This is a genomic window from Enterobacter cloacae complex sp. HYC074_NIDB (assembly GCF_056673345.1).
Map to the genome: position 1 here is coordinate 1 of NZ_CP114214.1, position 57671 is coordinate 57671.

Genomic DNA, 57671 nt, shown 5'->3' on the forward strand with positions numbered 1-57671 from the left:
AGCTTATACGGTCCAGGATCACCGATCATTCACAGCAAACGATCCTTCCTAACCGCATGATCTTATTTATGGGATCGGACTTATCCACAAAGGTCTGCGATCCTAATAAGAGATCACAATAGAACAGATCTCTAAATAAAAAGATCTTCTTTTTAATAGCCCAGGATCCCAATGCTTTCTCGAAAGACTAAAGTTGAGTAGAATCCACGGCCCGGGCTTCAATCCATTTTCATACCGCTTTACGCGAGGCAGACCACCATGTTTTATCAGGATCCTTTTGACGTCATCATCATTGGCGGGGGTCACGCAGGCACTGAGGCCGCAATGGCCGCAGCGCGAATGGGTCAGCAGACCCTGCTTTTGACACACAATATCGACACGCTGGGACAAATGTCCTGTAATCCGGCGATTGGCGGCATTGGGAAAGGACACCTGGTAAAAGAAGTGGATGCACTTGGCGGCCTGATGGCGAAAGCGATCGATCATGCAGGCATCCAGTTTAGGATACTAAACGCGAGTAAAGGTCCGGCTGTTCGCGCCACCCGTGCACAGGCAGACCGTGTGCTTTACCGTCAGGCTGTGCGCACCGCGCTGGAAAACCAACCGAACCTGATGATCTTCCAGCAGGCGGTAGAAGATCTTATCGTGGAGAACGATCGTGTTGTTGGCGCCGTGACCCAAATGGGTCTCAAATTCCGCGCAAAAGCGGTGGTGCTGACGGTCGGGACATTCCTGGACGGTAAAATCCATATTGGTCTGGACAATTACAGCGGTGGTCGTGCTGGCGATCCGCCGTCAATTCCGTTATCTCGTCGTCTGCGTGAGCTGCCGCTGCGCGTAAGCCGCCTGAAAACCGGCACGCCACCGCGTATTGATGCGCGCACCATTGATTTCAGCGTGCTGGCACAGCAGCACGGCGATAACCCGATGCCGGTGTTCTCGTTCATGGGCAATGCGGGGCAACATCCGCAGCAGGTGCCGTGCTACATCACGCACACCAATGAAAAAACCCATGACGTGATCCGCAATAATCTCGATCGCAGCCCAATGTATGCTGGTGTGATCGAAGGGATTGGCCCGCGTTATTGCCCGTCGATCGAAGACAAAGTGATGCGCTTTGCCGATCGTAATCAGCACCAAATCTTCCTCGAACCGGAAGGGCTGACCTCTAACGAAATTTACCCGAACGGCATCTCCACCAGCCTGCCGTTCGACGTGCAGATGCAGATTGTGCGTTCAATGCAGGGCATGGAAAACGCGAAGATCGTTCGTCCTGGCTACGCTATTGAGTACGATTTCTTCGATCCGCGTGACCTGAAGCCGACGCTGGAAAGCAAATTCATTCAGGGTCTGTTCTTCGCAGGCCAGATTAACGGCACCACCGGGTACGAAGAAGCTGCCGCGCAAGGGCTGCTGGCCGGTCTGAACGCTGCTCGCTTCTCTGCCGAGAAAGAGGGCTGGGCACCGGCGCGTTCTCAGGCTTACCTGGGCGTTCTGGTCGACGATCTCTGCACGCTGGGGACCAAAGAACCGTACCGCATGTTTACTTCTCGTGCGGAATATCGCCTGATGCTGCGCGAAGACAATGCCGATCTGCGTCTGACCGAGGTGGGCCGCGAGCTGGGTCTGGTGGATGACGAGCGCTGGGCGCGCTTCAACGAGAAGCTGGAGCGCATTGAACAGGAACGTCAGCGCCTGAAAACCACCTGGGTGAATCCGCAGGCGGAAACTGCTGCTGAAGTGAATGCTCACTTAACAGCACCGCTGTCGCGCGAAGCCAGTGGGGAAGATCTGCTGCGCCGTCCTGAAGTCACCTACGAGAATCTGGTCAAACTGACGGCGTTCGCACCGGGCCTTGAAGACGCTGAAGCTGCCGAGCAGGTCGAAATTCAGGTGAAGTACGAAGGCTACATCGCGCGTCAGCAGGATGAGATCGAAAAACAGCAGCGCAACGAAAACACGCTGCTGCCGGAAATGCTGGACTACCGTCAGGTGACGGGCCTTTCCAACGAAGTGATCGCTAAGCTGAACGATCACAAACCTGTGTCGATTGGCCAGGCCTCACGTATCTCTGGCGTCACACCTGCCGCGATTTCGATTCTGCTGGTGTGGCTGAAAAAGCAGGGCATGCTGCGCCGTAGCGCGTAATGCTCTGTAAATAGCCCGGTGGCGCTGCGCTTACCGGGCCTACTGAACCCGTAGGGCGGGTTAGCGAAGCGCCACCCGCCACTTAAGTTTCTCAACAGGTATCCACCGTGCTCAATAAACTCTCTCGTCTGCTGGAACAGGCAGGTATTTCGCTCACCGATCACCAGAAAAATCAGCTGGTGGCCTATGTCGATATGCTGAACAAATGGAATAAAGCGTACAACCTCACCTCCGTACGCGATCCCAACGAGATGCTGATTCGCCATATTCTCGATAGCATCGTCGTGGCGCCGTATCTGAACGGTGAACGTTTTATCGATGTGGGCACCGGTCCGGGCTTGCCGGGCGTTCCGTTGTCTATTGTTCGACCGGAGAGTCATTTCACGCTGCTGGACAGCCTGGGCAAGCGCGTACGCTTTTTACGCCAGGTTCAGCATGAGCTGAAGCTGGAAAACATTACGCCCGTACAGAGCAGGGTAGAGGAGTTCCCGGCAGAGCCACCGTTTGACGGTGTTATCAGCCGCGCGTTTGCCTCACTCAATGACATGGTGAGCTGGTGCAAACACCTGCCAGCGGAGAAGGGGCGTTTTTATGCGCTGAAAGGGCAACTTCCGGGGGACGAAATCGAGCAGCTTCCGGACGGTTTTGTTGTCGAATCTATTGAGAAACTCCAGATCCCTCAGCTCGAAGGTGAGCGTCATCTGGTGATAATTAAGCCAAACACTTTTTAAAAAATTAATAAAAAATGTGGAATTTGTGCTGTTCTGATCGTGTTAAAAAGCAGCACATTCAGTCTGATTTGGTCGTCGTTAATTTAACCTTGTTGTTACCATGGATTTTCTTATGGTTAACCTGACGTGATTCGTTCACTCAGAGGATAGTCAACCATGAAATTATCAGTCTGCTAAAAGTGGGTAAAAGCAACAAGAATGGAATGTTAAATATTTATTAAGAATGTCAATAAAAGGTTTTTGTTGTATACGGCTCTGTTTTAAAAATAGTTGCGGTTTTTTTGCTTTAATTTCATGCAGATGAAATTAATCGTTTTACGTCTTTGATAAATACCATTTTATCGCAAATGTGTATTTTGTGATCTCGTGCACGCTTTATCACCAACGTTTCCGCGCTGTTTGCAGTTTTGCCTGAAGGTCAACGCTTGGGTCAAAAGTTGAAAAATAGGACTGGGGAAAAATATTTAAACATTTATTCACCTTTTCGCTACTTAATGTTTGAAATCACGGGTACGCACCGTATAATTTGACCGCTTTTTGATGCTTGACTCTGAGCCTTAAAGGACGTTTTATACGACACGCGGCATACCTCGAAGGGAGCAGGAGTAAAAACGTGATGTCTGTGTCGCTCTTGAGTAGAAACGTTGCTCGTAAGCTTCTGTTCATTCAGTTTCTGGCTGTGATAGCAAGTGGACTGCTGTTTAGCCTCAAAGACCCCTTCTGGGGCATCTCCGCCGCGTGCGGAGGTTTGGCGGTGGTTCTGCCAAACGTGTTGTTTATGATTTTTGCCTGGCGTCATCAGGCGCATACACCTGCCAAAGGCCGCGTGGCCTGGTCCTTCGCTCTCGGCGAAGTGTGTAAGGTGTTGCTGACCTTTGCTCTACTGGTGATGGCGCTGGCGGTTTTGAAAGTGGTATTCATGCCGCTGATAGCAACGTGGGTTTTGGTGCTGGTGGTACAAGTTCTGGCTCCAGCTGTAATCAATAACAAAGGGTAAAAGGCATCATGGCTTCAGAAAATATGACGCCGCAGGATTACATAGGTCACCATCTGAATAACCTTCAGCTGGACCTGCGTACATTCTCGCTGGTGGATCCACATAACCCCCCGGCCACCTTCTGGACGATCAACATCGACTCCATGTTCTTCTCGGTGGTTTTGGGTCTTCTGTTCCTGGCCATGTTCCGTAGCGTTGCTAAAAAGGCGACCAGCGGTGTTCCAGGGAAATTCCAAACGTTCATCGAGATGATCATCGGCTTCGTCCATGGCAGCGTGAAAGACATGTACCATGGTAAGAGCAAACTGATTGCTCCGCTGGCCCTGACCGTGTTCGTTTGGGTCTTCCTGATGAACCTGATGGACCTCCTGCCTATCGATTTCTTACCTTGGATCGGTGAGCACGTACTCGGCCTGCCTGCACTGCGCGTGGTTCCGTCTGCCGACGTGAACATCACCCTGTCGATGGCGCTGGGCGTATTTATCCTCATTCTGTTCTACAGCATCAAAATGAAAGGCGTAAGCGGCTTTGTGAAAGAGCTTACCTTGCAGCCGTTCAACCACTGGGCGTTTATTCCGGTCAACCTGATCCTAGAAGGCGTGAGCCTGCTGTCCAAACCTGTTTCACTGGGTCTGCGACTGTTCGGCAACATGTATGCGGGTGAGCTGATTTTCATTCTGATCGCGGGTCTTCTGCCGTGGTGGTCACAGTGGATTCTGAATGTGCCATGGGCCATTTTCCACATCCTGATCATTACGCTGCAAGCCTTTATCTTCATGGTTCTGACGATCGTCTATCTGTCGATGGCGTCTGAAGAGCACTGATTTTTTACCAACACTACTACGTTTTAATTGAAACAAACTGGAGACTGTCATGGAAAACCTGAATATGGATCTGCTGTACATGGCTGCCGCTGTGATGATGGGTCTGGCGGCTATCGGTGCTGCGATCGGTATCGGCATCCTCGGGGGCAAATTCCTGGAAGGCGCAGCGCGTCAACCTGATCTGATTCCTCTGCTGCGTACTCAGTTCTTTATCGTTATGGGTCTGGTGGATGCAATCCCAATGATCGCTGTAGGTCTGGGTCTGTACGTGATGTTTGCTGTCGCGTAGTAGTTGTTTTAAAACCCCAAGCCACAGAAATTTAAGAGGTATTGTGCTGTGAACATGAACGCAACAATCCTCGGCCAGGCCATCGCGTTTATTCTCTTTGTCTGGTTCTGCATGAAGTATGTATGGCCGCCTTTAATGGCTGCCATCGAAAAACGTCAGAAAGAAATTGCTGACGGTCTGGCTTCCGCAGAACGCGCTAAGAAAGATTTGGACCTTGCACAGGCCAACGCGACAGACCAGCTGAAAAAAGCGAAAGCTGAAGCTCAGGTAATCATTGAACAGGCTAACAAACGCCGTTCTCAGATCCTGGACGAAGCCAAAGCTGAAGCAGAACAGGAACGTACTAAGATCGTGACACAGGCTCAGGCTGAAATTGAAGCTGAGCGTAAACGTGCTCGTGAAGAACTGCGTAAGCAGGTTGCGATTCTGGCTGTTGCTGGCGCCGAGAAGATCATCGAACGTTCCGTGGATGAAGCTGCTAACAGCGACATCGTGGACAAACTTGTCGCTGAACTGTAAGGAGGGAGGGGCTGATGTCTGAATTTGTTACGGTAGCTCGCCCCTACGCCAAAGCAGCTTTTGACTTTGCTGTCGAACACCAAAATGTCGATCGCTGGCAGAATATGCTGGCGTTTGCCGCTGAGGTGACGAAAAACGAACAAATGGCCGAGTTGCTTTCTGGTGCGTTAGCGCCTGAAACCCTCGCCGCGTCGTTTATCGCCGTGTGCGGAGAGCAACTGGATGCCAACGGCCAGAACCTGATTAAGGTGATGGCGGAAAATGGTCGTCTCCGTGTGCTCCCGGATGTTCTCGAGCAGTTTGAGCACTTACGTGCCCTTAGTGAAGCTACCGCTGAAGTTGAAGTAACTTCCGCGACTGAACTGAGTGACGAACAGCTTGCGAAAATCACCGCCGCGATGGAAAAACGTCTGTCACGCAAAGTTAAGCTGAATTGCAAAATCGATAAGTCTGTAATGGCAGGCGTAATCATCCGCTCGGGTGATATGGTCATTGATGGCAGCGTACGCGGCCGTCTTGAGCGCCTTGCAGACGTCTTGCAGTCTTAAGGGGACTGGAGCATGCAACTGAATTCCACCGAAATCAGCGAACTGATCAAGCAGCGCATTGCTCAGTTCAATGTTGTGAGTGAAGCTCACAACGAAGGTACTATTGTTTCTGTAAGTGACGGTGTTATCCGCATCCACGGCCTGGCCGATTGTATGCAGGGTGAGATGATTTCCCTGCCGGGTAACCGTTACGCTATCGCACTGAACCTGGAGCGCGACTCCGTAGGTGCCGTTGTGATGGGTCCATACGCTGACCTCGCCGAAGGCATGAAGGTTAAGTGTACTGGCCGTATTCTGGAAGTGCCGGTTGGCCGTGGCCTGCTGGGTCGCGTTGTTAACACCTTGGGTGCGCCAATCGACGGTAAAGGTCCGGTTGAGCACGATGGCTTCTCCCCAATCGAAGTTATCGCACCAGGCGTTATCGACCGTCAGTCAGTTGATCAGCCAGTACAGACGGGTTATAAGTCCGTTGATGCCATGATCCCAATCGGTCGTGGTCAGCGTGAACTGATCATCGGTGACCGTCAGACCGGTAAAACCGCGATGGCAATCGACGCCATCATCAACCAGCGTGACTCCGGCATCAAATGTGTGTACGTGGCTATCGGCCAGAAAGCGTCCACCATTTCCAACGTGGTTCGTAAACTGGAAGAGCACGGCGCACTGTCTAACACCATCGTTGTGGTAGCAACCGCGTCTGAATCTGCTGCACTGCAATACCTGGCACCATACGCCGGTTGCGCAATGGGCGAATACTTCCGTGACCGCGGTGAAGATGCGCTGATCGTATACGATGACCTGTCTAAACAGGCTGTTGCTTATCGTCAGGTTTCCCTGCTGCTCCGTCGTCCACCAGGACGTGAAGCATTCCCGGGCGACGTATTCTACCTCCACTCTCGTCTGCTGGAGCGTGCTTCCCGCGTTAACGCGGAATACGTCGAGAACTTCACCAAAGGTGAAGTGAAGGGTAAAACAGGTTCTCTGACCGCCCTGCCGATCATTGAAACCCAGGCGGGTGACGTTTCTGCGTTCGTTCCGACCAACGTAATCTCCATTACCGATGGTCAGATCTTCCTGGAAACCAACCTGTTTAACTCCGGTATTCGTCCGGCGGTTAACCCGGGTATCTCCGTATCCCGTGTGGGTGGTGCTGCTCAGACCAAGATCATCAAGAAACTGTCCGGTGGTATCCGTACCGCGCTGGCACAGTATCGTGAACTGGCTGCGTTCTCTCAGTTCGCATCCGATCTGGACGAAGCAACCCGTAAACAGCTGAGCCACGGTCAGAAAGTGACCGAGCTGCTGAAGCAGAAACAGTACGCGCCAATGTCTGTTGCTCAGCAGGGCCTGGTACTGTTCGCGGCTGAACGCGGTTACCTCGAAGATGTGGAACTGGCGAAAATCGGTAGCTTCGAAGCCGCTCTGCTGGCTTACGTCGACCGTGATCACGCTCCGCTGATGCAAGAGATCAACCAGACCGGTGGCTATAACGACGAAATCGAAGGCAAGCTGAAAGCTATCCTCGATTCCTTCAAAGCAACCCAATCCTGGTAATCGTCCGGCGGCTTGTCTCAGGACAAGCCGTCTGGCATTGAGGAGAAGCTCATGGCCGGCGCAAAAGAGATACGTAGTAAGATCGCAAGCGTCCAGAACACGCAAAAGATCACTAAAGCGATGGAGATGGTCGCCGCTTCCAAAATGCGTAAATCGCAGGATCGCATGGCGGCCAGCCGTCCTTATGCAGAGACCATGCGCAAAGTGATTGGTCACCTTGCAAACGGTAATCTGGAATATAAGCACCCTTACCTGGAAGAACGCGACGTTAAGCGCGTGGGCTACCTGGTGGTGTCGACTGACCGTGGTCTGTGTGGCGGCTTGAACATTAACCTGTTCAAAAAACTGCTGGCGGATATGAAAGGCTGGTCCGATAAAGGCGTTCAGTGCGATCTGGCACTGATTGGCTCTAAAGGCGTCTCTTTCTTTAACTCCGTTGGTGGCAACATTGTCGCTCAGGTGACCGGTATGGGTGATAACCCGTCCCTGTCCGAACTGATCGGCCCGGTTAAAGTGATGTTGCAGGCCTACGATGAAGGCCGTCTGGACAGACTGTACGTTGTCAGCAACAAATTTATTAACACCATGTCTCAGGTGCCTACGCTCACTCAGATGCTGCCGTTACCGGCATCAGAAGATGACGAGCTGAAACAGAAAGCCTGGGATTACCTGTATGAACCCGATCCGAAACCGCTGCTGGATACCCTGCTGCGTCGTTACGTTGAATCTCAGGTTTATCAGGGCGTTGTAGAAAACCTGGCCAGCGAGCAGGCCGCACGAATGGTGGCGATGAAAGCCGCGACCGATAATGGCGGCAGCCTGATTAAAGAGCTGCAGTTGGTTTACAACAAAGCTCGTCAGGCCAGCATTACTCAGGAACTCACCGAGATCGTCTCGGGGGCCGCCGCGGTTTAACCAGGTTTACGAATTACGTAGAGGATTCAAGATGGCTACTGGAAAGATTGTCCAGGTAATCGGCGCCGTGGTGGACGTCGAGTTCCCTCAGGACGCCGTACCACGCGTGTACGACGCGCTTGAGGTACAGAATGGTAACGAGAGCCTGGTGCTGGAAGTTCAGCAGCAGCTCGGCGGCGGTATCGTGCGTACCATCGCCATGGGTTCTTCCGACGGTCTGCGTCGTGGTCTGGAAGTAAAAGACCTTGAGCACCCGATCGAAGTCCCGGTAGGTAAAGCAACACTGGGTCGTATCATGAACGTATTGGGTCAACCAATCGACATGAAAGGCGACATCGGTGAAGAAGAGCGTTGGGCTATCCACCGCGCGGCACCTTCCTACGAAGAGCTGTCCAGCTCTCAGGAACTGCTGGAAACCGGCATCAAAGTTATCGACCTGATGTGTCCGTTCGCGAAGGGCGGTAAAGTCGGTCTGTTCGGTGGTGCGGGTGTAGGTAAAACCGTAAACATGATGGAGCTGATCCGTAACATCGCGATCGAGCACTCCGGTTACTCCGTGTTTGCGGGCGTAGGTGAACGTACTCGTGAGGGTAACGACTTCTACCACGAAATGACCGACTCCAACGTTCTGGATAAAGTATCCCTGGTTTACGGCCAGATGAACGAGCCACCAGGAAACCGTCTGCGCGTTGCGCTGACTGGCCTGACGATGGCTGAGAAGTTCCGTGACGAAGGCCGTGACGTTCTGCTGTTCGTTGATAACATCTACCGTTACACCCTGGCCGGTACTGAAGTATCTGCACTGCTGGGTCGTATGCCTTCAGCGGTAGGTTATCAGCCTACGCTTGCGGAAGAGATGGGTGTTCTTCAGGAACGTATCACCTCTACCAAAACTGGTTCTATCACCTCCGTTCAGGCGGTATACGTACCTGCGGATGACTTGACTGACCCATCTCCAGCCACCACCTTTGCTCACTTAGATGCAACCGTGGTTCTGAGCCGTCAGATCGCGTCTCTGGGTATCTACCCGGCCGTTGACCCGCTGGACTCCACCAGCCGTCAGCTGGATCCACTGGTTGTTGGCCAGGAGCACTACGACACCGCGCGTGGCGTACAGTCCCTGCTGCAACGTTATCAGGAACTGAAAGACATCATCGCCATCCTGGGTATGGATGAACTGTCTGAAGAAGACAAACTGGTGGTAGCACGTGCGCGTAAGATCCAGCGCTTCCTGTCTCAGCCGTTCTTCGTTGCGGAAGTATTCACCGGTTCTCCAGGTAAATACGTTTCCCTGAAAGACACCATCCGTGGCTTTAAAGGCATCATGGAAGGCGAATACGATCACCTGCCAGAGCAGGCGTTCTACATGGTTGGTTCCATCGAAGAAGCCGTGGAAAAAGCCAAAAAACTTTAACGCCTTAATCGGAGGGTGATATGGCAATGACTTACCACCTGGACGTCGTCAGCGCAGAGCAACAAATGTTCTCTGGTCTGGTCGAGAAAATCCAGGTAACGGGTAGTGAAGGTGAACTGGGTATTTTCCCGGGTCACGCACCGCTGCTCACCGCCATTAAGCCTGGTATGATCCGCATCGTTAAACAGTTCGGTCATGAAGAGTTTATCTATCTGTCCGGCGGCATTCTTGAAGTGCAGCCAGGCAGTGTGACCGTTCTGGCCGATACCGCTATTCGTGGCCAGGATCTCGACGAAGCGCGAGCCCTGGAATCGAAGCGTAAGGCTGAAGAGCACATTAACAGCTCTCATGGTGACGTGGATTACGCTCAGGCGTCTGCGGAGCTGGCCAAAGCGATCGCGAAACTGCGCGTTATCGAGTTGACCAAAAAAGCGATGTAACACCGGCTTGAAAAGCACAAAAGCCAGTCTGGATCCCAGGCTGGCTTTTTTTTTCGGCCTTAATTCATGATGAAAAAGATGTAGAATTTTAAGCATCAAACGTTTTTACTTCTCACACAAACTACCGTCAGGATGCGTATGTTAAACAGTGCGATGAGCGTGGTGATCCTTGCCGCAGGCAAAGGTACCCGCATGTATTCCGATCTGCCTAAAGTGCTCCACACGCTGGCAGGAAAGCCAATGGTTCAGCATGTTATTGATGCAGCGAATGAATTAGGCGCCAGCCAGGTGCATCTGGTTTATGGACATGGCGGCGATCTGCTGAAAAAAACGCTGCGTGACGACAATCTCAACTGGGTGCTTCAGGCAGAACAGCTGGGTACGGGTCATGCAATGCAGCAGGCTGCACCCTTCTTCGCTGATGATGAAGATATCCTGATGCTCTACGGCGACGTCCCGCTGATCTCCGTTGAAACCCTTACTCGGCTGCGTGAAGCCAAACCGCAGGGTGGCATCGGTTTGTTGACCGTCGTGCTGGACGATCCAACCGGCTATGGCCGCATTACGCGTGAAAACGGCAACGTGACGGGGATTGTTGAGCATAAAGATGCCACTGACGAACAGCGCCAGATTCAGGAGATCAACACCGGCATCCTGATTGCGAACGGTGCGGATATGAAGCGCTGGCTGTCCAGACTCAACAATAACAACGCGCAGGGTGAATACTACATCACCGACATCATTGCGATGGCTTACCAGGAAGGGCGTGAGATTGCTGCCGTTCATCCGGCGCGTATCAGCGAAACGGACGGGGTAAACAACCGTCTCCAGCTTTCCCGTCTTGAGCGTATTTACCAGTCCGAGCAGGCAGAAAAGCTGTTGCTCGCGGGCGTTATGCTGCGCGATCCGGCGCGTTTCGATCTGCGTGGCACGCTGACCCACGGGCGCGACGTTGTAATAGATACTAACGTTATCCTGGAAGGTAACGTCACGCTGGGCAACCGCGTCAAAATCGGCACCGGCTGTGTGATTAAAAACAGCGCGATCGGTGACGACTGCGAAATCAGCCCGTACAGCGTGGTGGAAGATGCCCATCTTGAGGCGGCCTGTACGATTGGCCCATTTGCGCGTCTGCGCCCGGGCGCTGAGCTGCTGGAAGGTGCTCACGTAGGTAACTTCGTGGAAATGAAAAAAGCGCGTCTGGGTAAGGGCTCTAAAGCGGGTCATCTGACCTATCTGGGCGATGCGGAAATTGGCGACAACGTAAACATTGGTGCAGGGACGATTACCTGTAACTATGACGGCGCCAATAAGTTTAAAACCATCATTGGTGATGACGTGTTTGTAGGCTCCGATACCCAGCTGGTGGCGCCTGTTACCGTGGGCAAAGGCGTGACCATTGCCGCCGGGACAACCGTTACGCGCGATGTGGCCGAGAACGAGCTGGTGTTAAGCCGCGTTCCGCAGGTCAGCAAGCAGGGCTGGAAACGCCCGGTGAAGCAGAAGTAACGGATTTATACCCCTCACCCTAACCCTCTCCTCACAGGGGAGAGGGGATTGTTCGGTGCGGTGTTTTTCTCCCTCGCCCCTTTGGGGAGAGGGCCGGGGTGAGGGGATAACATAATCCTCCCCCTACAAGCAGTACCCATAAAAATAACCCCACTCTCTACAAGGCTCGGGGCGCCCGGAAAGGGCAAATACAGGTCAGCGACAACGCATGGCATAACGCCATAATCAGGAAATATAACTATGTGTGGAATTGTTGGCGCAGTTGCGCAGCGTGATATTGCTGAAATCCTTCTCGAAGGTTTACGTCGTCTGGAATACCGTGGTTACGACTCAGCCGGGCTGGCTGTCGTTGATGCAGAAGGTCATATGACCCGTCTGCGCCGTCTCGGTAAAGTACAGATGCTGGCCCAGGCTGCGGAAGAACATCCGCTGCACGGTGGCACTGGTATTGCGCATACCCGCTGGGCGACCCACGGTGAGCCATCTGAAGGCAACGCACACCCGCATGTGTCTGAACACATCGTGGTCGTGCATAACGGCATTATCGAAAACCACGAACCGCTGCGTGAAGAACTGAAAGCGCGCGGCTATACCTTCGTCTCTGAAACCGACACCGAAGTGATTGCTCACCTGGTGCACTGGGAGCTGGCAAAGGGCGGTACACTGCGTGATGCGGTGCTGCGCGCTATCCCTCAGCTACGTGGTGCTTACGGTACGGTGATCATGGATTCCCGCGACCCGTCCACGCTGCTGGCCGCGCGTTCCGGTAGTCCGATGGTGATTGGTCTGGGCATGGGTGAAAACTTTATCGCTTCCGACCAGCTGGCGCTGCTGCCGGTTACCCGTCGCTTTATCTTCCTGGAAGAGGGAGACATTGCCGAGGTGACACGTCGCAGCGTGACCGTATTCGACACAAAAGGCGAGCAGGTTAAGCGTCAGGAGATCGAATCAAACCTGCAATACGACGCGGGCGACAAAGGCGCTTACCGTCACTACATGCAGAAAGAGATCTACGAACAGCCAAACGCCATTAAAAACACCCTGACTGGTCGCATCAGCCATGGTGAAGTGGATCTGAGCGAGCTGGGCGCCAATGCCAACGAACTGCTGAGCAAAGTCGAGCACATTCAGATCGTGGCCTGCGGTACCTCTTACAACTCCGGTATGGTCTCGCGCTACTGGTTTGAATCCCTGGCGGGTGTGCCGTGTGATGTGGAAATCGCCTCTGAGTTCCGCTATCGCAAATCTGCGGTGCGTCGTAACAGCCTGATGATCACCCTTTCTCAGTCTGGCGAAACGGCCGATACCCTGGCGGCGCTGCGTCTGTCTAAAGAACTGGGTTACCTCGGCTCGCTGGCCATTTGTAACGTGCCGGGATCGTCCCTGGTACGTGAATCCGATCTGGCGCTGATGACCAAAGCGGGTACCGAAATCGGCGTGGCTTCCACCAAAGCGTTTACTACTCAGCTGACCGTTCTGCTGATGCTGGTGGCGAAACTGGCGCGTCTGAAAGGCCAAGATGCTTCCGTTGAGCATGATATCGTTCACGGTCTCCAGGCGCTGCCAAGCCGTATTGAACAGATGCTCTCTCAGGACAAACGCATTGAAGCCCTGGCGGAGGATTTCTCCGACAAGCATCACGCTCTGTTCCTGGGGCGCGGCGATCAGTATCCGATCGCGCTGGAAGGGGCGCTGAAGCTCAAAGAGATCTCTTATATTCACGCTGAAGCCTATGCGGCAGGCGAGCTGAAGCATGGCCCGCTGGCGCTGATCGATGCGGATATGCCAGTTATCGTGGTGGCACCTAACAACGAACTGCTGGAAAAACTGAAATCTAACATCGAAGAAGTGCGCGCCCGTGGTGGTGTTCTGTACGTCTTTGCGGATAAAGATGCCGGTTTCGCCAGCAGCGACAACATGCACATCATCGAGATGCCGCATGTGGAAGAGGTGATTGCGCCGATCTTCTACACCGTACCGCTGCAACTGCTGGCTTATCACGTCGCGCTGATCAAAGGCACCGACGTAGACCAGCCACGTAACCTGGCTAAATCGGTTACCGTTGAGTAATCACTTCCTGTAAAAAGGCTGCCATTTGCGTGGCAGCCTTTTTATTTGTTGCTACTTCTTTACACGCCTCATTTTTACTTTCTTGTGTACCCTATGGCGTAAAATGTTTCATGTAAAACATGTGGTTACATTTTTTTCGCTCTCCGTTTTTTGGACTTGTGCTGTTGCAAAAACGATCAAATAATAATTGTTTATTATTAAGATATTAATATATTCCTAAAATAATCCTCCTGCCAGTAGATATCGCATTTATTGTTTGTGGCTGATATTTATAACATGATTGAATCTGATACATTTCATTCATCCTTCTTAAAATAAAATATTACAAGCTGGAAAACTTATTTGTCAGAGGCGTTTTTAGGATCGTAATATTACGCCGCTTCAAATTTAATCATTTTATTTGGTTAATAAATAAAATATCAGCGATATAAAATTAATAGGGGTTGTCATGAAACTAAATGCTATCGCCAGCGCAATAATCTTGTCTTCATCCATATTATCTGGTGCTGCTCTGGCATCTGATGGTACTGTACATTTCCGTGGTGAGATCATTGATAGCGCTTGTGAAATTACCACCGTTACGAAAGAACAAAACGTTGATTTAGGTAAAGTCAGTAAAACGGCATTCAACGGTGTAGGCAGCACCTCCGCACCAACGCAATTCACTATCAGCCTGGAGAAATGATCTTACCCAGCAATAGTGGACACGCGACTAAGTGAGTAAACTCTCAACCAGAGGTGACTCACATGACAAAACCAGCATCAACCACCAAAAAGCCACGCAAGCAGCACACGCCTGAATTTCGTCACGAAGCCCTGAAACTGGCTGAACGCATTGGGGTGGCCGCAGCCGCCCGCGAACTTAACCTGTATGAATCACAGCTCTACAACTGGCGAAGCAAACAGCAAAATCAGCTCTCTTCTTCTGAACGCGAACAGGAGATGTCCGCAGAGATCGCCCGTCTGAAGCGTCAACTGGCAGAACGGGATGAGGAACTGGCCATTCTCCAAAAGGCCGCGACATACTTCGCGAAGCGCCTGAAATGAAGTATGTCTTCATCGAAAAACATCAGGCTGAGTTCAGTATCAAAGCCATGTGCCGTGTACTTCAGGTTGCCCGTAGCGGCTGGTACATCTGGTATCAGCGTCGTTATCAGATAAACCGGCGTCAGCAGTTCCGCCTTGTCTGTGATAACGTCGTCCGGGAAGCATTCAGTGACGCAAAACAACGCTATGGTGCGCCACGCCTGACGGATGAGCTTCGTGCTCAGGGTTACCGGTTCAACGTGAAAACCGTGGCAGCCAGCCTGCGTCGTCAGGGGCTGCGGGCGAAAGCTTCACGAAAGTTCAGTCCGGTCAGTTACCGCGAACATGGTCTGCCAGTCTCAGAGAATCTGCTGAAGCAGGACTTTTACGCCAGCGGCCCGAATCAGAAGTGGGTGGGTGACATCACGTATCTTCGCACCGGTGAAGGCTGGCTTTATCTGGCCGTGGTTATCGACCTGTGGTCGCGGTCAGTCATTGGCTGGTCGATGTCCTCGCGGATGACGACACAGCTAGCCTGCGATGCGTTACAGATGGCGTTGTGGCGGCGTAAACGTCCGGAAAATGTCATCGTGCATACAGACAGAGGCGGTCAGTACTGTTCAACGGATTATCAGAGCTTACTGAAACGCCATAATCTGCAGGGCAGTATGAGCGCCAGAGGCTGTTGTTATGACAATGCCTGTGCAGAAAGCTTCTTCCACACGCTGAAGGTGGAATGTATCCACGGAGAGGACTTTGCCAGCCGGGAAATCATGCGAACAGCAGTGTTTAATTATATTGAGTGCGATTACAATCGGTGGCGTCGTCACAGTGCCTGTGGCGGTCTCAGTCCGGAACAATTTGAAAACCAGAACCTCGCTTAGGGTTGTGTCCATATTACGCGGGTAGGATCAAAATGCCCGCCAACCTATACCAAGGCATCGGTTCGATTTGACGGTACTGAAGCTGGCAATGGCGATCTGGCGATAGGTAACCCGGAAAAAACAGGCACGCCAGGCGACTTTACGGGTACAGGCGACGCGGTCACTGCAACGGGCGTAGCGATTCGTATCTATAACCGCGCAGACAACTCTCAGGTTGAGTTATACAAAGATTCTGCCACAACTGATATTGTGGATACTAAGGCCGATTTAAAATTCATTGCACGTTATATTGCAACCTCTACGACCGTAACGCCAGGTACAGCTAACGCTGACTCTCAGTTCACCGTTGAATATGTGAAATAATTACATTTATTAGTTAAAAGACGCCCTTATTCGCGTTGCTAATAATAAACATTTTAAGGGCGTCAACTAATGAGAGGCTGTATGGTTGCTTTTACACGTTTATTTAAAACATTCATGGCTGCGACAATGTGTCTCAGCTCGTCAATAGCCTGTGCAGGCATCATTGTCGGCGGCACGCGCGTCATTTTTTTGGCTGATAGTCCTGATGCCACCATATCGATTTACAACAAAGAGAGCGATCTGCCGTACCTGATACAAACCTGGGTCGACCCCTTTGACAAAGAAGATAAACATAAACCGCCTTTTACCGTCATACCACCCGTTTCCAGGCTTGAGCCAATGCAAGAAAAGGTCTTACGCGTACTTAAAATGGCCGGGACGTTGCCTACCGATCGCGAATCCGTTTTTTGGCTGAACATAAAAAATATTCCGCCATCCAGCAGTAAAAAAGAGACCAGCTCGCTGGAAATTGCGATTAAGACACGTATCAAACTGTTCTGGCGACCGGCGGCTATTACGTTAATCCCTGAGAAGGCGGTAGCGAACGTCGCATGGTCAAAACAAGGTCGGCAACTTATTGTTCAGAATAATAATCCTATCCATATCAATATCATGGATGTATCAGTTGATGGTAAAGACATACCAGTCAATATGATCAAACCCTTTGAAAAACTCTCGCTGACATTACCACCAGGAAGTGCAGGCCATACGCTTGTTTGGCGTTTTATTAATGATTACGGCGCCGTCAGCAACCCAGTAAAACAGGTGCTTTAATATTCTGATAGGGATGTCTTAATGATTGGCTTACGTCACTGCATTGCCATGATATCGGGGTTATGTCTGAGCATTCCTGTTCAGTCATTAGCACAGGACAGCCTGTTTAACCCGAAACTTCTGGAAATCGATCATCCGGTCGATGTCGATATTCGTCAATTTAACCGTTCCAACGCGCTTCCCCCTGGCAGCTATAAAGTTGATGTATTCATTAACGGCAAATTTTTTGAACGTAAGGAAGTGACGTTTGTGCAGGATGCTCCCGAGGACGAACTCCATCCTTGCTACGTCGCTATCAATGATGTCCTTATATCTTACGGCGTAAAGGTTGAGGCGTTGAAAACGCTGCGTGGAGTGGATAGCACCGCCTGCGTCAACCCCGCTCCGTTGGTGGAGGGATCACGCTGGCTATTCGACGGCAACAAGCTGGTGTTGAACATCTCCATTCCACAAATTTATCTTGATTCAGCGGCGTATGATTATATTAGTCCCTCGCGATGGGATGAAGGCATTAACGCCTTGATGACCAACTATGACTTTTCCGGTTCGCATACTCTTCGATCAAATTATGATTCTGAGGAGGATGACAGCTACTACCTGAATTTGCGCAATGGTCTTAATCTCGGGTCCTGGCGGCTTCGCAACTACAGCACAGTGGATTCGACAGCAGGCAGCGCTGAGTACCACTCCATCAGCAGCTATGTGCAGCGAGATATCGCCGCGCTACGCAGCCAGATCATGGTTGGCGATACCTGGACCGCAAGCGACATCTTTGACAGTACGCAGATCCGCGGCGTCAGACTCTATACCGATGACGACATGCTACCGTCCAGTCAGAATGGCTTTGCGCCGATAGTGCGCGGTATCGCAAAAAGCAACGCGACCGTGACGATCCGCCAGAATAACTATGTGATCTATCAGTCGGCGGTACCGCAGGGCGCGTTTGAAATCACCGATCTGAATACCACCAGCGGTGGCGGCGATCTGGACGTAACAATCAAAGAGGAAGACGGCAGCGAGCAGCGTTTTACACAGCCTTACGCTTCTCTGGCAATACTGAAACGCGAAGGACAGACCGACGTTGATGTCAGCGTCGGTGAAATGCGCGCTGAGAGCGGCTTTACACCCGATGTGTTACAGGCGCAGGTATTACACGGGATGCCGTGGGGATTAACGCTCTACGGTGGAACGCAGGTTGCGCAAGATTATGCCTCCGCAGCTATAGGGATGGGGAAGGATATGGGTGCGCTGGGTGCGATGTCGCTAGATATAACCCAGGCTCGCTCGTCTTTTGACAATGGCGACGAGGAAAAAGGGCAATCATACCGTTTCCTCTATTCCAAACGATTTGATGATACAGATACCAATTTTCGTCTCGTAGGATACCGGTACTCTACAGAAGGCTTTTATTCACTAACCGAGTGGGCATCTCGCCAGAATGATGTTTCTGATTTCTGGAACATGGGAAACCGGCGTAGTCGCCTGGAAGGTACCTGGACCCAATCGTTGGGGCCCGATCGGGGAAATTTCTACCTGACGCTGAGCCGTCAGCAGTACTGGCACACCGATGAGGTCGAGCGTCTGCTTCAGCTTGGTTACAGCAATAACTGGCGGCAGATATCATGGAACCTGACATGGAATTATACCGACTCGATCAACCGCTATTCCAGCGGCAGCCACAGCGACGACTACACCGATAGCGAACATATTTTTATGTTCACGGTTTCTTTGCCGCTCTCTGGCTGGTTGGAAGGGAGTTACGTTAACTACTCCATGACCCAGAATAATCATAACGACAGTAGCATGCAGGCCGGGATCGGCGGCACTCTGTTGGAAGGCCACAATCTGGCGTATAGCGTGCAGGAGTCCTGGACGAATACATCGAATAATACCCATAGCAGCAATGCCAGCCTGAACTACGACGGCACCTACGGATCGGTAAATGGCAGCTACGCCTATAGCCAGGATTCGCAGCGTATAAACTACGGGGCGCGTGGCGGTATTCTGATTCACCGCGACGGCGTGACCTTTTCCCAGGAGTTGGGTGAAACGGTGGCGCTAGTGGAAGCGCCAGGAGCGGGCGGCCTGTCGATTGAAAACACGACCGGGGTAGCGACGGACTGGCGTGGATACACCGTCAAAACGCAGCTTAATCCTTACGAAGAAAACCGTATAGCGATTAACAGCAACTATTTTTCACGTGCTAACGTCGAACTGGATAATACCGTTGTTAATCTTGTACCTACCCGCGGCGCGGTAGTGAAAGCAGCGTTTAAAACTCGCATCGGCTATCGCGTTTTATTCAGCGTCATTATGGCTAACGGCAAACCTGCGCCGTTTGGCGCAATGGCGACGGCCGATCTGGATACGGGAACGGTAACCGGGATTGTGGGGGATAACGGCGAGCTTTATCTTTCAGGAATGCCCTTAGTTGGCCGTTTTAATATTACTGGTCAATCCATCTGCCAGGTTGAGTATCATCTCGAAGCGCCAAAGGACAATGGGCTGTTACAACTGCCGGTAACATGCGCTAATAACGGAGTATCAAATTGAATATCGTTAAATTAATCATCGTGCTGTGCATCTGCGCAGTGTGCCAGCACGCATGGTCTGCGGATACATATTGCGAAGCTAAAGGCGGTACACACCACAGCATACTTTCGTTTTCCGGCACTACGCTCAGCGCCTCACAGAATAAAGCTGGCCAGACAATTAGCAAACAAGTAGATAACGGTGGTCAGTATGAAGGGGTATGCCACTGTAATCGCGATTATAACTATGTTTACTTTACAGCCAAAGATAACCCCGCCTTGCAGAAAAGCGTCAGCCGAAATAAAGTGCAATATTATGTATTAGATGAGTATTTAGATGTTGGATTGTCGATCATGATCATGGGGCGCGGTTATATCAACGTTCCCTTTGAGGACCGGCCTAACAACCCCAGTGGTTATTACAACTGCGTTAATTCCCTTAATACGACCACCTTTACAAGCGGTTCCGACGCAACCATTTATTTTTATGTCAAAGAACCGTTTATCGGCACCGTTACTATTCCGTTGACGTTACTCGCTTCGCTGTATGCTAATACTTCTAGTGTATTAGCCACCGACTATGGCAATAAACTGGCTGATGTTTTTATTCAAGGGGATATTACCGCGCCGCAGGAGTGTGAAGTTAACGGCGGTCAAATCATTGAAGTGGATTTTGGTAAAATCTCTGCGTCTTCATTTTCATCTGTAGCGGGCACTGGCCTTTCCGATAAGAAAATACCCATCAAGGCGTCGGTAAGATGCACTGGGATGAGCTCAGGGCAAGATGTTGAAGTTTCACTCCATGCCACCCAGGCAGGCGCGTTTTCAACCATGATTGAGACAACAAACCAGGATGTGGGTATTAAGGTCTACGACGAGTTTAATCAAGAAGTGGATGTTAACGGCGGACGCATGGAAACGGACATGGGAACCCGTTCTCGACTGGGTGTGGAGACGGGTGAGTTTAATTTTTCTGCTGCGCCGGCGAGCGCGACGGGAGCCAGGCCTGAGCCAGGAACGTTTACCGCGACTGCCACCATTACGATGGAAATTAAAAACTGATTCGTCAACGGCTGTTTATGACAGCCGTTGTCATATTACGCTTTTTGAACCAGACTAAACATGCTTATTGTGACAATTTTATGGCAGGGGGTTGAATATATAATTATCATTTTCAATGACTTATATCCAACGCCTTGATTGTCATAAAACTGTCATATTTCGTACATTTATCTGTCACCTGTTTGTCCTATTTTGCTCATCGTAGCCACTTAAACAATGATTTACGAAATCCTTGCAGGAGACATTATGAAAGTTATGCGTACCACTGTCGCAACTGTTGTCGCCGCGACCTTATCGATGAGCGCTTTCTCTGCCTTCGCAGCAGCAAGCCTGACTGGCGCTGGTGCAACCTTCCCTGCGCCGGTGTATGCCAAATGGGCGGATACCTACCAGAAAGAGACCGGTAACAAGGTCAACTATCAGGGTATCGGCTCCTCCGGTGGCGTAAAACAAATTACCGCGAATACCGTTGATTTCGGCGCATCCGACGCTCCGCTGTCTGATGAGAAACTGAATCAGGAAGGCCTGTTCCAGTTCCCGACCGTGATCGGCGGCGTTGTGCTGGCTGTTAACATCCCTGGCCTGAAATCAGGCGAGCTGGTGCTGGACGGCAAAACCCTGGGTGACATCTACCTGGGCAAAATCAAAAAATGGGATGACGAAGCCATCACTAAGCTGAACCCGGGCGTTAAGCTGCCTTCGCAGAATATCGCGGTGGTTCGTCGTGCTGACGGCTCTGGCACCTCTTTCGTGTTCACCAGCTATCTGGCGAAAGTGAACGAAGAGTGGAAATCTAAAGTCGGTTCCGGCTCTACCGTTAACTGGCCAACCGGTCTGGGCGGTAAAGGCAACGACGGTATCGCAGCCTTCGTACAGCGTCTGCCTGGCTCTATCGGCTACGTAGAGTACGCCTACGCTAAGCAGAACAATCTGGCCTACACCAAACTGGTTTCTGCCGACGGCAAACCGGTTAGCCCGACCGAAGAGAACTTCGCCAACGCCGCCAAAGGCGCTGACTGGAGCAAATCCTTCGCTCAGGACCTGACTAACCAGAAAGGTGAAGACGCGTGGCCAATCACCTCTACCACCTTCATTCTGGTTCACAAAGAGCAGAAGAAACCAGAGCAGGGCGCAGAAGTGCTGAAGTTCTTCGACTGGGCATACAAAAACGGCGGCAAACAGGCTAATGACCTGGATTACGCCAGCCTGCCAGACAGCGTGGTTGAGCAGATTCGTGCTGCATGGAAAACCAACGTGAAAGACAGCAGCGGTAAAGCGCTGTACTAACAGGATATTTTTAACGAAGATGGCGGGTGGCGCGCAGCGATCCCGCCCTACGGTTTACTCTGTAGGCCCGGTAAGCGTCAGCGCCACCGGGCATATTCGTAAGACGTCTCATAAAGAAGAGTAATTTATGGCTGCAACCAAGCCTGCATTTAACCCTCCGGGTAAAAAAGGTGACATGATTTTCAGCGCGCTGGTGAAACTGGCTGCGCTGATTGTGCTATTGCTGCTGGGCGGCATTATCGTGTCCCTGATTTTCTCCTCCTGGCCGAGCATTCAAAAATTTGGTTTCGCCTTCCTGTGGACCAAAGAGTGGGATGCGCCGAACGATATTTACGGTGCGCTGGTGCCGATTTACGGCACGCTGGTGACCTCTTTTATCGCCCTGCTAATTGCGGTTCCGGTGAGCTTCGGTATTGCCTTGTTCCTGACGGAACTGGCGCCAGGCTGGCTGCGGCGTCCGCTGGGTATCGCCATTGAACTGCTGGCGGCCATCCCAAGTATCGTTTACGGCATGTGGGGCCTGTTTATTTTTGCTCCGCTGTTTGCAACGTACTTCCAGGAGCCGGTCGGTAACGTGCTTTCTGCCGTTCCGTTTGTGGGGGCGCTGTTCTCCGGCCCGGCATTCGGTATCGGCATTCTGGCGGCGGGTGTGATCCTCGCCATCATGATTATTCCGTACATTGCGGCGGTCATGCGCGATGTCTTCGAACAAACCCCGGTGATGATGAAAGAGTCCGCCTACGGCATCGGCTGCACCACCTGGGAAGTTATCTGGCGCATCGTCCTTCCGTTCACCAAAAATGGGGTGATTGGCGGCATTATGCTGGGCTTAGGTCGCGCGCTCGGTGAAACCATGGCGGTCACCTTTATCATCGGCAACACCTACCAGCTCGATAGCGCTTCGCTCTATATGCCGGGGAACAGTATTACTTCTGCGCTGGCGAACGAATTTGCCGAAGCGGAATCCGGGCTGCACGTCGCGGCGCTGATGGAACTGGGCCTGATCCTGTTTGTTATCACCTTTATTGTGCTGGCTATCTCCAAGCTGATGATTATGCGTCTGGCTAAAAACGAGGGGGCACGCTAATGGCAACTCTCGATATGCAAAATACCGCTCAGCTTGCGGAATCCCGTCGCAAAATGCAGTCAAAGCGCCGGATTAAAAACCGCATTGCGCTGACGCTTTCCATGGCCACGATGGCGTTCGGCCTGTTCTGGCTGATCTGGATCCTGATGTCAACCATCACCCGCGGCATCGATGGAATGTCCCTGGCGCTGTTCACGGAAATGACGCCGCCGCCGAACACGGCGGGCGGTGGTCTGGCAAACGCCCTGGCGGGTAGCGGCCTGCTGATCCTGTGGGCGACCGTTTTCGGTACACCGTTGGGCATCATGGCGGGTATCTATCTGGCGGAGTATGGGCGCAAGTCCTGGATCGCTGAAGTCATCCGCTTTATTAACGACATTCTGCTTTCTGCCCCGTCGATTGTCGTGGGTCTGTTTGTTTACACCATCGTGGTGGCGCAAATGGAACACTTCTCCGGCTGGGCGGGTGTGATTGCGCTGGCGCTGTTGCAGGTGCCTATCGTTATTCGTACTACTGAAAACATGCTGAAACTGGTGCCGGACAGCCTGCGTGAAGCGGCTTACGCGCTGGGCACGCCGAAATGGAAAATGATTTCGGCGATCACCCTGAAAGCGTCCGTCTCGGGGATCATGACCGGTATCCTGCTGGCTATCGCCCGTATCGCCGGTGAAACCGCACCGCTGCTGTTTACCGCCCTCTCCAACCAGTTCTGGAGCACGGACATGATGCAGCCGATCGCCAACCTGCCGGTGACGATCTTTAAATTTGCGATGAGCCCATTCGCGGAATGGCAGCAGCTGGCCTGGGCCGGGGTGCTGATCATCACCCTTTGCGTACTGTTGCTGAACATTCTGGCGCGCGTCATTTTCGCGAAGAAGAAACACGGTTAAATTTTTACGGCGCGGCAGCTCGCGGCGCCGAATGAGGAAATGAGTCAATGAGTATGGTTGATACTGCCCCGGGTAAGATTCAGGTTCGTGATTTGAACTTCTACTACGGCAAATTCCATGCCCTGAAGAATATCAATCTGGATATCGCGAAGAACCAGGTAACGGCATTCATCGGTCCGTCCGGCTGTGGTAAATCCACGCTGCTGCGCACCTTTAACAAAATGTATTCGCTCTATCCGGAGCAGCGCGCAGAAGGTGAAATTCTGCTGGACGGTGACAACATCCTGACCAATACCCAGGATATCGCCCTGCTGCGTGCGAAAGTGGGGATGGTATTCCAGAAACCCACGCCGTTCCCGATGTCGATCTATGACAACATCGCCTTTGGTGTGCGTCTGTTTGAGAAGCTCTCCCGTGCGGATATGGACGAGCGCGTGCAGTGGGCATTGACCAAGGCCGCATTATGGAACGAAACCAAAGATAAACTTCACCAGAGCGGGTACTCTCTCTCCGGTGGTCAGCAGCAGCGTCTGTGCATTGCGCGCGGTATCGCCATTCGCCCGGAAGTCTTGCTGCTGGATGAGCCGTGCTCAGCCCTGGACCCGATCTCAACCGGGCGTATCGAAGAGCTGATCACCGAGCTGAAGCAGGATTACACCGTGGTGATCGTGACCCACAACATGCAGCAGGCTGCACGTTGTTCTGACCACACGGCGTTTATGTACCTGGGCGAGTTGATTGAGTTCAGCGATACGGATGCGCTGTTCACCCGTCCGGCGAAGAAACAAACCGAAGATTATATTACTGGCCGCTACGGTTGATTTGCCTTAGTGCATGTGGAGAAACCATGGACAACCTCAATCTTAATAAACACATTTCCGGCCAGTTTAACGCAGAGCTGGAAAGCATTCGCACCCAGGTGATGACCATGGGCGGCATGGTCGAGCAGCAGCTTTCTGATGCGATCACGGCGATGCACAACCAGGACAGCGAGCTGGCGAAGCGCGTTATTGAAGGCGACCACAACGTCAATATGATGGAAGTCGCCATCGACGAAGCCTGCGTGCGCATCATTGCGAAGCGTCAGCCGACGGCGAGCGACCTGCGTCTGGTGATGGCGATCATCAAAACCATCGCCGAGCTGGAGCGTATCGGTGACGTGGCGGATAAAATCTGCCGCACCGCGCTGGAGAAATTCTCCCAGCAGCACCAGCCGCTGCTGGTGAGTCTGGAGTCTCTCGGTCGCCACACCGTGCAGATGCTGCACGACGTGCTGGACGCTTTCGCGCGCATGGATCTGGACGAAGCGGTCCGTATCTACCGTGAAGACAAGAAAGTTGACCAGGAATACGAAGGCATAGTGCGTCAGCTGATGACCTACATGATGGAAGATTCCCGTACCATTCCAAGCGTACTCACCGCGCTGTTCTGCGCGCGCTCAATCGAGCGTATCGGTGACCGCTGCCAGAACATTTGCGAATACATCTTCTACTTCGTGAAGGGGCAGGATTTCCGACACGTGGGCGGCGACGAGCTGGACAAGCTGCTGGCGGGCAAAGATCCGAAAGAGTGATTTTTACCCTCACCCTAACCCTCTCCCACAGGGCTGAGGGATCCCCAGTAATATGGTCATGCCACCATGACCATATTACTGTACTCTTTTCCCAGCTTTTTCATCTCGTTACCTATATTCAGTCGCCTTACTTTATCAGGCTCATGCCGGATCACTTCTTCTGCCAGACTCAGGTAGGACAGAACCCGTTTATGCCTGACGCTGCTTGCCTGATAGTGCCTGTGTAAGCACTGTCTTTCGGCCCTGTAGCCTGCCAGCCACATCACCAGACTTGCCATCGCCGCCACCATATTCAGTACTTCCAGTCGTCCTTTTCCCTGGCTCCGGCTCAGCCTCAGACCGAACCCGAAGCGTGGACTCTTGTCGTCCCGGAAGTTTTGTTCTATCTGCATTCTGCGGCTGTACAGCGCCATTATCTGGTGTGGCTCCAGACCTTCTGCATTACTGAACAGCAGCCACGGCTCCCGTGCGCTGCTGCGGTGTTCCCGCTGTGTTTTTGGCATTCCGCCCTTTCCATGACGCCCTGCTTCCGGGCGCCTGTGCAGATAAAACCGTCCGTAACAGGGCGTACGTGGTTTACGGGACAGGACACCGTGCCCCACGCAGACCGGTTGCCCGGAGGCCTCAAGCTCGCTGATTTTCATCCACTTTTTTTCTCCGTCCAGCCGGAAGCTGATGCAGCCCCTGACCCTGCCGGTAAAGCTCCAGCCCAGCTGGCTGACATGCCGGAACCAGTCTGTTCTGAAGCCGGCATCCGTAATGACGGTGACGGCTTTATCTTTCGGGATGGCATCATGGAGGCGGTCAAGGAAGCGACACTGTACATCGCTGTTCTGCGCCAGCTCTGCGGGAACCACCTCACTCATAAGAGGAAGTGAACGACCATTACAGAGCAGGCTTGCCCGCAGAAGATGCCAGTTCCTGTCATGCCAGCCTGTCCAGTCGACAGCGATAACACAGAAGGGCATCACGGAGGTGATGGCATGTGTGAGGTGGTGCTGAATACGGGGAATATCACGCTGGAGAGCGGTATTGCCCAGGGCACGGTCAACCCGTTTAATTTTATTTTTGACGTGCGCCCTGCCGGGCAGGGTTCGTCCCAGGCTGGTCAGGGTCAGTCTGGCGCCGTGGGTGAGGGCAACAGCCATGGAAACAAGGACATTAACCCGAAAGCTGTGAATGTCCGGTAAAGACGCGGAGAAAAATTTCTGGCAGACTGTCTGTAAAGGCACGATGAGGTCTCTTCTGATTTGTTAGCGCAACCAGTAGATCACACTTCATCGTGCTTTTCATTTTTCTGGGGAACCCTCAGCCCACAGGGAGAGGGGACCATTCGGTTTTCTCCCTCTCCCTGTGGGAGAGGGCCGGGGTGAGGGGAAAACTCAGCGAGTAATATCCCACCCGCGCGCCTTCCACAACGCTGGCAGTTGCGCCAGATCGGTAAAGGTCGTCACTTTTGGATGATCGATCGGCTTGTTGTGCGGATCGGCGCAGAAGTAAAACACCTCCATCCCCGCATCAATCCCCGACTGCGCGCCCGCAGACGAGTCATCCACCAGGATGCAGTTCTCCACGTTGACGTTCATCGCCTTCGCCGCGTGGAACATCAATGCCGGATCCGGCTTCCAGCGCTGGATATCGTAGCCACTGAACAGTTTTTCCGGGAAGTGGTGCAACATGTTCAGCTTGCCGAGCGAGTGCTGCATTTTGCTGACCGGGCCGTTAGAGACCACGCAGATCGGCACCGTCATCGCATCCAGCAGCGTGTTAGCGCCAGCGATAACTTCCAGCTCGGCGTCGAAGAGGCGTGCGACCTCGGCGCGGTACACCGGTTCCAGATCCGCTTTCGCCAGATCCACCCCGTGCTCTTCGTTAATGATGTCGATGATCTCGTACAGCTTCACGCCCTTAAAGCGTTTAAACACCTCTTCGAGATCGAGCGTAATACCAAATTCCTGGAACATGGCGACATACGCGCGGGAACAAATGACCTCACTGTCGACCAGCGTACCGTCACAGTCGAAAAATACCGCTTCAATTCCGGACATGCCTTTCCCTTTTAACAAGTTTAACGTTTTCGTACGGCAGTTCACCGGGACGCAATCGTTGCCGTATAAGCAAAATCAATGAAAAAAGTATCCCGTAACCGCCACTATTGTCGCATTTTGGTATAGGATAGCGACGAATTTTCCCTCCTTGTTCGGAAATTGATGATGAGTCAACAACACACTACCCAGACGTCTGGTCAGGGGCTGCTTGAGCGCGTGTTCAAACTGCGCGAGCACGGCACAACGGCACGCACCGAAGTGATCGCCGGTTTTACTACCTTCCTGACGATGGTCTATATCGTTTTCGTTAACCCGCAAATTCTGGGCGTGGCTGGCATGGACACCAGCGCCGTCTTCGTGACCACCTGTCTGATCGCGGCGCTTGGCAGCATCCTGATGGGCGTTTTCGCTAATCTGCCCGTGGCGCTGGCCCCGGCAATGGGTCTGAATGCGTTCTTTGCGTTCGTGGTGGTTCAGGCGATGGGCCTGCCGTGGCAGGTCGGGATGGGCGCTATTTTCTGGGGCGCGGTCGGCCTGCTGCTGCTGACCATCTTCCGCGTGCGCTACTGGATGATTGCGAACATTCCCGTGAGCCTGCGCGTGGGTATCACCAGCGGTATCGGTCTGTTTATCGGCATGATGGGGCTGAAAAACGCTGGCGTTATCGTGGCGAACCCGGAAACGCTGGTGAGCATTGGTAACCTGACCTCTCACAGCGTGCTGCTGGGCGTGCTGGGCTTCTTTATCATCGCGATCCTGGCGTCGCGCAACATCCATGCTGCGGTGCTGGTCTCTATCATTGTGACCACGCTGCTGGGCTGGATGCTGGGTGACGTACATTACAACGGTATCGTCTCTGCGCCACCAAGCGTCTCTACCGTGATTGGCCACGTTGATCTGGCGGGCTCGCTGAACCTGGGTCTGGCCGGGGTGATTTTCTCCTTCATGCTGGTCAACCTGTTTGACTCCTCCGGTACGCTGATTGGCGTGACCGACAAAGCGGGTCTGGCGGATGAAAAAGGCAAATTCCCGCGCATGAAGCAGGCGCTGTATGTGGATAGCATCTCGTCCGTCGCTGGCTCTTTCATCGGCACCTCGTCTGTTACCGCTTACATTGAATCCTCTTCCGGTGTGTCCGTGGGCGGTCGTACTGGCCTGACGGCGGTAGTTGTGGGTCTGCTGTTCCTGCTAGTGATCTTCCTCTCTCCGCTGGCGGGGATGGTGCCACCATACGCGGCAGCTGGCGCGCTGATTTACGTCGGCGTGCTGATGACCTCAAGCCTGGCGCGCGTGAAGTGGGAAGATTTGACGGAAGCCGTTCCGGCGTTTATTACCGCGGTGATGATGCCGTTCAGCTTCTCGATCACCGAAGGTATCGCGCTGGGCTTTATCTCTTACTGCGTGATGAAGATCGGTACCGGCCGCTTCCGCGAACTCAGCCCGTGCGTGATTATTGTTGCGCTGCTGTTTGTGCTGAAGATTGTGTTTATTGATTCACACTAAGATGCTGGTGGTGTCAGGTGGCGCTTCGCTTACCTGACCTACGGGCAAAGTTCCCTCTCCCTGTGGGAGAGGGTTAGGGCGAAGGCTTACGCCTTCACCCGCTTAATATAATCCCCAAACGCGGTCAGCTGGCCAGAGAGATGGTCACGCGTACTCTGATCCACCACTTCACCCGTCTGCGGGTCGACCTTGTTCTGAATCACGCCGCCCATAAATTCCGGCTTGTTCATCACCATCGCATCCAGGAACACCAGGATCTGACGCAGGTGATACTGGCAGCGCGCGCCGCCAATGGCGCCCATTGAGCTGGTCTGGATCAGCACAGGTTTACCAGACAGCGGCTGCTCCGGTAAACGGGACAGCCAGTCAATGGCGTTCTTCAGACCACCCGGCACCGAGTAGTTATACTCAGGCGTCACAATCACCACGCCGTCAGCCTGACGGATCTGCTCGGCTATCGCTTCCACGCTTTGCGGGAACCCTTCTTCCTGCTGAACGTCAGCATCATAAAGCGGGATGTCGCCAATGGACGGCAGGGCACTGATCTCCATTCCCGCAGGCGCCAGCTGCGGCAGCGTACGGGCAACCATCCCGTTAAAAGAACCTTTGCGCAGGCTTCCCAGTAACGTAACAACTTTCAACGTATCAGACATGATTACTCCTGTTTCATCATGATGACCCTGGACGGATCAGCTATGGGTGTATGCTTTTTCTGCCGGTAAACTGGTTAATCGCATCAGGCGCGCGGCGGGCTCGTTGGCGCGCTCAGGGACATCCGGAAGACTACGCCAACCGCGAATACTGTCAAATTCCCAGATTTTCAGCCGTTCGATGGCGGGGCTCACCGCAACGGACCAGATCAGTACGTCCTCAGCGTCGCTGAGCGCCTCTACCAGCGAGGCTTTTGTCGCGCGCAGGCGTCCGGAGCCGGGGAGCAGCTGCAACAGGCTGGCGTCGTCTGACGCCGCGCCGTTCAGTTTGCGGATGCTCTGGCGAAGGGTGATGAGCTGCGCTCTGGCTTCAACAGGGTCGTTCTGGTTACGTATCCACAGCTTTTCATTGCTGGAGAGCGGGTATTCATCGAGCGCGTTAGCACCATGGAAGCTACGCGTGACGCGTTGCAGCTCCATATCCAGGCCACAATCACCTTCAGTCGTCAGCGCGACGCCAACAATGTTGCCGGTGTACGCAATGGAAAAATGGGGGAGTGCCGGGTCCGCAAAAACCGGGCGACCTTCTGGCTGGGTGAGTATGTCCGGTAGTTCGCTAGTGCCGTAAAGCATAAAAAGCAGTTCTGCGAGGAGCGCTCTGGAAGCTAAAAACCGCGTCCTGCGGTGTTCAGGTAGTTTGAGCGCCTCACTGTGACAGGCTGAAGAAAGTCTGGCCGATACGAGATGCCCTTCCGTTAATGTTCCTCGTGCAAAGTGCGTAGCCATTTTTCGCTCCTTGATAATGGTCGTAGTCGGTTAAACGGTTACATGATTATCGCTTAACTTAGCTTCTGTTTTAATCAGTAAATGGAAATAAGAGAAGCCTGAGCACCGAACTTTACATTATCTTAGGCAAAAACCTGATCTGGTGCGGTATACAGCGCTTTAATCGTCTCACGCAGCCAGAGGATTTTCGGATTATGGCTGTTCCGTTTATGCCAGATCAGCGTGAAGGGTACGGTGAGCTTTTCTGCCTGCGCCTCATCGATGGGAATGGGCAGACAGACCAGATTACGCTGGTGGAGTTGGTTGTAGTGATGGCAGTAGTGCGGCGCAGTGGCTATGTAGTTGTGATCCGGCTGGGCCGCCATAAACATCGACTGTTCAAAACCGGGCAAACTCATGGCGATGTTACGCTCCCGGCCCATCTCCCTTAGCACCTCGTCGAGCGCCCAGGTGTCACTGCGTTCCCAGAAGATGCTGATATGCGGGTAGCGCAGAAACGTCTCCAGATCCCACGCTTCCTGGAGCGCGGGATGATCCTCGCGCAAATACACGCACGGACGGTCACTGAACAGGATTTCGTAGTCGATAAACCACGGCATCAGCTTTAGCAGTTCGCGCGAGCGAGGGTGCGTTTCACGCCCGGTGAAGCCCAGATCCACTTCTCCGCGCGTAATGGCGTCCAGCGAATCGTAATCCCATTGCCGCAGCTTCACCGTCGCCTGTGGGTAGCGCTCGTTCACCTGCTCCAGCAGGGTATTAAAGCGGATCAGCATCAGCGGTGTTTCGGCGGCGAGCACAAACTTAAGCCCGCCTGGAGAGCTATGGTGGAATTTATCGAGGATCTGGTTGCCAATCTGCATCCAGTCGGCCAAATCCTTTTCCAGACTCACCGTCAGCGGCGTGGGCAGTAGCCCTAAAGGCGTTTTCACAAACAGCGGATCGTCGAACCAGTCGCGCAGCTTCGCCAGCGATTTACTCACCGCGGACGGCGTCACGTTCATCCGCTTCGCGGCTTTGGTGACGCTGCGCTCCTGCAACAAAAGTTGCAGGCAAAGTAAAAGATTAAGATCGAGACTGCTGATGGGCTTCTTCATAGTGCGCCGCGGGCTGGATGACCATAAGTAAGGTAATGCAGAGTATGCTACAGCCAATCAGAACCCCGATCAGCATATTCAGCGCGTTAAGGCCGATCACCGCCGCCAGCCAAATCCATAGCGAAGAACCGCAGACCTGCGCAATGCCCAGCACCGAGCTGGCCACGCCAGCCCGCAGCGAGAAGGGGCCAAGCGCCTGACTCATCGCCACACCAAAGCCGACGGAGAATCCGGCGCAGATCAGAGTAATGCCCACCAGCATTACAGCGTGTGAGGTGGCGGTCGCCAGGATCACGCCTGCGGCGAGAAACAGCGTCTGTGAGGTGAGCATCAGCGTGCGCTGGCGGAAGATGTTGAGCGCAAAGGGCGTTGAGAATGAAACCGCCATGCTCACCATCGCGGTTAGCGCCATCACCGACGAATACTCACCGCGATCGAAGCCCATCGTCTCCATCAGCAACACCGGGGAAACGTTTACATAGGTGAGGATCACCGCCACGCTAAGCGTGGTGATTGCCAGCCGACTCAGGAAAAAGCGATTCACCAGCTTTTCAGCCGGATGGAGGGTTGCGGTGTGATATGGCTGTTGCGAACCGGGATGGGTCTCTTTCAGCACCGTCACGGACAGGATAAAGACGATGGCGCCCATGGCTGCCATGGTCCAGAAAAGACTCTGCCACGGAAATTTAAGCATAATCAGGTAGCCTACAACCGGTGCCAGCACCGGGATGATGCAGGTAATGCCGTTAAGCATCGACAGCACCTTGGCGCGGCGCTGGGCGCTCAAGGTATCGCGCAGAATGGCAAAGGCCACCACGTAACAGCCGCCTGCGCCAATGCCCTGGATAAAACGTCCTGACAGGAACATTGTGCTTTCCTGAGCCACTGAACAGAGTACTGATGCCAGCGCAAAGATAACTGCACCCGTAATCGCGACGGGCTGGCGACCTGCTTTATCCGCGATTTTCCCGGCAAATACCATCGACGACGCCATTCCCGCGAGGTAGGCCGAAAACGCGATGTGCAGTTGCGCCTCGCTGGCACCCAGATCGCGGGCAATATGCGGTAGCCCCACCAGATACATATCAATGCCGGACGGATAAAGCAGAACTAATGCGAAACTACAAAACAGAAAACGCGCCATAAACCCCCCATAGATGCAGGCATGCAGGATAGGGGGTGAAAGGGGATTAGGCGAGTTGCCATTTGGACAATGGTGATTTCCCTGGAGGAAATCACCCTGTATTAACGGGACAATGCAGAAGCTGGAAAATCGTGCTAACTCGTTAATCTATTAGCAATACGTTGCCTTGAAAACATGGCTATGGGCACATTCAAGGACACAAAAGCGGGATGTTTGCTGATCCAGATGACAACATTACCCCCAGACTCTCGCCATTCCTTCGCTTTCCGGGCGGACTAACTCAAAACCGAACTTCGCGTAGAGTTCCGGTACATCAGCCACCAGAGAGACATAAGCGCCTTTATAAGCGTTGCTGTCCAGCCAGCGAATAATGTTTTCCATAATGATTCGGCCAAGTCCACGCCCCTGATGGGCGGGGTCGACGGCTATATCGACTATCTCGAAGTTTAATGCACCATCGCCAACGATACGCCCCATGCCGACAGGCACTCCTTGCCAGAGAATGTGTACGCCATAACAGCTTCTCGGCAAACCCACCCTGGCAGCCTCAAGCGGCCGTGCTGACAACCCCGATATACTTCGTAAACGACAAAAAGCTTCGGCAGAGGGAACAGATTCAACAACGGTATATTCGGTAGTCATGACCATCACCATTAGCAAACAATCAACATAGTTAGCAGGCTGACTCTGTAGTGGCAATAGCTTTTGCCAATGAATCTCGCCTTCTTAATAACTGAATATAAGATTTTATGCGGCACGCATAAGCCCTCTGTTATGAGGCGATAAGCATAGTTTTGCGTACTGACTTGCGCTATAGTCCCCACGTTGCGGCAAAACCGCAACCGGAATTGGCGTTCCGAATTATCACGAGTGTCGGTAGCGATGTTTGCAGTGCTACTGGCGCGGCCTGCGCTCGCCCCTTCAATGGTGGCTCAGGCAGGGGCTTCGAAAGAAGCGCCGGGTCGTGATAACCGGTACGCCAACCCTGTCTGGGTCACCACCAGTGAGCCTGGCGTCTCCGGTGGTGGCGTTAACCTGCTTATCACGAAGCGGAGCGCTGCGTATGTGTCCTGTCCCTGAATTTCCCATTGCACCAGCCTCCGCCGGAGGTATCTATGAAAATCACCGTAGAACAACCCTCAGCCAGAGAACTGGTCGATCGCTCGCGAGTCCTGGTGCATGTGATGCTCGAGCATCCTGACGATATCGGCCCGAATTATGCGTTGCTTCTCATCCTTGCCGACCAGCTACAACTGTTAAGGGATGCTTTTGAAGAGGATGAGATCAGACGGCTTAGGGATGAGAAATTACCTCAATAATTTTTACAGCGACCACAGCATCAGGGACAGATGTTGTGGTGTGTTTTGGTACAATTCGGAATCCAGCGATACATTCGTTATCTGAATCCTTCAAGTTCCCCCATTTATTGTCTACTAAGTAAAAAGAAAGTGGGGGATGCGTTGTGCAATCTAAGGCTACTATAATCTATTGATTTTATTAGGCTATATTATAAATCTGGTTCTCAAATTTGCTCTGGCTAGTAAGTGTTGTATGTTTTAATTGAAAACTAATAAATAGTATTTTACTATCAATTGGTTAATAACTGTTTATATAAATGATTATGATGAAACAAGAGCATGTACTAATACAGTTTTCTACGAAAAGGCCTTTTTCTAATAAACCTGAAATGCCAGAAGGTGCAGTTTATAATAAAGCAAAGGGTTATTGGATTAGAAATGGAGAACCTTTAGTGTCATATAATTCAGAATATGGAACTAGGGCTACCAAGAAGTGTGATGTTGAAACTGGAGAGGATCAAAAAGGAGAATGAAAAATTATGTATTGATTCTATCAAGTATGTATGATTTTTCCACGGATTTGGTTGTTCAGCGACTGGAAAATAATAGCGATAATTTTATTAGGCTAAACAAAGAGCAATTAAGTGATTATGAGATTTTTTTAGATCCCATAAATACAATCCTAAGGGTGAAAGGTGAATATGTTGATGTAGAAACATCTAATGTAAAATCAGTTTGGTTTCGACAACCAGTTTTTCTAAGAAATACTCCAGGGCGTAGCATTGATATAAATGAGCAGCTTTCATTATCACAATGGAATGCTTTTCTTAGGGGATTAATGGTTTTTGATAAGGCGTATTGGATGAATTGGCCGCAAGCAACATATGCTGCTGAATCTAAGCCATATCAGCTAATGATTGCAAAAAAGATAGGGTTTTGTGTACCTCAAACGATTATTAGTAATTCTCTTGGTTTTGAGAAACTCCCTTCAACGAAGTTTATTATAAAGTCGATGGATACCGTTTTACTTAAAGAAAATGATGATTGCTATTTTACATACACATCGAAAGCTAATCCTGCGGACTTTACTTTAGACAAAACCAAACAAGCACCGATAACGTTTCAAGAATATATTGAGGATAAGTTAGATATTAGAGTTACTATTGTTGGCTCCAAAGTATATGCCGTTGCAATAAAATCTAATGGTAATGCTATCTCTGATGATTGGAGAACCTTAAAAAAAGAAGATCTTGAATATGTCGACATTGAACTTCCTGTTAGAATTAAAAAACTTTGCATAGAGTATGTTAAGTTACTTGGGTTGAATTATGGTGCTATTGATTTTATCAAAACAAAAGACGAATATATATTTATTGAAATAAATCCAACTGGCGAGTGGGGATGGCTTTCTAATGATAAAAGAGAAATTGATTACGATATTGCAAAGAAATTATCTGAGGCTAATTAAAATGTTTTCTAGAATTATTGAGGAAGTTTTCCCATTTCTTTATTTTTACTATATTGCCAACAAAAAAACAGTTAGTGTGTATGATATCACCTTTTCAAACTTTGAGTTTTACTCAGGATTATCGGATGAAAAAATAGTCGAGAGACTTGAGAGCGAGCATAATAGAGCCAAGGAGATAGATGATAAGACTTTTAAATTTACATTGGCATTAAGTATATCATTAAGTATTATAAGTGCCGGTGCCAGTGGGGTTGTTAAATTTCTTCCTGAAAGTCAATTAAGTCCATATATATCGTTTGTGTTTTTTCTTTCTTCTTTTTATATGCTGTGTGGAGGTCTTATCTCATTAGGTTCATTAAAAACTCTACCAAAATTTGGGTATGGAACGTATTTTGAGATCAACAAAAATAGAGAATCTTTAATTAAGGCTATTATTGGTCAGGAAAAGGTTAATATAATACGGCATATAAGGAATGAGCTTTCTTATATGAGTTTGCGAAATGGGTTTTTACTAATCCTCTTTGCTCTTATTTTGTGTTTATTTATATTGGCTACCAGTTTTTTTGTGAGTCACTTACGATTTGAACCGTTGACATCTTACTGTCTATGAATAGTTATTAAAATTCTAGTGATTGAGTTTAATTTCCTCACCATTTACAAATATCAATCCTTCGCGAATTAGCTTCTCCAGCCAGCGCGAAAATTTCTTCTCGACGTTAATTCCCTTAGCCCGTAGATCTTCGCGCAAGAGCGCGCGGGTACAAGGCTTATTCTGGCTGATGCGTTGGTTAATACAGCGCCATAACGCCGTATGGTTGCGGGTGATATGAGGAACGCCGGGTGGTATGCCACTACTCAGTAAGTCATCGTCTGGTTGCCGGGGCTCGTCGTTCAGTACCAGCGAGGTCACTGGTTCGCCATCACTATCGGTATAGATAACGACTTCCTCAAGATCGTAGGCGGTGACCTCCGGCATCTCCGCATCTTTCATCTTTGCACAACTCAGGGTGATAGCGTTGCGACGTCCCTCACGCCTGACGTTAAACTCGGCATCCAGAGCAGCCTGAAAAGCACTTGAACCGCGAGCGCCTCGCTCCTGATCCTTACCCGAGTGATGAACGATCATCATCGCTGCGCGCGTATGATACCGAATGGCGTCGCAACCTTGGATAAATGCGCCCATATCCCGCGCGGTGTTTTCATCTGAGTTACCAAAACAGCGGGCCAGCGTATCGAGGATAATCAGCCGTACCGGCATTCCGGTCATGTTCTGAATGTCCTTTGCCGCCAGGATCACCTGCTCGATGCTTCCCGGAGCGGCTGGAAAGATCGGGCAGTCGACGCGAAACAGGTTATCGAGCGCCATTTCGTCATTAACGCTGAGTTCCCAGGCGCGGATCCGTCGTGATACACCGGTTCCTCCTTCTCCGGCGATAAACAGCACAGCCCCTTGATTGACTCGCCTTCCGCCCCATGACGTACCGCTGGCAATATGGCACGCCAGCGATACCGCCAGAAAGGATTTAAAAGAGCCGCCGGGGCCGTAAATACTGCACAGCGCCCCGGCGGGAATGAGTCCTTTAACCAGATAATCCTGACTCGTGTTAAACCCTTCTGAGCCCCTGCGCAGCGGAAGGGAGGTGGTGAGAGTACGGTCTGATGCTGTCATGGCTTACGACCTGAGATTTGCAGGAAGCTGCTGGTTGAACACAATCCGGGAAATGGATTCACCGTAGTGACGGTAAAATTCATCCCAGTCGCTCAATGTGGTGTCTGCAGGGAGAACCACACAGCCCTTCACAACCTCGGCAGCGGCGGTTGCATTCAGCAACCCGGTATTTTTTTCCTGACTGCAATCATTATCGCCAGCCAGGATAAGGTGGCATTCAGGCCACTGCGCCCGGAAAGAGATGGCCACATTTTTCAGGTTGTGCGCCGACAGGGCAGCAACGACTGGAAAATGATGAAAGCATGAGACCGCAAGTGCGGTTGCATATCCTTCGGTAATGATGATGCCTTCCGGTGGTTTGCTGTCCGGTGCCCAGGGTTCCGGTCTACCGTTGCGGCTCGCCTGATGTACCGGGCAAAAACAATCCTTCAGATGGCTACCGGGCAGCAGGTACTTTTTCCCTCCAGGATGAATGAACTGCGCACCTGTCAGCTGCGCGCCTGTATTTCGAATTGGCAATACCAGCGTACCCGCCCCGAAATGCACGCCGCAGATTGTCCGGCTACTACGTTCAGTCAGAAGCCACTGGGCTCGTCGCCAGCCTCGCGTTGTCAGATACGGCGCTTCTCCGGATTCACAATGGCGAAGTAGTGTCTTAATACGCGATTCCATATTCAAAGCCTGTGATTTTTCCCTGGCTGGCGGAACCAGCGGTACAGGATCCATGTCCTGCACCATTCCGGCGGCCGCAACCAGTGCGCAACCGAAGAAGCGGGAAACCAGATCCAGTCCGTCACCTGCGCCGCACTGATTGCAGAACCATGTGCCGCGCCCCTCCAGATCATCCATCCTGAAGCGATCCTTACCCCCACAACAGGGACACGGGCCATGCCGATGATTTGGTGGAATGAAAATGCCAAGTTTTTCAAATATTTTCGGCCAGTTATTGCGTGCCCGATCGGAGACGGCAGAAACGTAATAGCTCATGATTGCCTCCCATACACTTGCTGGATGTAGCGCCCTCGACCATCGCCATGACCAAGATCCATCGCAACCATCGCCCTGGCTTCCTTTATACTCAGCCCCAGTCCCTGGTAGTGCGCCATCGCCTCCTGCGCCCATGAATAGCGCAGACTGTGTGGTGCATAGGGGCCAGTCAGCCCTGCGCGAACTGCGCTGGCACGCCAGTAATTCATTGCGGCGCGCAGATCGGGTTTATTGAGCAAACGTCCCCCGCGTTGTGTCATCAGGGGGATAGCTTGGTTCAGGATGCTGCGTAGCCTTTCAGGTTCGAGCACCACCGTCTGACGGGAACGTGATCCTTTGGTGCCAAAAACCACCTGCAATCGATTTTCTCCACGCTCTAACGCAGCGGCCCATGTCTTCAGAGACTGACAACACTGCACCGCTTCCTGTGAACGCAAACCCATTGCTCTGGCAAGCTCCAGCGTCAGAGCCAGCCCTTCATCCTTTTCATGAAAAGCAGACAGCGCCGACAACCAGCGTTCTGAGGTTAATGGCAGATGCGTTCCTGCCCGGCTGGCGTTACCCAGCCCGAGCGCTTTATTGCTGATGCGCTCCGATTGGGCAAATTTTTGACGTCCAGACTGAGCAAGGATGGTGCGCAGGGCAGCCATCTCGTTTTGTAGCGTGCGTGGCGTAATTCCTGCTTCCCGTCGTGCCATCACGTAGCTTTCAATATGTGACGATTTCAGATGCTGGAGATCCTGAATCTGGATATTCAGCTTGTGCAGATGCTGGCTTAAACGCCCGGCGATACGGAGGCGATCATGGACTGTTTTAAAACTGCCGCCAGCCAGCAGGGCGAGTTTTTCCATGCGTTTTGTAAGTTTCGACATAGCTGCTCTCCACTCAATTCTCCGACGCGCGGTTGGGCACAGCGTGCTGTGCTGAACGATACCGGTGCGCCGGAGAATGCGCGGATGAGGTATGACGGGGTACGGTGATGCACGAATGCAGCCGCCTGCTCAGGCAGGTATATCCCCACAGGTAAAATAACCTGTCCTCCGGTATCGGTTCGGTAGTGCTGGTTTCTCCTCCTGGTAAGTGAATTTCTGACATCTGTTTGAGTGTCAGCCTGTTTGTTGCAGTGGAATTGCAGGCAGTAGCTGGGTTGAAGCTGATCTGCGCGCTGGCGTCACTTTCACTCGCTTACGCTCTTAAAAGTGACGCCGCGTTTTGCACATTCAGCAGGAAGTACGGACGCAAAGCCTTCGGCAATGCCGTCCGACTTCACTACAGCGTTCTGTCTGTCGCTACGCTTGCAACAGGGTAGCGATAAACGGTGTGGTCACCTGTATCGAGACAGGAGGTCAGTTTCAGACCACGCTTCGTTCCCTGGTTGACCGGGGGGCTGACCGCCAAAGGCGCTTCTTACAGGTCGCAGTTCGTCTTAGAACAGGAAGCTTTTAGGGGTACTGCTATGAGTTGGGGATAGGGTAGAGCGTGGGGAGGGAGAAAGCTGGGGGAAATTGTTTGTAGGATTTGAATAATTTGTTCTTACGCTGTATTGATAGACAAAAAATGAGATTTGGTGGTAAATAAGTAGAAGCTTTATAGTAAGAAAACTATATACGAAAAAATTCAAAGTTGGGGTTTTATGTAAAATACGCGACTTTATTATATTTTTGGATAATATTTATTAACCATCACTACTTAAAAGCCACAGTGTGATGGTTTTTTTGATATAAAAAGAGGTTATCTGTTGATGTTTTTATTTTTTAGCGATTTCATTTTCTCGAATTTGTTCAAGTATAGTTAATTCATTATCACTTTCTGCTGCTGAGACAGTCGGTCTAACATTACCGAAATATTTTCTTTGAGATTCATTGCTTATATATTCACCACCAGTTTCGTTTTGGAATATACGAATCTGGCATATGCGAGAACCGACAATAAGTTCAACAGGGGTATTGCCATGATTAAATAACTCTAAAGATATACAGCCTCTATATCCTGGTTGTATCATGGTATTTAATGAAAGGCCAAGCCTTGTATAACTACTTCGTGATAATACATCAGCATAGCAATTTGGGGGTAAGCTAACATATTCTAATGTTGTTGCTAAAACTACTTGGTGTGGATAAACAATGAACCTATCTCCAAGATCTCGTCTTGTTTCTTGAAAAAATGTTCTGATTGGTTGATGAATTTCATGGTTTTTAGAAGGAAATAATTCTATTGAAGGTTTCCTGGTCATGATGGATACTAAAAAATCGTAGCCAAGTCTAAGATCTATAGTGAAGTTACCAATTTGGTTTATATTTAGAAGAGGTTCAATGAACAATGATTCAGGTTCTGCTGATTCATAATATTGCATCAATTCAGCTTTGCTTAGGAGATTCACTGCGCACTCCATTTCTCAAGTATCATTACGTTTCGAATTGATTTTTCAACCAAATCATTTATGGTTTTTTCTATGGATTCTTTTGATAATCCCTTCCATATGCCTGTCGGATTTTCCCATTCGGTACATAAATACTGCCAGCTACTATTAATAAATGCATGCATTTCATTGTGGTTATTAATTACAAAGGGACGTACATTATCAAAAGTAGTTTTTACATCAAGTAAATTTAAAGGTAATGTTAAGCTGGGGGAAATAATCTTCCCTTGTTTATGTAAGGCTGAAATTACCGCATTAAACATATCAACAACTGGGTTTTTAACATTGTTTAAAAAATCGTTTACAATTTTAATTCGGTTTTCTGTTGATGGATGAGTGTCACTTGCAGGATGAGAACCTGCTAATTTGTATAAGAACTCCACCCCACTTTTTCCAACGAATTGTGCACTGAAAAGATCTGCAAAGAATTCTTTACAATGATTCAGCCAAATAATATCAGGTAATGTAGCCCATTCAACAATTCCCTGGGGTCCCTTCGGGATCGGGAGTGTACCTTGATTAACTGAACGATAGTTGAGAATAGCCAGTTCAGAAATACCTTTACTAAAATCAACAAAATGACCTAGTTCGTGATATAAAGGTGTAGAGCATAGCGGTCGTCTTCTGTACATTTCAGGTAATGAAATCTGAATTAATTCGGCTTCGAAACTAATACCTAAAGTCTGTTCAAGTAAATCATATGATTGTTTGCTTACAGATCTGAAATAAAATCCATGCATATCTGGCGATAGGGCTGTAGTAATAAGTGTTTCTTCACTTATCCACTTTTTACAGGCGTCATTTAAGCAATAAACAATCTCATAGGGTATTTTTTTTGTGGTGCTACCAGTGAAAAAGTTAACTGCATTAGTGATGAAAAAAGTACATTCTGTAATTATTTCATCAGCAATTGTCCCATGTTTTTCATATAACTTATCTACTGCTTCTTGAAGAACAGAAAGATACTTATGCATATCTTTAGAAAAGTAGGGAGATTCTGATATCTCCCTTAGTTTATTCCGAACTAATATAAGCTGTGTGAATGCTAGCATTAAATGTGCTCTAATACATTTCGGGCCATTGTTGGTTCTAACATATCTTCGCTAGTTACTCTGGTTAGCACCTGGGCGAGAGCCTGAGTATGTTGTATTTCAACTGCTAGCGAGATGGATTCTCTATGATTAGGAATCTGTAGCTGATCACCTCTATCTACAGTCAAAGTTGAAGCTTCTCTAATTACTTCATAAACCCTTGATTTTAGCTGCTGTGAAACTTCTTGCTGAGAAGCTATAAGTTGAAGCACCGTTTTTATGAGCTTCAAAGAATCAGAAGTTTGCTGAGGAACCGCATAGAGCATAACTCCCCCTTTCCTTATCTGTAACCGCCTTCTCTAGTTGTAACGATGTTACTGCGTAGGCGGGTTTTAGTTTGTTTTAATATATATAGTATCTAAAGTTGTTTTATGACACTATATATGGTGTTTTCGTTATGAGTTAAAGACACAAAAGCTCTGTTTTAACAGAGCTTTTGTGTCTTTAACTTGACCTTTTTCTATACGGAGTGTATGTCAAGCTTAATCCATAATCAAGTTGCTGCGGTGCTTTATTGAGGGATACAGGATAGAGATCATGTAAAGTCCTAACAATAGTAGTCACTTGTTTGGGATTGCATTTAAACTTTATTCCGTTTTGGAATTAATCAAAAAACTGTTTTAGTTTCATAAGCCTTCCCAAACTTCCCGATAACCACCTTCCGCCCCTCCTCAATCTGCGCATCAACAAAGTCCGCCCAGGACTGAAGCATCTCCCGGCGCTGATTCAGGTATTCCGCACGATTGTAGACACCGCGAACGCCGCCGATCTTATGCGCCAGGCATTTCTCCACCCAGTCTGAGTTGTAGCCTTGCTCATGGAGCAATGTGCTGGCAGTACGCCGGAAGTCATGAATAACAAAATCCCTGACGTTCAGATCCAACGTACGCACCGCGCAGTTAAGCGTTGTTTTGGAGATCGGGCGTCGGTGGTCGTTTCGGCTGGGGAAGACGTAAGGGGAATCTCCGGCCAGAAATTTTAGCTCTTCGAACATCGCCAGCGCCTGCTTTGACAGCGGAACAATATGCGGGTTATCCATCTTCATTCTTTCGCCGGGTATATGCCATTCCAGCGCATTGAAGTTAACTTCACTCCATGTCGCTTCAATCATCTCCGATTTACGCACCATGCAGATGATCAGCAGGTGCAAAGCCAGCTTGTGGCGTCGGTTCATATTAGAGGTGTAGATCCCCCGTAGCAGGATGCCGATCTCTTCTGCGGTTAGCGCCACATCGCGGCTTGTTGCTTGTGCGATATAACGGGCCTCGATAGCGGCTGCCGGGTTGTTGAATATGATTCCCCTGGAAATCGCATAGGCCAGCATGCGTTTAAGCACGTTTCGCGTCAGTAGCGCGACGTGATCGGAACCTCGTTGCTTGATGCGGTCGAGCACGACCTGAATGTGGGCAGTTGTGAGTTCTTCGAGTTCCAGCTTCCCGAGGATGGGAATGATGTCCTTCTCGATAACGCGAGTGATGTTGCGCGGATCGCGGTTACTTTTTTCAACGATATCGGTCAGCCAGCGTTTGGCGAATGTTTTGACTGTCGTTGGGTCTTTCTGTTTAAGCTTTTCTTCCTGCTTTTTCTGCGCGGGATTGATGCCATGGGCCACCATTGAGCGGCACTTTTCACGCCAAAGCCGCGCTTCTGCAAGTGAGAAAGCAGGGTATTCGCCCAGCGTGATCTTTTGCGATTTGTTGTCAAAGCGGTAGCGGAAACGCCAGACTTTTCGTCCGGTGGGAAGAACTTCAATCACCAGTCCGTCATGATCGGCAAGTTGCCAGGGGCGGTTTCTGGGGGCAAGTGTGCGTAGTTTGGTATCTGAAAGTGCCATATCTCACCTCTACAGTGTGTCCATGAGCATCCTTTCTAATAGATTGTTTAATATTGGATTATTAACGCCTTCTTTTTCACTGTGTCCATGAGAAGGCAGATTTGAACGTTTTTTATACCGTTTTTTGTGTCCATTTGATGTGATTTTTAGCTCAAAAAATAAACAATGACACGTGAGGGATTTAAAGATGGGCACAATTCAGGACACAAAAATCGCGGATGAACCCGCACGACTATGGACGAGTATGGAAAGTAAAAACCCGCATTAACAGGCAGTTAATGCGGGTTAGTGAACGTTCACGGACGAGGATGGACTAAAACTTACTTACCAATGCAGAAGCTCGAGAAAATTCGTCCAAGCAGATCGTCCGACGTAAACTCCCCGGTGATCTCGCTCAGGTTCTGTTGCGCCAGACGCAGCTCTTCCGCCAGCAGTTCACCGGCCCACGCGCCGATCAGCTGGGCTTTACCCTGCTCAAGGTGGCGAGCCGCCTCTTCCAGCGCCTGCAAGTGACGACGACGCGCCAGGAAGCCACCCTCCATGCTGGTGTCGAACCCAATGCTCTGTTTGAGATGGCTACGCAGGGCTTCCACGCCTTCACCGGTACGGGCCGACAGGCGAATAAGTGAGTGACCATTCACATCGCTGATGCCCAGCGTTTCGCCGGTCACGTCGGCCTTATTGCGCACCACGGTGATCGGCAGTTTAGCCGGGAGACGGGCGATAAAGTCTGGCCAGATTTCAGCCGGGTCAACGGCGTCGGTTGTGGTGCCGTCCACCATAAACAGCACGCGGTCGGCCTGCTCGATCTCCTGCCAGGCGCGTTCGATACCGATACGCTCGACTTCATCGCTCGCATCGCGCAGGCCAGCGGTGTCGATGATGTGCAGCGGCATTCCGTCGATGTGGATATGCTCGCGCAGCACGTCGCGGGTGGTGCCGGCTATGTCGGTGACGATCGCCGCTTCACGGCCCGCCAGGGCGTTCAGCAGGCTCGATTTCCCGGCGTTGGGGCGTCCGGCAATGACCACCTTCATGCCTTCACGCAGCAGGCTGCCCTGGCGCGCTTCGGCGCGGACGGCATCGAGATCGTTCATCACCTGGTTGAGCTGAGCTTCAATTTTACCGTCTGAGAGGAAGTCGATCTCCTCGTCCGGGAAGTCGATAGCCGCTTCGACATAGATTCGCAGGTGAGTAAGTGCTTCCACAAGGTGATTCACGCGTGCGGAAAACGCGCCCTGCAACGAGTTCAGCGCGGAGCGGGCCGCCTGTTCGGAGCTGGCGTCGATCAGATCAGCAATCGCCTCGGCCTGCGCCAGGTCGAGCTTATCGTTGAGGAAAGCACGCTCGGAGAACTCACCCGGCTTCGCAATGCGCAGGCCAGGCAGGGTCAGAATACGTTTTAACAGCAGGTCGAGGATCACCGGGCCGCCGTGGCCCTGAAGTTCCAGCACATCTTCGCCGGTAAAGGAGTTTGGGCCGGGGAACCACAGCGCGATGCCCTGGTCCAGCGGTGTGCCGTCAGCATCTTTAAACGGCAGATAATCAGCGTAGCGCGGCTTTGGCAGTTTACCCAGCACCGCTTCGGCCACCTCACGCGCCTTCAGGCCGGAGATACGCAGAATGCCTACACCACCGCGTCCCGGTGGGGTTGCCTGGGCGACGATAGTGTCGTTATGGCTCATGGTTGCTCTCGTTCAATACAAATAAAAAAGGCGGTCAATCGACCGCCCTTATTTTAGCGTTAAGTTACCGAATCAGGACTTTTTCTTTTCGCGGCTATGCAGGCCACGTTTTTCCAGACCACGGTAAATCAGCTGCTGCTGGATGATGGTCACCAGGTTGCTGACGATATAGTACAGCACCAGACCTGACGGGAACCACAGGAAGAACACGGTGAATATGACCGGCATAAAGGTCATGATCTTCTGCTGCATCGGGTCGGTCACGGTGGTCGGAGACATCTTCTGAATGAAGAACATCGTCACGCCCATCAGGATCGGCAGGATGTAGTACGGGTCCTGTGCGGACAGGTCATGGATCCACAGGGCGAACGGCGCGTGGCGCAGCTCAACGGAACCCATCAGCATGTAGTACAGCGCAAGGAAGATTGGCATCTGAATCAGCAGCGGGAAGCAACCACCCAGTGGGTTCACTTTCTCTGCTTTATACAGGGCCATCATCTCCTGGCTCTGACGCTGTTTGTCATCGCCCAGACGCTCACGCATAGCCTGAATCTTCGGCTGTAGCATACGCATCTTCGCCATGGAGGTGTACTGCGCTTTAGTCAGCGGGTACATGATGCCACGAACGATAAAGGTGATAACGATGATGGAGAAGCCCCAGTTACCCAGGAAGCTGTGGATGAACTTCAGCAGCTTAAACAGCGGCTGAGAGATGAACCACAACCAACCGTAATCCACGGTCAGATCCAGGTGCGGCGCAACGGCAGCCATTTTGTCCTGGATTTCCGGGCCGACCCACAGGGTGCTTGCCAGTTTACCGGTTTGACCCGGCTGCACCAGAACCGGCTGAGATTTGTAGCCGATGGCTGCAATACCGTTGCCGAGGTTCGCGGTGTAGAAGTTGTTGGTACCGTCGTTATTCGGTACCCACGCCGTCGCGAAATACTGTTGCAGCATTGCGACCCAACCGCCTTTAGAGCTGACGTTCAGGTTTTCGTTATCGGCAATGGTGTCGAATTTGTATTTCTCGTACTTGGTATCTGGCGTGGAGTAAGCCGCGCCACGGAAGGTATGCAGCGCAAAGTTGCTGCTTCCGGTATCACGGTGAGACGGCAGATTGATGGACTGCTTCAGCTGACCAAAGGTAGAGATTTCCAGCGGTTTCGCACCGGCGTTCTGTACGCTGTAGCCCACGTTCACCGCATACTCACCGCGTTTCAGGGTGAAGGTTTTGGTGAAGGTGTTGCCTGCCGCGTCGGTGTAGGTCATCGGGATAACCAGTTCGTTCTGACCATCAGCCAGTACAAACGTGTCATTCTCGACGTTATACAGTGGACGCGCACCGTTAGCCGGATTATCCGGGCCATCACGACCGGTCAGGCCGCTCTGCGCCTGGTAGATAAATTCAGGCGTGGTTTCCAGTAACTGGAACGGTTCGGTAGACTTCAGTTCTTTCGGGTAGGTCAACAGCAGCGCCTGCTCAACATCACCACCACGGGTGTTGATAGTCAGCTCAAGCACATCGGTCTTAACCGTAATCTGTTTCCCCTGGCCACTGGCCGGTACGCCCTGGTCGGCGGCGCTACCCGCTGCGGTGGTCGTGGTCTGCGTGGTCTGCTGCTGGGGTTGAGGATTTTTATCCTGCTCCCATGCCTGCCAGATCATGAAAGACACGAACAACAAAGCGATGATAAGAAGATTGCGTTGCGAATCCATCGTTAGTGTTCTCTGGTATCAAAAGGTCCTGGAGGGACGGGGTCGTCTCCACCTGGGTGTAAAGGGTGGCATTTTAATACGCGTTTCACCGTCAACCAACTGCCTTTTATCACTCCAAACCTGCGCAATGCCTCAATTCCGTAGCTTGAGCATGTTGGCGTGAAACGGCAGTGTGGCCCGAGTAGCGGACTAATCAGGCGTTGATAGACCCGAATGAGGGCTATCAGGACCCGCGAGCCAGGCGACAGTGGCGGCGCCATAATTTTTCCAACGCTTCCGAGAGAGCACGGTTATCGAGGTCGGCAACCCCTTTTTTAGCCACCACCACGAAATCCATTGAAGGCAGTTCGTGCTGACGTAAACGGAAACTTTCACGCGTCAGACGTTTAATCCGGTTGCGTTCATGCGCACGCTTAACGTTTTTCTTGGCGACTGTGAGACCGATGCGGGGATGCCCCAGCGAATTTTGGCGGCCGAGGATGGTGATTTGCGGCGTGCCAGCCCGTTGTGGCTGCTGGAAGACGAAAGTGAAATGAGTGGGAGTTAACAAACGTAACTCCCTGGGAAATGCGAGCTTAACCACTCAGGGGTTAGCTTTATTACTTGGAAACGGTCAGACGAGCGCGGCCTTTAGCACGACGACGTGCCAGAACCTGACGACCATTTTTAGTAGCCATACGAGCACGGAAGCCGTGAGAACGGTTGCGCTTCAGTACAGACGGTTGAAAAGTGCGTTTCATGGCGATTTCTACCTAAACTTGAATAAATTCACTGACTTTTGCGTATACCCGAACGAGATTCGAACGACTAACGCCTCAGCGTGGGTGATTAAAGAGGCCGGATTGTAATAATTGTACACTCCGGAGTCAATTCTCTTTCCTTATTTCCCGCGTATTTCCGCACGATTTCGCGTGGAAAATGAGCAACGGACGACGCAGGAAGATGAGCATCACGCGCCGGGTCGAGGATTATACGGGCTCGCCAACAAAGCGCAAGGATCGTCCCGGATCTTCGTTAGATCATTTAAGCCAAAAATTGTCTGTGCTCATTAAATTTTCCAATATGCGGCCTAAATCGCGAGGCACTCGCGTCAGGATCGTTTACACTTACCCGATTCCGGATCTTCCTGTGGATAAATCGGGAAGAATCTGTGAGAAACAGAAGATCTCTGGCTCAGTTTAGGCTATGATCCGCGGTCCCGATCGGGATCCAGCGATCCTGGTCGGGCATAAACACAACATCGTTCAGGCTGTATCAACGATAGCGTGTATAACCGCAGATAGCGGTTCGCACATCACCCTGATGGGGTCATGTCGATGTGCGCCAACAATCATGAATATTCAATAGTTTTCTTTTATTGTTCGAGTGGAGTCCGCCGTGTCACTTTCGCTTTGGCAGCAGTGTCTTGCCCGATTGCAGGATGAGTTACCAGCCACAGAATTCAGTATGTGGATCCGCCCGTTGCAGGCGGAACTGAGCGATAACACGCTGGCTTTGTATGCGCCAAACCGTTTCGTGCTCGATTGGGTAAGGGATAAATACCTTAATAACATCAATGGACTGCTGAATGATTTCTGCGGGTCAGATGCCCCACAGCTGCGTTTTGAAGTGGGCACAAAGCCGGTCACCCAAACCGTTCGTGAAGTTGTCAATGTGGCAGCCCCTGCACAGGCGGCGCCCGCTCCAGCGCCTCGCGTTGCACCGGCTCGTCAGGGCTGGGATAACGTTCCAGCCCCCGCTGAGCCTACCTACCGCTCTAACGTTAACGTGAAACACACGTTCGATAACTTCGTTGAAGGTAAGTCGAACCAGCTGGCGCGCGCGGCGGCTCGCCAGGTTGCCGATAACCCCGGTGGCGCTTACAACCCGCTGTTCCTGTATGGCGGCACGGGTCTCGGTAAAACGCACCTGTTGCATGCGGTGGGCAACGGCATTATGGCGCGTAAGCCCAATGCCAAAGTAGTGTATATGCACTCCGAACGCTTCGTTCAGGACATGGTAAAAGCCCTGCAAAACAATGCGATCGAAGAGTTTAAACGCTACTACCGTTCCGTTGATGCGCTGCTGATCGATGACATTCAGTTCTTTGCCAATAAAGAACGATCGCAGGAAGAGTTTTTCCATACCTTTAATGCCCTGCTGGAAGGCAATCAGCAGATCATTCTGACCTCGGATCGTTATCCAAAAGAGATCAACGGCGTTGAAGATCGTCTCAAATCCCGCTTCGGCTGGGGCCTGACCGTGGCGATCGAGCCGCCGGAGCTGGAAACCCGCGTCGCGATCCTGATGAAAAAAGCCGACGAGAACGACATTCGCCTGCCGGGTGAAGTGGCGTTCTTTATTGCCAAGCGCTTGCGTTCCAACGTGCGTGAGCTGGAAGGGGCGCTGAACCGCGTTATCGCTAACGCCAACTTCACCGGTCGTGCGATCACCATCGATTTTGTGCGTGAAGCACTGCGCGATTTATTGGCTTTGCAGGAAAAACTGGTCACTATCGACAATATTCAGAAGACGGTGGCTGAGTACTACAAGATCAAAGTGGCAGATTTACTGTCTAAACGTCGTTCCCGCTCGGTGGCGCGTCCGCGTCAGATGGCGATGGCGCTGGCAAAAGAGCTCACCAACCACAGCCTGCCGGAAATCGGTGATGCGTTTGGTGGCCGTGACCATACGACCGTGCTGCACGCCTGTCGCAAGATCGAGCAGCTACGCGAAGAAAGCCACGACATAAAAGAAGATTTTTCCAATTTAATCAGAACATTATCATCGTGACGCTATGAAATTTACCGTTGAACGTGAACATTTATTAAAACCGCTGCAACAGGTGAGTGGCCCATTAGGCGGCCGCCCTACGCTGCCTATTCTTGGAAACCTGCTGCTTCAGGTCGCGGACGGTACGCTGTCGCTGACCGGCACAGATCTGGAAATGGAAATGATCGCGCGCGTTACGCTGACTCAGCCGCACGACGCGGGCGCGACCACGGTTCCGGCACGTAAATTCTTTGATATTTGCCGTGGGCTGCCGGAAGGCGCTGAAATCGCCGTGCAGCTGGAGGGCGACCGCATGCTGGTGCGCTCTGGCCGCAGCCGTTTCTCCCTCTCCACGCTGCCCGCTGCGGACTTCCCGAACCTGGATGACTGGCAGAGCGAAGTTGAATTTACCCTGCCGCAGGCGACGATGAAGCGTCTGATTGAAGCCACGCAGTTCTCCATGGCGCATCAGGACGTTCGTTATTACTTAAACGGCATGCTGTTCGAAACCGAAGGTGAAGAGCTGCGTACCGTGGCGACCGACGGTCACCGTCTGGCGGTCTGTTCCATGCCGATTGGCGATTCACTGCCAAACCATTCGGTGATCGTACCGCGTAAAGGCGTAATTGAACTGATGCGCATGCTCGACGGCGGCGATACCCCACTGCGCGTGCAGATTGGCAGCAACAATATTCGTGCCCACGTGGGCGATTTTGTCTTCACATCGAAGCTGGTAGACGGTCGTTTCCCGGATTATCGCCGCGTATTGCCGAAGAATCCGGACAAAACGCTGGAGGCGGGTTGCGACATCCTCAAGCAGGCGTTTGCGCGTGCCGCTATTCTCTCGAACGAGAAATTCCGCGGCGTACGTCTGTACGTGAGTGAAAACCAGATCAAAATCACCGCCAACAACCCGGAGCAGGAAGAGGCAGAAGAGATTCTGGACGTCACCTACGCCGGGGCTGAGATGGAAATCGGCTTCAACGTCAGCTACGTGCTGGATGTGCTGAATGCACTGAAATGCGAGAACGTTCGCATCCTGCTGACTGACTCCGTTTCGAGCGTACAGATTGAAGATGCCGCATCACAGTCGGCTGCTTATGTTGTTATGCCAATGAGACTGTAATGTCGCTCACCCGTCTGTTGATCCGCGACTTTCGCAATATCGAAAGCGCGGATCTCGCTTTATCCCCTGGCTTTAACTTCCTGGTTGGCGCGAACGGCAGCGGCAAAACCAGCGTGCTGGAAGCCATCTATACGCTCGGCCACGGCCGGGCGTTTCGCAGTTTGCAGATTGGTCGCGTGATTCGCCACGAGCAGGATTCTTTTGTTCTGCACGGGCGTTTGCAGGGAGAGGAGCGGGAGACCGCCATCGGCCTGACCAAAGACAAGCAGGGTGACAGCAAGGTGCGCATCGACGGCACCGATGGCCACAAGGTGGCGGAGCTGGCGCTGCTGATGCCGATGCAGCTGATTACGCCCGAGGGGTTTACTTTACTCAACGGCGGCCCCAAATACAGAAGAGCGTTCCTCGACTGGGGATGCTTTCACAATGAAGCCGGTTTCTTTAACGCCTGGAGCAACCTGAAGCGTCTGCTTAAACAGCGTAACGCCGCATTGCGCCAGGTCACGCGCTACGCCCAGCTGCGTCCGTGGGACATGGAACTCATCCCTCTAGCGGAACAAATCAGCCGCTGGCGTGCCGAATACAGCGCAGGTATCGCCGAAGACATGGCCGACACCTGCAAACAGTTTTTACCCGAGTTCTCTCTCACCTTCTCTTTCCAGCGCGGCTGGGAGAAAGAGACGGACTATGCCGAGGTGTTAGAGAGAAGCTTCGAGCGCGATCGCATGTTGACCTACACCGCGCACGGCCCGCACAAGGCGGATTTCCGCATTCGTGCCGACGGTGCGCCGGTGGAAGACACGCTGTCGCGCGGGCAGCTCAAGCTCCTGATGTGTGCGTTGCGCCTGGCACAGGGGGAGTTCCTCACCCGCGAAAGCGGACGACGCTGCCTGTACCTGATAGATGATTTTGCCTCGGAACTTGACGACGCGCGGCGCGGGCTGCTTGCCAGCCGCCTGAAAGCCACGCAGTCGCAGGTTTTCGTCAGCGCCATTAGCGCTGAACACGTTATGGACATGTCGGACGAAAATTCGAAGATGTTTACCGTGGAAAAGGGTAAAATAACGGATTAACCCAAGTTGAAATGAGCGAGAAACGTTGATGTCGAATTCTTATGACTCCTCCAGTATCAAAGTCCTGAAAGGGCTGGATGCGGTGCGTAAGCGCCCGGGTATGTATATCGGCGACACGGATGACGGCACCGGTCTGCACCACATGGTATTCGAGGTGGTAGATAACGCTATCGACGAAGCGCTCGCGGGTCACTGTAAAGACATCGTGGTCACCATCCATGCGGATAACTCCGTCTCCGTCACCGATGACGGCCGTGGCATCCCAACCGGTATTCACCCGGAAGAGGGCGTCTCCGCGGCGGAAGTCATCATGACCGTTCTGCACGCAGGCGGTAAGTTCGATGATAACTCCTATAAAGTTTCCGGCGGTCTGCACGGCGTAGGCGTATCCGTAGTTAACGCCCTGTCGCAGAAGCTGGAGCTGGTTATCCAGCGCGAAGGCAAAATTCACCGTCAGATCTACCAGCACGGCGTGCCTGAAGCGCCGCTGGCCGTCACGGGCGATACCGAGAAAACCGGTACCATGGTGCGTTTCTGGCCGAGCCTTGAAACCTTCACCAACGTCACCGAATTCGAGTACGACATTCTGGCGAAACGCCTGCGTGAACTGTCGTTCCTGAACTCCGGCGTTTCGATTCGTCTGCGCGACAAACGCGACAACAAAGAAGACCACTTCCATTACGAAGGTGGTATCAAGGCGTTCGTTGAGTATCTGAACAAGAACAAAACGCCAATTCACCCGAATATCTTCTACTTCTCTACTGAAAAAGACGGTATCGGCGTGGAAGTGGCCTTGCAGTGGAACGACGGTTTCCAGGAAAACATTTACTGCTTCACCAACAACATTCCACAGCGCGACGGCGGTACGCACCTTGCGGGCTTCCGCGCGGCGATGACCCGTACCCTGAACGCTTACATGGACAAAGAAGGCTACAGCAAAAAAGCGAAAGTCAGCGCCACCGGTGACGATGCCCGTGAAGGCCTGATTGCCGTGGTCTCCGTGAAGGTGCCGGATCCGAAGTTCTCCTCACAGACCAAAGACAAGCTGGTCTCTTCTGAGGTGAAATCGGCGGTTGAACAGCAGATGAACGAACTGCTGAGCGAATACCTGCTGGAAAACCCGTCCGACGCGAAAATCGTGGTGGGTAAAATTATCGATGCGGCGCGTGCCCGTGAAGCGGCGCGTAAAGCGCGTGAAATGACCCGTCGTAAAGGCGCGCTGGACCTGGCAGGCCTGCCGGGCAAACTGGCTGACTGTCAGGAACGCGACCCGGCGCTGTCTGAACTGTACCTTGTGGAAGGGGACTCCGCGGGCGGTTCTGCAAAGCAGGGCCGTAACCGCAAGAACCAGGCGATTCTGCCGCTGAAGGGTAAAATCCTCAACGTTGAGAAAGCGCGCTTCGACAAGATGCTCTCTTCTCAGGAAGTGGCGACGCTCATCACCGCGCTCGGCTGCGGCATTGGTCGCGACGAGTACAACCCGGACAAACTGCGTTATCACAGCATCATCATCATGACCGATGCGGACGTCGACGGCTCGCACATCCGTACGCTGCTGTTGACCTTCTTCTATCGTCAGATGCCGGAAATCGTTGAGCGCGGCCACGTCTACATTGCGCAGCCACCGCTGTACAAGGTGAAAAAAGGCAAGCAGGAACAGTACATTAAAGATGACGACGCGATGGATCAGTACCAAATCGCGATCGCCCTTGATGGTGCGACCCTGCACGCAAACTCCAGCGCGCCAGCGCTGGCCGGTGAGCCGCTGGAGCGTCTGGTTTCCGAGTTCAACGCCACGCAGAAAATGATTGGCCGTATGGAGCGTCGCTATCCGAAAGCGCTGCTGAAAGAGCTGATTTATCAGCCGACCCTGACCGAAGCCGATCTGAGCAACGAGCAGACCGTCACCCGCTGGGTGAACACCCTGGTGAGCGAGCTGAACGAGAAAGAGCAGCACGGCAGCCAGTGGAAGTTCGACGTTCAGCAGAACGCTGAGCAGCAGTTCGAGCCGATTGTTCGCGTGCGTACCCACGGCGTCGATACCGACTACCCGCTGGAGCACGAGTTTGTTACCGGTCCGGAATACCGCCGTATCTGCACCCTCGGCGAGAAGCTGCGTGGTCTGATCGAAGACGACGCGTTCATCGAACGTGGCGAGCGTCGTCAACCGGTAGCCAGCTTCGAACAGGCGCTGGAGTGGCTGGTGAAAGAGTCCCGTCGCGGCCTCTCTATTCAGCGTTATAAAGGCCTGGGCGAAATGAACCCGGATCAGCTGTGGGAAACCACTATGGATCCGGAAAGCCGTCGCATGCTGCGCGTCACCGTTAAAGACGCAATCGCAGCGGATCAGCTGTTCACGACCCTGATGGGCGATGCGGTTGAACCACGTCGCGCCTTCATCGAAGAGAACGCCCTGAAGGCGGCGAATATCGATATTTAATCGTCGCTTTACGACAACATAACTGGCCGCGCTTTAGCGCGGCTTTTTTATGGACGCAGGAAACTCCAGCGACATCACTGCCGGTAAACGTTTGACCAGCATATCTATGGCAATTCTTACCCTTAGCGGCAGGTGTGGCGTCTGCTGCCAGACGGCATGAACGTCGAAGCGTACATCCGGGGCCTGCTTAAAGAGCGGGACAAGATTTCCCTGATGAATTTCTTTGATGACCATCCAGCAGGGTAACCATGCAATACCGTGGCCGGCCAGCGCCGCGTCGCAGATCGCCTGCAAATCATCCATATTGAGGGATGAGCGGGGAATAAACGTGCGCGACGTGCAATCGTAATCCATCAGCTGCCAGGGTAAGACTCTGCCCGCACGCGTGTAGTTAATGGCCGTATACTGGCGTAAATCATCAACGCTTTGCGGCTGGCCATTCTTAATCAGATAATCCGGCGCGGCACACAGAACCATTCGGTGCACTCCCAGCCTTCTGGCGACCAGCACGGCGCTGTCAGCCAGGGTGCCATTGCGCACCGCCATATCAAACCCTTCTTCCACAAGATCCACGATGCGGTCGCTAAAGGACATTTCAAGCTCAAGCCCGGGATGCTCCTGCGCGAGCTCTATTAGCAGCGGGGCGATACACTGGCGACCAAACAGCACCGGCATGGCAACACGCAGCCGACCGCTGACCTGATGTTTTCCGGTTTCAAGCTGCGATTCAGCGCCACGGATCTCTTCCAGCGCGCGCAGGCAGCGTTCATAAAAAAGCGCGCCGTTATCGGTCAGCCTCTGGCTGCGGGTGGTCCGATGAAACAGACGAACCCCCAGCCTCTCTTCAAGACGAGCAATGCTTTTTCCTACCGCCGAGCGCGACAAATGCAGACGGACGGCGGCCTGGGCAAAACTTTCTGCCTCAACGGAGGCAACGAAAACGGGAATATCTTTCAGCGTATCGGTCATGGACGAATTGTATCAATTTGGTCATCAATGAAGAGAAAACTTATCGCCACTGGTGACGATGAGTCAACGGTAGACTGTCAGAACTGAAAATCATCTGATGACAGGAGAAAAAAATGACAGCAACAATGCAACGCTGGTCAATGGATGCCCTTGGTCGTGAAAGCCTCAGGCTCATTCAGGAGCCTGTTCCACAGCCAGGCCCGGGAGAGGTCCGCGTACGGGTAAATGCCGTTGCGCTCAACTACCGGGATAAAATGGTGATTGAAGGCACGATGCCGATTCCGCTTTCCTTCCCGTTTACCCCAGCATCTGACATGGCAGGCGTGGTGGACAGCATCGGTGAAGGCGTTACGCGTTTCAAACCCGGCGCACGCGTCATCTCAACCTTCTTCCCGGAATGGATCGACGGCAAGCCGCAGGCAGACGCGCGCGATTTGCCTTATAAAACGTCCGGTGGATACTTCCAGGGCATGCTGGCCGAATATGTGATTGTGAGTGAAAACGCGCTGGTGGCGTCCCCGGAAAGCCTGGATGACGCTGAGGCCAGCACGCTTCCTTGCGCGGGGCTTACCGCATGGTTCGCGCTGGTGGAGCGCGGTCATTTACGCGCCGGGCAATCGGTGCTGGTACAAGGGACGGGCGGTGTGGCGCTATTCGCTTTGCAGATAGCAAAAGCGCACGGCGCAGAGGTGTTTGTCTCCTCGGGAAGTGATGAAAAACTGGCGCGGGCCAAAAAGCTGGGGGCCAGCCAGGGCATCAACCGACTGAAAGGCGACTGGGCTGAAAATACGCTGGCACTGACGCAGGATCGCGGCATCGACCATATTATCGAAACCGTGGGTGGGGAGAACCTGAGACATTCCCTGCGCGCCGTTGCCGTTCATGGGCGGATATCGGTCATTGGCGTGCTGGCCGGGACAGAAATTTCTCTGCCTGCAAGCGAGCTGTTGCTGAAATCCCCCGTCATTCAGGGGATTGGGGTTGGACACCGCCGGGCGCTGGAAGATTTTGTCCGTGCTGTTGATGTCACGGAGTTAAAACCGGTGATTGAGCATCGCTACCGCTTTGACGAGCTGGAACAGGCGCTTGAGCATCTGGATCGCGGTGCGTTTGGCAAAATCGTTCTCACCCGCGAGTGAGTTCCCGTTCCCGGGATAAACGTAAAAGGGGCTTTTTGTTGCGCAAGGTAGCTCTATTTTTGTGTGCTTAATCGCGTTAGCATGAGGTAGCACTCATTTATCCCGGGGACCCCATGGCCATCAAACTCATTGCAATCGATATGGACGGCACGCTGCTGCTGCCAGACCACACTATCTCTCCTGCCGTTAAAAATGCGATCGCCGCCGCACGCGAAAAAGGCGTGAACGTGGTGCTCACCACCGGACGCCCGTATGCCGGGGTGCACAGTTACCTGAAAGAGCTGCACATGAACCAGCCTGGTGATTACTGCATCACCTATAACGGCGCGCTGGTGCAAAAGGCAGCCGATGGCAGCACGGTGGCGCAAACGGCACTGAGCTATGATGACTACCGGTTCCTGGAAAAACTCTCCCGCGACGTGGGCTCTCACTTCCACGCGCTAGATCGCAATACGCTTTACACCGCCAACCGCGATATCAGCTACTACACGGTGCACGAGTCCTACGTTGCAACCATTCCACTGGTGTTCTGTGAAGCGGAGAAAATGGATCCGGCGACACAGTTCCTGAAAGTGATGATGATTGATGAACCTGCGGTTCTCGACAAAGCCATTTCACGCATTCCGGCTGAGGTAAAAGAGAAATACACCGTACTGAAAAGTGCGCCGTACTTCCTCGAAATCCTCGATAAACGCGTCAATAAAGGCACGGGCGTCAAATCGCTTGCCGATGCGCTGGGCATCAAGCCTGAGGAGATCATGGCGCTGGGCGACCAGGAAAACGATATTGCGATGATCGAATATGCAGGCATGGGCGTGGCGATGGATAACGCCATCCCGTCGGTAAAAGAAGTGGCGAACTTCGTGACCAAATCTAACCTGGAAGACGGCGTTGCCTGGGCGATCGAGAAATTTGTCCTCTCCTAGCAGCTGTCTGTAATCATCAGCCTCGGTTATCTACCGGGGCTTTTTTTGGCCCTGAATTTATCGGATTGTTCTTTTTGTGATCTTGATTGTAGTACAACATTAATTGATTGTACTACATTGTCACCACGGCAAAGACGAAAGGCCTCACGTTTGTACTGCAAAAGTGAGGCGAAATTCAGCGGTCGCGGTAAAGTAGTGATGGACTTACAGAGCACAAGGACTCTCCATGACACTCAATAAAACCGATCGCATTGTCATCACGCTGGGCACTCAGATTGTGGGTGGCAAATACGTTCCCGGTTCGCCGCTGCCAGCAGAGGCGGAACTGTGCGAGGAGTTTGAAACCTCGCGCAACATCATCCGGGAAGTGTTCCGCTCGCTGATGGCGAAGCGGCTGATTGAAATGAAGCGCTATCGCGG

Annotated in this window: 55 protein-coding genes and 3 pseudogenes (1 of these 58 running past the window's edge); 37 read left to right on the forward strand and 21 right to left on the reverse strand. The window is 52.1% G+C overall.

The genetic code is table 11. From position 1 onward, the window contains the following. Positions 1-258: 258 nt before the first annotated feature. From mnmG to phoU, 24 genes and pseudogenes are all read left to right on the forward strand, one after another. Positions 259-2148: a tRNA uridine-5-carboxymethylaminomethyl(34) synthesis enzyme MnmG gene (gene mnmG / locus O1724_RS00005; protein WP_048241620.1), complete on the forward strand. Its 1890-nt coding sequence runs from the start codon at positions 259-261 to the stop codon at positions 2146-2148. Positions 2149-2255: 107 nt separating this feature from the next. Next, complete coding sequence (gene rsmG, locus O1724_RS00010) at positions 2256-2879, forward strand: 16S rRNA (guanine(527)-N(7))-methyltransferase RsmG (protein ID WP_003862377.1); 624 nt, start codon at positions 2256-2258, stop codon at positions 2877-2879. 616 nt (positions 2880-3495) lie between these two features. Next, complete coding sequence (atpI, locus tag O1724_RS00015) at positions 3496-3876, forward strand: F0F1 ATP synthase subunit I (RefSeq protein WP_003862375.1); 381 nt, start codon at positions 3496-3498, stop codon at positions 3874-3876. A gap of 8 nt (positions 3877-3884) precedes the next feature. Then, positions 3885-4700: a F0F1 ATP synthase subunit A gene (gene atpB, locus O1724_RS00020; RefSeq protein WP_003862373.1), complete on the forward strand. Its 816-nt coding sequence runs from the start codon at positions 3885-3887 to the stop codon at positions 4698-4700. A 49-nt stretch (positions 4701-4749) separates the two neighbouring features. Next, positions 4750-4989 (forward strand): F0F1 ATP synthase subunit C, encoded by a 240-nt coding sequence (gene atpE / locus O1724_RS00025; RefSeq protein WP_000429386.1) that lies wholly within the window; start codon positions 4750-4752, stop codon positions 4987-4989. Positions 4990-5037: 48 nt separating this feature from the next. Continuing rightward, positions 5038-5508: a F0F1 ATP synthase subunit B gene (gene atpF, locus O1724_RS00030; RefSeq protein WP_003862370.1), complete on the forward strand. Its 471-nt coding sequence runs from the start codon at positions 5038-5040 to the stop codon at positions 5506-5508. A gap of 14 nt (positions 5509-5522) precedes the next feature. Further along, entirely contained in the window at positions 5523-6056 is a 534-nt protein-coding gene (gene atpH, locus O1724_RS00035) for a F0F1 ATP synthase subunit delta (RefSeq protein WP_003862369.1), read from the forward strand. Positions 6057-6068: 12 nt separating this feature from the next. Next, a complete protein-coding gene (gene atpA / locus O1724_RS00040) occupies positions 6069-7610 on the forward strand; it encodes a F0F1 ATP synthase subunit alpha (RefSeq protein WP_003862367.1) in 1542 nt (513 codons plus the stop codon). Positions 7611-7661: 51 nt separating this feature from the next. Further along, a complete protein-coding gene (atpG, locus tag O1724_RS00045) occupies positions 7662-8525 on the forward strand; it encodes a F0F1 ATP synthase subunit gamma (protein WP_003862364.1) in 864 nt (287 codons plus the stop codon). Between the two features lie 31 nt (positions 8526-8556). Beyond that, positions 8557-9939 (forward strand): F0F1 ATP synthase subunit beta, encoded by a 1383-nt coding sequence (gene atpD / locus O1724_RS00050; RefSeq protein ID WP_003862362.1) that lies wholly within the window; start codon positions 8557-8559, stop codon positions 9937-9939. A gap of 20 nt (positions 9940-9959) precedes the next feature. Then, positions 9960-10379 (forward strand): F0F1 ATP synthase subunit epsilon, encoded by a 420-nt coding sequence (locus O1724_RS00055; protein ID WP_003862360.1) that lies wholly within the window; start codon positions 9960-9962, stop codon positions 10377-10379. Positions 10380-10517: 138 nt separating this feature from the next. Continuing rightward, positions 10518-11888: a bifunctional UDP-N-acetylglucosamine diphosphorylase/glucosamine-1-phosphate N-acetyltransferase GlmU gene (glmU, locus tag O1724_RS00060; protein ID WP_023323907.1), complete on the forward strand. Its 1371-nt coding sequence runs from the start codon at positions 10518-10520 to the stop codon at positions 11886-11888. A gap of 240 nt (positions 11889-12128) precedes the next feature. Further along, positions 12129-13958 (forward strand): glutamine--fructose-6-phosphate transaminase (isomerizing), encoded by a 1830-nt coding sequence (glmS, locus tag O1724_RS00065; RefSeq protein ID WP_023323908.1) that lies wholly within the window; start codon positions 12129-12131, stop codon positions 13956-13958. Between the two features lie 448 nt (positions 13959-14406). Next, positions 14407-14643, forward strand: a complete 237-nt coding sequence (locus O1724_RS00070; RefSeq protein ID WP_176691025.1) for a fimbrial protein — start codon at positions 14407-14409, stop codon at positions 14641-14643. Positions 14644-14705: 62 nt separating this feature from the next. Next, a protein-coding gene (locus O1724_RS00075; RefSeq protein WP_139154853.1) for an IS3 family transposase occupies positions 14706-15868 on the forward strand; the annotation gives its coding sequence in 2 pieces (ribosomal slippage) (positions 14706-14967 and positions 14967-15868; 1164 coding nt in all). Between the two features lie 33 nt (positions 15869-15901). Next, positions 15902-16231 (forward strand): annotated as a pseudogene (locus O1724_RS00080) (fimbrial protein); the annotation flags it as partial. 81 nt (positions 16232-16312) lie between these two features. Next, positions 16313-17005 carry a fimbrial chaperone gene (locus tag O1724_RS00085; RefSeq protein ID WP_044596304.1) on the forward strand — a complete coding sequence of 231 codons (693 nt, stop codon included), beginning with the start codon at positions 16313-16315 and terminating at the stop codon, positions 17003-17005. A 21-nt stretch (positions 17006-17026) separates the two neighbouring features. After that, entirely contained in the window at positions 17027-19558 is a 2532-nt protein-coding gene (locus O1724_RS00090; protein ID WP_050870966.1) for a fimbria/pilus outer membrane usher protein, read from the forward strand. Next, positions 19555-20598, forward strand: a complete 1044-nt coding sequence (locus tag O1724_RS00095; protein ID WP_023315074.1) for a fimbrial protein — start codon at positions 19555-19557, stop codon at positions 20596-20598. The genes O1724_RS00090 and O1724_RS00095 overlap by 4 nt, the downstream gene beginning before the upstream one ends. Positions 20599-20844: 246 nt before the next feature. Then, the gene (gene pstS / locus O1724_RS00100) at positions 20845-21885 is read left to right on the forward strand and encodes a phosphate ABC transporter substrate-binding protein PstS (RefSeq protein WP_022652104.1); all 1041 of its coding nucleotides are present in this window, start codon (positions 20845-20847) and stop codon (positions 21883-21885) included. 127 nt (positions 21886-22012) lie between these two features. Further along, on the forward strand, positions 22013-22972 hold the full coding sequence (gene pstC, locus O1724_RS00105) for a phosphate ABC transporter permease PstC (protein ID WP_003861158.1): 960 nt from the start codon (positions 22013-22015) through the stop codon (positions 22970-22972). Further along, on the forward strand, positions 22972-23862 hold the full coding sequence (gene pstA, locus O1724_RS00110) for a phosphate ABC transporter permease PstA (RefSeq protein ID WP_003861156.1): 891 nt from the start codon (positions 22972-22974) through the stop codon (positions 23860-23862). The genes pstC and pstA overlap by 1 nt, the downstream gene beginning before the upstream one ends. Positions 23863-23909: 47 nt before the next feature. Then, on the forward strand, positions 23910-24683 hold the full coding sequence (gene pstB / locus O1724_RS00115) for a phosphate ABC transporter ATP-binding protein PstB (protein ID WP_003861154.1): 774 nt from the start codon (positions 23910-23912) through the stop codon (positions 24681-24683). Between the two features lie 26 nt (positions 24684-24709). Then, positions 24710-25435 (forward strand): phosphate signaling complex protein PhoU, encoded by a 726-nt coding sequence (gene phoU / locus O1724_RS00120; protein ID WP_003861153.1) that lies wholly within the window; start codon positions 24710-24712, stop codon positions 25433-25435. A gap of 56 nt (positions 25436-25491) precedes the next feature. Here the strand turns inward: phoU and O1724_RS00125 are convergent, their stop codons facing one another. Together O1724_RS00125 and yieH are read right to left on the reverse strand one after the other, a co-directional pair. Then, a complete protein-coding gene (locus O1724_RS00125; protein WP_227661289.1) occupies positions 25492-26583 on the reverse strand; it encodes an IS4 family transposase in 1092 nt (363 codons plus the stop codon). Between the two features lie 234 nt (positions 26584-26817). Further along, on the reverse strand, positions 26818-27483 hold the full coding sequence (yieH, locus tag O1724_RS00130) for a 6-phosphogluconate phosphatase (RefSeq protein ID WP_003861151.1): 666 nt from the start codon (positions 27481-27483) through the stop codon (positions 26818-26820). A 165-nt stretch (positions 27484-27648) separates the two neighbouring features. Between yieH and adeP the strand changes: the two genes are divergently transcribed. Then, the gene (gene adeP, locus O1724_RS00135; RefSeq protein WP_003861149.1) at positions 27649-28986 is read left to right on the forward strand and encodes an adenine permease AdeP; all 1338 of its coding nucleotides are present in this window, start codon (positions 27649-27651) and stop codon (positions 28984-28986) included. 86 nt (positions 28987-29072) lie between these two features. On the opposite strand, the gene O1724_RS00140 is transcribed toward adeP, so the two are convergent. The 5 genes from O1724_RS00140 to O1724_RS00160 all read right to left on the reverse strand — a co-directional run bounded on the left by O1724_RS00140 (position 29073) and on the right by O1724_RS00160 (position 33302). Then, a complete protein-coding gene (locus tag O1724_RS00140; RefSeq protein ID WP_003861147.1) occupies positions 29073-29639 on the reverse strand; it encodes an NADPH-dependent FMN reductase in 567 nt (188 codons plus the stop codon). A gap of 36 nt (positions 29640-29675) precedes the next feature. Then, positions 29676-30422 carry a 4'-phosphopantetheinyl transferase family protein gene (locus O1724_RS00145; RefSeq protein ID WP_003861145.1) on the reverse strand — a complete coding sequence of 249 codons (747 nt, stop codon included), beginning with the start codon at positions 30420-30422 and terminating at the stop codon, positions 29676-29678. A 122-nt stretch (positions 30423-30544) separates the two neighbouring features. Continuing rightward, a complete protein-coding gene (gene yidZ, locus O1724_RS00150) occupies positions 30545-31516 on the reverse strand; it encodes an HTH-type transcriptional regulator YidZ (protein WP_048209827.1) in 972 nt (323 codons plus the stop codon). Then, positions 31485-32660, reverse strand: coding sequence for an MFS transporter (locus O1724_RS00155; RefSeq protein ID WP_047055140.1), 1176 nt, complete (start codon positions 32658-32660; stop codon positions 31485-31487). The genes yidZ and O1724_RS00155 overlap by 32 nt, the downstream gene beginning before the upstream one ends. Before the next feature lie 234 nt (positions 32661-32894). Further along, a complete protein-coding gene (locus O1724_RS00160) occupies positions 32895-33302 on the reverse strand; it encodes a GNAT family N-acetyltransferase (protein ID WP_058679272.1) in 408 nt (135 codons plus the stop codon). 270 nt (positions 33303-33572) lie between these two features. Between O1724_RS00160 and O1724_RS00165 the strand changes: the two are divergent. The 5 genes and pseudogenes from O1724_RS00165 to O1724_RS00185 all read left to right on the forward strand — a co-directional run. Next, positions 33573-33692 (forward strand): annotated as a pseudogene (locus tag O1724_RS00165) (ash family protein); the annotation flags it as partial. 83 nt (positions 33693-33775) lie between these two features. After that, positions 33776-33979, forward strand: a complete 204-nt coding sequence (locus O1724_RS00170) for a hypothetical protein (RefSeq protein ID WP_015959185.1) — start codon at positions 33776-33778, stop codon at positions 33977-33979. 296 nt (positions 33980-34275) lie between these two features. Continuing rightward, positions 34276-34491: a hypothetical protein gene (locus O1724_RS00175; RefSeq protein ID WP_126297385.1), complete on the forward strand. Its 216-nt coding sequence runs from the start codon at positions 34276-34278 to the stop codon at positions 34489-34491. Then, the gene (locus tag O1724_RS00180) at positions 34488-35426 is read left to right on the forward strand and encodes an MvdC/MvdD family ATP grasp protein (protein WP_126297384.1); all 939 of its coding nucleotides are present in this window, start codon (positions 34488-34490) and stop codon (positions 35424-35426) included. The genes O1724_RS00175 and O1724_RS00180 overlap by 4 nt, the downstream gene beginning before the upstream one ends. Before the next feature lies 1 nt (position 35427). Beyond that, positions 35428-36036, forward strand: coding sequence for a hypothetical protein (locus O1724_RS00185; RefSeq protein WP_032433717.1), 609 nt, complete (start codon positions 35428-35430; stop codon positions 36034-36036). A gap of 15 nt (positions 36037-36051) precedes the next feature. Here the strand turns inward: O1724_RS00185 and O1724_RS00190 are convergent, their stop codons facing one another. From O1724_RS00190 to O1724_RS00250, 13 genes and pseudogenes are all read right to left on the reverse strand, one after another. Next, positions 36052-37095, reverse strand: a complete 1044-nt coding sequence (locus O1724_RS00190; RefSeq protein WP_126297383.1) for a helicase RepA family protein — start codon at positions 37093-37095, stop codon at positions 36052-36054. A 3-nt stretch (positions 37096-37098) separates the two neighbouring features. Beyond that, on the reverse strand, positions 37099-38082 hold the full coding sequence (locus O1724_RS00195) for a primase-helicase zinc-binding domain-containing protein (protein WP_048269624.1): 984 nt from the start codon (positions 38080-38082) through the stop codon (positions 37099-37101). Beyond that, positions 38079-38954, reverse strand: a complete 876-nt coding sequence (locus tag O1724_RS00200) for an integrase domain-containing protein (protein WP_032433712.1) — start codon at positions 38952-38954, stop codon at positions 38079-38081. The genes O1724_RS00195 and O1724_RS00200 overlap by 4 nt, the downstream gene beginning before the upstream one ends. A gap of 875 nt (positions 38955-39829) precedes the next feature. Beyond that, the gene (dcd, locus tag O1724_RS00205) at positions 39830-40462 is read right to left on the reverse strand and encodes a dCTP deaminase (protein ID WP_077255460.1); all 633 of its coding nucleotides are present in this window, start codon (positions 40460-40462) and stop codon (positions 39830-39832) included. Further along, the gene (locus O1724_RS00210) at positions 40459-41475 is read right to left on the reverse strand and encodes a M48 family metalloprotease (protein WP_227505731.1); all 1017 of its coding nucleotides are present in this window, start codon (positions 41473-41475) and stop codon (positions 40459-40461) included. The genes dcd and O1724_RS00210 overlap by 4 nt, the downstream gene beginning before the upstream one ends. 77 nt (positions 41476-41552) lie before the next feature. Further along, on the reverse strand, positions 41553-41858 hold the full coding sequence (locus O1724_RS00215; RefSeq protein ID WP_032433711.1) for a hypothetical protein: 306 nt from the start codon (positions 41856-41858) through the stop codon (positions 41553-41555). Between the two features lie 341 nt (positions 41859-42199). Beyond that, positions 42200-43426 carry a tyrosine-type recombinase/integrase gene (locus O1724_RS00220; RefSeq protein WP_126297382.1) on the reverse strand — a complete coding sequence of 409 codons (1227 nt, stop codon included), beginning with the start codon at positions 43424-43426 and terminating at the stop codon, positions 42200-42202. Positions 43427-43746: 320 nt separating this feature from the next. Further along, complete coding sequence (gene mnmE / locus O1724_RS00225) at positions 43747-45111, reverse strand: tRNA uridine-5-carboxymethylaminomethyl(34) synthesis GTPase MnmE (protein ID WP_479983911.1); 1365 nt, start codon at positions 45109-45111, stop codon at positions 43747-43749. A gap of 72 nt (positions 45112-45183) precedes the next feature. Further along, positions 45184-46827 carry a membrane protein insertase YidC gene (yidC, locus tag O1724_RS00230; RefSeq protein WP_003861138.1) on the reverse strand — a complete coding sequence of 548 codons (1644 nt, stop codon included), beginning with the start codon at positions 46825-46827 and terminating at the stop codon, positions 45184-45186. 2 nt (positions 46828-46829) lie between these two features. Further along, positions 46830-47087, reverse strand: a complete 258-nt coding sequence (yidD, locus tag O1724_RS00235) for a membrane protein insertion efficiency factor YidD (protein WP_001307474.1) — start codon at positions 47085-47087, stop codon at positions 46830-46832. After that, positions 47051-47410: a ribonuclease P protein component gene (rnpA, locus tag O1724_RS00240; RefSeq protein WP_003861126.1), complete on the reverse strand. Its 360-nt coding sequence runs from the start codon at positions 47408-47410 to the stop codon at positions 47051-47053. Before rnpA ends, yidD begins: the two co-directional genes overlap by 37 nt. 16 nt (positions 47411-47426) lie before the next feature. Next, a complete protein-coding gene (gene rpmH, locus O1724_RS00245) occupies positions 47427-47567 on the reverse strand; it encodes a 50S ribosomal protein L34 (RefSeq protein ID WP_000831330.1) in 141 nt (46 codons plus the stop codon). Positions 47568-47795: 228 nt separating this feature from the next. Continuing rightward, a pseudogene (locus tag O1724_RS00250) lies at positions 47796-47846 on the reverse strand (hypothetical protein); the annotation flags it as partial. A gap of 358 nt (positions 47847-48204) precedes the next feature. On the opposite strand from O1724_RS00250, the gene dnaA reads away from it, so the two are divergent. From dnaA to gyrB, 4 genes are read left to right on the forward strand one after another with little or no spacing between them, the layout of a single operon-like run. Then, entirely contained in the window at positions 48205-49599 is a 1395-nt protein-coding gene (gene dnaA / locus O1724_RS00255) for a chromosomal replication initiator protein DnaA (protein WP_003861124.1), read from the forward strand. Between the two features lie 4 nt (positions 49600-49603). Continuing rightward, positions 49604-50704, forward strand: coding sequence for a DNA polymerase III subunit beta (gene dnaN, locus O1724_RS00260; protein WP_003861122.1), 1101 nt, complete (start codon positions 49604-49606; stop codon positions 50702-50704). After that, positions 50704-51777, forward strand: coding sequence for a DNA replication/repair protein RecF (recF, locus tag O1724_RS00265; RefSeq protein WP_003861121.1), 1074 nt, complete (start codon positions 50704-50706; stop codon positions 51775-51777). The genes dnaN and recF overlap by 1 nt, the downstream gene beginning before the upstream one ends. Positions 51778-51805: 28 nt before the next feature. Next, positions 51806-54217 (forward strand): DNA topoisomerase (ATP-hydrolyzing) subunit B, encoded by a 2412-nt coding sequence (gene gyrB, locus O1724_RS00270; RefSeq protein ID WP_003861119.1) that lies wholly within the window; start codon positions 51806-51808, stop codon positions 54215-54217. Between the two features lie 33 nt (positions 54218-54250). On the opposite strand, the gene O1724_RS00275 is transcribed toward gyrB, so the two are convergent. After that, the gene (locus O1724_RS00275; RefSeq protein WP_126297381.1) at positions 54251-55186 is read right to left on the reverse strand and encodes a LysR family transcriptional regulator; all 936 of its coding nucleotides are present in this window, start codon (positions 55184-55186) and stop codon (positions 54251-54253) included. A 113-nt stretch (positions 55187-55299) separates the two neighbouring features. Here O1724_RS00275 and O1724_RS00280 point away from each other — a divergent pair, with 113 nt between their 5' ends. The 3 genes from O1724_RS00280 to dgoR all read left to right on the forward strand — a co-directional run. Next, complete coding sequence (locus tag O1724_RS00280) at positions 55300-56325, forward strand: zinc-dependent alcohol dehydrogenase family protein (RefSeq protein ID WP_003861113.1); 1026 nt, start codon at positions 55300-55302, stop codon at positions 56323-56325. 113 nt (positions 56326-56438) lie between these two features. After that, positions 56439-57251, forward strand: a complete 813-nt coding sequence (gene yidA / locus O1724_RS00285; protein WP_023295661.1) for a sugar-phosphatase — start codon at positions 56439-56441, stop codon at positions 57249-57251. 226 nt (positions 57252-57477) lie between these two features. After that, positions 57478-57671, forward strand: the beginning of a protein-coding gene (gene dgoR / locus O1724_RS00290; protein ID WP_003861109.1) for a D-galactonate utilization transcriptional regulator DgoR. Its footprint extends 496 nt past the window's final position; the window shows 194 of its 690 coding nt (coding positions 1-194); its start codon is at positions 57478-57480; its stop codon lies off the right edge, out of view.

Excerpts from the sequence above, each read along its gene's own strand:
- O1724_RS00090 (WP_050870966.1), top strand. The coding sequence starts at position 17,027 with ATGATTGGCTTACGTCACTGCATTGCCATGATATCGGGGTTATGTCTG.
- O1724_RS00220 (WP_126297382.1), bottom strand. The coding sequence starts at position 43,426 with ATGGCACTTTCAGATACCAAACTACGCACACTTGCCCCCAGAAACCGC.
- pstS (WP_022652104.1), top strand. The coding sequence starts at position 20,845 with ATGAAAGTTATGCGTACCACTGTCGCAACTGTTGTCGCCGCGACCTTA.
- mnmG (WP_048241620.1), top strand. The coding sequence starts at position 259 with ATGTTTTATCAGGATCCTTTTGACGTCATCATCATTGGCGGGGGTCAC.
- O1724_RS00200 (WP_032433712.1), bottom strand. The coding sequence starts at position 38,954 with ATGTCGAAACTTACAAAACGCATGGAAAAACTCGCCCTGCTGGCTGGC.
- O1724_RS00280 (WP_003861113.1), top strand. The coding sequence starts at position 55,300 with ATGACAGCAACAATGCAACGCTGGTCAATGGATGCCCTTGGTCGTGAA.
- atpD (WP_003862362.1), top strand. The coding sequence starts at position 8,557 with ATGGCTACTGGAAAGATTGTCCAGGTAATCGGCGCCGTGGTGGACGTC.
- O1724_RS00085 (WP_044596304.1), top strand. The coding sequence starts at position 16,313 with ATGGTTGCTTTTACACGTTTATTTAAAACATTCATGGCTGCGACAATG.
- O1724_RS00210 (WP_227505731.1), bottom strand. The coding sequence starts at position 41,475 with ATGCATAAGTATCTTTCTGTTCTTCAAGAAGCAGTAGATAAGTTATAT.
- O1724_RS00190 (WP_126297383.1), bottom strand. The coding sequence starts at position 37,095 with ATGACAGCATCAGACCGTACTCTCACCACCTCCCTTCCGCTGCGCAGG.
- O1724_RS00070 (WP_176691025.1), top strand. The coding sequence starts at position 14,407 with ATGAAACTAAATGCTATCGCCAGCGCAATAATCTTGTCTTCATCCATA.
- atpI (WP_003862375.1), top strand. The coding sequence starts at position 3,496 with ATGTCTGTGTCGCTCTTGAGTAGAAACGTTGCTCGTAAGCTTCTGTTC.
- O1724_RS00055 (WP_003862360.1), top strand. The coding sequence starts at position 9,960 with ATGGCAATGACTTACCACCTGGACGTCGTCAGCGCAGAGCAACAAATG.
- O1724_RS00140 (WP_003861147.1), bottom strand. The coding sequence starts at position 29,639 with ATGTCTGATACGTTGAAAGTTGTTACGTTACTGGGAAGCCTGCGCAAA.
- O1724_RS00170 (WP_015959185.1), top strand. The coding sequence starts at position 33,776 with ATGAAAATCACCGTAGAACAACCCTCAGCCAGAGAACTGGTCGATCGC.
- yidD (WP_001307474.1), bottom strand. The coding sequence starts at position 47,087 with ATGGCGCCGCCACTGTCGCCTGGCTCGCGGGTCCTGATAGCCCTCATT.
- O1724_RS00175 (WP_126297385.1), top strand. The coding sequence starts at position 34,276 with ATGATTATGATGAAACAAGAGCATGTACTAATACAGTTTTCTACGAAA.
- rpmH (WP_000831330.1), bottom strand. The coding sequence starts at position 47,567 with ATGAAACGCACTTTTCAACCGTCTGTACTGAAGCGCAACCGTTCTCAC.
- adeP (WP_003861149.1), top strand. The coding sequence starts at position 27,649 with ATGAGTCAACAACACACTACCCAGACGTCTGGTCAGGGGCTGCTTGAG.
- yieH (WP_003861151.1), bottom strand. The coding sequence starts at position 27,483 with ATGTCCGGAATTGAAGCGGTATTTTTCGACTGTGACGGTACGCTGGTC.
- O1724_RS00275 (WP_126297381.1), bottom strand. The coding sequence starts at position 55,186 with ATGACCGATACGCTGAAAGATATTCCCGTTTTCGTTGCCTCCGTTGAG.
- phoU (WP_003861153.1), top strand. The coding sequence starts at position 24,710 with ATGGACAACCTCAATCTTAATAAACACATTTCCGGCCAGTTTAACGCA.
- O1724_RS00145 (WP_003861145.1), bottom strand. The coding sequence starts at position 30,422 with ATGGCTACGCACTTTGCACGAGGAACATTAACGGAAGGGCATCTCGTA.
- glmU (WP_023323907.1), top strand. The coding sequence starts at position 10,518 with ATGTTAAACAGTGCGATGAGCGTGGTGATCCTTGCCGCAGGCAAAGGT.
- mnmE (WP_479983911.1), bottom strand. The coding sequence starts at position 45,111 with ATGAGCCATAACGACACTATCGTCGCCCAGGCAACCCCACCGGGACGC.
- gyrB (WP_003861119.1), top strand. The coding sequence starts at position 51,806 with ATGTCGAATTCTTATGACTCCTCCAGTATCAAAGTCCTGAAAGGGCTG.
- yidZ (WP_048209827.1), bottom strand. The coding sequence starts at position 31,516 with ATGAAGAAGCCCATCAGCAGTCTCGATCTTAATCTTTTACTTTGCCTG.
- atpG (WP_003862364.1), top strand. The coding sequence starts at position 7,662 with ATGGCCGGCGCAAAAGAGATACGTAGTAAGATCGCAAGCGTCCAGAAC.
- atpB (WP_003862373.1), top strand. The coding sequence starts at position 3,885 with ATGGCTTCAGAAAATATGACGCCGCAGGATTACATAGGTCACCATCTG.
- atpE (WP_000429386.1), top strand. The coding sequence starts at position 4,750 with ATGGAAAACCTGAATATGGATCTGCTGTACATGGCTGCCGCTGTGATG.
- pstB (WP_003861154.1), top strand. The coding sequence starts at position 23,910 with ATGAGTATGGTTGATACTGCCCCGGGTAAGATTCAGGTTCGTGATTTG.
- atpA (WP_003862367.1), top strand. The coding sequence starts at position 6,069 with ATGCAACTGAATTCCACCGAAATCAGCGAACTGATCAAGCAGCGCATT.
- atpH (WP_003862369.1), top strand. The coding sequence starts at position 5,523 with ATGTCTGAATTTGTTACGGTAGCTCGCCCCTACGCCAAAGCAGCTTTT.
- O1724_RS00215 (WP_032433711.1), bottom strand. The coding sequence starts at position 41,858 with ATGCTCTATGCGGTTCCTCAGCAAACTTCTGATTCTTTGAAGCTCATA.
- pstA (WP_003861156.1), top strand. The coding sequence starts at position 22,972 with ATGGCAACTCTCGATATGCAAAATACCGCTCAGCTTGCGGAATCCCGT.
- O1724_RS00155 (WP_047055140.1), bottom strand. The coding sequence starts at position 32,660 with ATGGCGCGTTTTCTGTTTTGTAGTTTCGCATTAGTTCTGCTTTATCCG.
- glmS (WP_023323908.1), top strand. The coding sequence starts at position 12,129 with ATGTGTGGAATTGTTGGCGCAGTTGCGCAGCGTGATATTGCTGAAATC.
- yidC (WP_003861138.1), bottom strand. The coding sequence starts at position 46,827 with ATGGATTCGCAACGCAATCTTCTTATCATCGCTTTGTTGTTCGTGTCT.
- O1724_RS00160 (WP_058679272.1), bottom strand. The coding sequence starts at position 33,302 with ATGACTACCGAATATACCGTTGTTGAATCTGTTCCCTCTGCCGAAGCT.
- yidA (WP_023295661.1), top strand. The coding sequence starts at position 56,439 with ATGGCCATCAAACTCATTGCAATCGATATGGACGGCACGCTGCTGCTG.
- O1724_RS00185 (WP_032433717.1), top strand. The coding sequence starts at position 35,428 with ATGTTTTCTAGAATTATTGAGGAAGTTTTCCCATTTCTTTATTTTTAC.
- O1724_RS00195 (WP_048269624.1), bottom strand. The coding sequence starts at position 38,082 with ATGAGCTATTACGTTTCTGCCGTCTCCGATCGGGCACGCAATAACTGG.
- dnaN (WP_003861122.1), top strand. The coding sequence starts at position 49,604 with ATGAAATTTACCGTTGAACGTGAACATTTATTAAAACCGCTGCAACAG.
- pstC (WP_003861158.1), top strand. The coding sequence starts at position 22,013 with ATGGCTGCAACCAAGCCTGCATTTAACCCTCCGGGTAAAAAAGGTGAC.
- recF (WP_003861121.1), top strand. The coding sequence starts at position 50,704 with ATGTCGCTCACCCGTCTGTTGATCCGCGACTTTCGCAATATCGAAAGC.
- O1724_RS00125 (WP_227661289.1), bottom strand. The coding sequence starts at position 26,583 with ATGGCTGTTGCCCTCACCCACGGCGCCAGACTGACCCTGACCAGCCTG.
- O1724_RS00180 (WP_126297384.1), top strand. The coding sequence starts at position 34,488 with ATGAAAAATTATGTATTGATTCTATCAAGTATGTATGATTTTTCCACG.